Origin of the sequence: Comamonas sp. SCN 65-56 (assembly GCF_001724135.1) — a bacterium.
Classification (GTDB): domain Bacteria; phylum Pseudomonadota; class Gammaproteobacteria; order Burkholderiales; family Burkholderiaceae_C; genus Comamonas_C.
Window position 1 is genome coordinate 113,859 of record NZ_MEDS01000001.1, and the last position, 55,199, is coordinate 169,057.

A 55,199-nucleotide genomic window follows, 5' to 3' on the forward strand; every position below is an offset into this window, starting at 1 on the left:
GTCGAGCGCGTGACCGAGTACCGCATCGCGCTCAAGGGCGGGCTGCTGGGAGGAAAGACCGAACTGAAGAGCGAGCAGCGCACGCAGATCGCCGCGCTGCTGCACGACCGTATGACCGAATCGGTCGTTGGCTCGCGGGGCGAGGCTGAGCGGCTCTTCACCGAATTGCAGGCCGAGCCGATGGCGAGCGTGGACGTGCTCGCGCAAGGCCGTGCGGCGCTGGTGGTGGCCAACACCGCCTGGGGCCTGGCCTTGGCCGAGGACGAGATCGACTACCTGGTCTCAGCCTTCACGCAGATCGGGCGCAACCCCACGGACGTGGAGCTGATGATGTTCGCGCAGGCCAACAGCGAGCATTGCCGCCACAAGATTTTCAACGCGCAATTCACCATCGACGGCGCGGCGCAGGCGCACACCCTCTTCGGCATGATCCGCCACACCGAGGCCACGTCGGGGCAGCACACCATCATCGCCTACGCCGACAACGCCTCGGTCATGCAGGGCACGGTTGTAGAACAGTTTGAAGCCAAATCGGCATCCAGCGCAGGTGGGGCAAGCGCGAGCAGCTATCAAAAACAAGAATCTCTGCGCCACGTTTTGATGAAGGTGGAAACGCACAACCATCCCACCGCGATCTCGCCCTTCCCCGGCGCATCGACCGGCGCGGGTGGCGAAATCCGCGACGAAGGCGCGACGGGGCGCGGCTCGCGCCCCAAGGCGGGCCTCACGGGCTTCACGGTCTCCAAACTCTGGGGCAGCGAGCTGGGCAAGCCCGAGCACATCGCCAGCCCCTTGCAGATCATGACCGAGGGCCCGCTGGGCGGTGCAGCCTTCAACAACGAGTTCGGCCGCCCCAACCTCGCAGGCTACTTTCGCGAGTACGAGATGGTGGTCGATGGCGTGCAGCGCGGCTACCACAAGCCCATCATGATCGCTGGCGGCCTGGGCAGCATCGACGCACGCCTGACGAAAAAGATCGCCTTCCCGGCGGGCACGCTCTTGGTGCAACTCGGCGGCCCGGGCATGCGCATCGGCATGGGCGGTGGCGCGGCCAGTTCCATGGCCAGCGGCGCCAACGCGGCCGAGCTGGACTTTGATTCGGTGCAGCGCGGCAACCCCGAGATCGAACGGCGTGCGCAAGAGGTCATCAACCAGTGCGCGGCGCAGGGCGAGGCCAATCCCATCCTGGCGATCCATGACGTGGGCGCGGGGGGGCTCTCCAACGCCTTCCCCGAGCTGGTGAACGACGCCGGTCGCGGCGCGCGCTTTGACCTGCGCGCCGTGCCGCTTGAGGAATCGGGCCTCTCGCCGCGCGAAATATGGAGCAACGAAAGCCAGGAGCGCTACGTGCTGGCGATCGCGCCCAAATCTCTGGCGCAGTTTGAAGCCTTGTGCGCGCGCGAGCGCTGCCCCTTTGCCGTCGTCGGCGTTGCCACCGAAGAGCGCCAGCTTGTCGTCGGCGAGCTGGACTTGCCTTCCCACGCTCAACGCTCAACGCTCAACGCTCAACCTGCCGTCGACATGCCCATGGACGTGCTGCTGGGCAAGCCGCCCAAGATGCAGCGCGACGTCACCCGCGTCGCTCGCCAGGGCGCGACATTGCCGCTCGATGATCTGCCGCTGGAAAAGGCCGTCATCGAAGTCCTGGCGCACCCCACGGTCGCCAGCAAGCGCTTTCTCGTCACCATCGGCGATCGCAGCGTCGGCGGTCTCACGCACCGCGACCAGATGGTTGGCCCCTGGCAGGTGCCGGTGGCCGACGTCGCCGTCACCCTCGCCGATTACTGCGGCTTTGCCGGCGAAGCGATGGCGATGGGTGAGCGCACGCCGCTGGCCAGCCTGAATGCCCCGGCCTCCGGGCGCGTGGCGGTGGCCGAAGCCATAACCAATCTGCTGGCGGCGCCGATCGAGCTCGCGCGCGTCAAACTCAGCGCCAACTGGATGGCCGCTTGCGGTGAGCCGGGTGAAGACGCCGCGCTGTATGACACCGTGCGCGCCGTCGGCATGGAACTGTGCCCGCAGCTCGGCATTTCCATCCCGGTGGGCAAGGACAGCTTGTCGATGCGCACGCAGTGGAGCGAGGACGGGGTGCAAAAGAAGGTGGTCTCGCCCGTCAGCCTGATCGTCACGGCGTTTGCCACGCTGGCGGATGTGCGCGGCACGCTGACGCCGCAGCTGAATGCGGACATCGAAGACAGCTCGCTCATCCTGATCGACCTGGGCCACGGCAGGATGCGCATGGGCGGCTCCATCCTCGGCGAAGTGTTGGGCGCCAGCGGCACCGAGGTGCCCGACCTGGACGATGCGCAAGACCTCAAGCGCCTGGTCGCCGCCATCAACGCCTTGCGCGCGCAGGGCCTGATCCTCGCCTACCACGACAGGAGCGACGGCGGTCTGATCGCTACTGTCGCCGAGATGGCGTTTGCCGGGCAGGTGGGCGTGGCGTTGAACGTGGACATGCTGGTGGATCAGGGCGATGGCATCACCGACGGCCGCCTGGAGAGCTACGAAGCCAAGGACTGGACCAAGCAGATCAGCGGCCGCCGCGATGTGCTGACGCTGCGCGCGCTGTTCAACGAGGAGCTGGGCGTGGTGCTGCAAATCGCTACCTCCGAGCGCGCCGCCGTGATGCAGGTGCTGCGCGAGCACGGCCTGATTGCCTGCAGCCACATCATCGGCAAGACCCGGCCCGAGTCCTCGCCCATGAACGCGGGCAAGGGCGAGCTGCAGGTCTGGCGCGATGCGAAGAAAGTCTTTGGTGCGACACTGGAAAACCTGCACCAGGTGTGGGACACCGTGAGCTGGAAAATCGCCCAGGGCCGCGACAACCCCGCCTGCGCCGACGCCGAGCATGCGGCGGCGGGCGACCCGGCAAATCCCGGCCTGCATCAGCACCTGACGTTTGACGCACAGGAAGACGTCTCCGCGCCTTTCCTGAATCTGGCCCGGCCGCGCGTCGCCGTGCTGCGCGAACAGGGCGTGAATTCACACGTCGAGATGGCCTGGGCCTTCACCGAGGCGGGGTTCGACGCGGTGGACGTGCACATGAGCGACTTGCAGGTCGGCCGCGTGAGCCTGCAAGACATGAAGGGCGTCGTCGCCTGCGGCGGCTTCAGCTATGGCGACACCTTGGGCGCGGGCGTGGGCTGGGCACGCTCCATCACCTTCAACCCGCGCTTGTCCGAGCAGTTTCAGCAGTTTTTTGACCGCAGCGACACCTTCGCGCTCGGCGTGTGCAACGGCTGCCAGATGTTTGCCGAGCTGGCCGAGATCATCCCCGGCGCCAACGCCTGGCCGCGCTTTACCACCAACCAGAGCCACCGTTTCGAGGCGCGCTTGTCCATGGTCGAGGTGCTCGAATCGCCCAGCATCTTCTTCGCCGGCATGGCGGGTAGCCGCCTGCCCATCGTCGTCTCGCACGGCGAGGGTTACGCCAACTTCGCGCGCCGTGGCGACGCCGCCCACGTCGTGCGCGCGCTGCGTTTCGTCGACAACCACGGCCAGGTCACCGACGCCTACCCGGCCAACCCCAACGGCAGTCCCGAGGGCCTGACGGCGGTGACCACGACGGACGGGCGCTTCACCGCGATGATGCCGCACCCCGAGCGGGTGTTTCGCGCCATCCAGATGAGCTGGACGCCAGGCGATCCGTCAACCTTCAGCTCCTGGATGCGCCTGTGGCGCAACGCCCGGCGCTGGGTGAGTTGATCCGTCAGCCATTGAATTCGCCAGGATTGCCCTAAAATCGGAACCCTAGGGGCTGTACCGGTTTCGACGTGGGTTCGGACGCGGTGTGGTGCATGTCGAGCTTGAGTGACGCTCGTAAATCTCCATTCACAAAAGTAACTGCAAACGACGAACGTTTCGCACTCGCCGCCTAAAACCGGTGAGCCTTGCAACAGCACGCTGGCGGGCTGGGCAAGGGGGTAGCAATACCTCCAGGCTGCAAGGGAATTCACGTCAGCTGGCTGCTTGCCGGGTACCTTGGCAAGGGGTAAGAAAAAAGGGTGCTGGCCTTGTCCATAGCGTGCGTCTGCGCGATGTGCCGGGTGAGAATCAAAACAGAACGCTAAACATGTAGATCTGCCCGAACAAGGCTTGCGGACGCGGGTTCAATTCCCGCCAGCTCCACCATTACCCTTATCGGTTGGGCTTTTTTCTGCCCGGAACGCCAGTGTTGGCGCGGTTTCGGGCACCTGCCTCTTGACCGCACCCTTGCCGAACCGCCGACCCGCAGCCTCGACGTAGCGGTTTTTCTCTCTCCGCTCTCTGCTGGCCTCTTGACCGTCCAAGTGCCGACGTCGGCTGTTTTCGGGGAGGTGAGGGCTATCGGTTGCGGTTTTCGTCTGCTCAGGCGTCGGCGACCGAGAGCGGAGACGGGCCAGTTTGGACGCCTCACGCCGCCTGCAAAGCGGCGATTAACGGACACTGCACCTGTCCGCTCGTGGCGCAGCAACGCACGACGAGCCCTTGCAGCGCGACTTCGATTCGACGCAGGTCGGCAAGCCGGTCACGCACATCGGCCAGCTTGCGCTCGGCCTGCTCGCGGGCCTCGGTGCAATGCGATCCATCCTCCAACTTCAGCAAGTCCGCGATCTCGTCCAGGCTGAAGCCCAGTCGCTGGGCCGATTTGATGAAGCGCACGCGTGCCAGATCCGGCCCCCCGTAACGACGGATGCCGCCTAGAGGCCGGTCAGGCTCCTGCATCAGGCCCTTGCGCTGATAGAAGCGGATCGTCTCGACGTTGACCCCGGCGGCATCGGCCAGGACGCCGATGGTCAGTGTTTCAGGTGGTTCGCTCATGGCACTTGACTCCGTACTTAAGTACGGAAGTAAGCTTAACCTATGAAAACAGATCGACCAACAGAAACTCAAGGCGGCGGACGCGGCGCGCTGTTGACTGGCGGGCTTGCCGCCATCCTCGCCTCCACCTGCTGCCTCGGCCCGTTGGTGTTGATCACGCTCGGCGTTTCCGGCGCGTGGATCAGCAACTTGACGCTGCTCGAACCCTACCAGCCTCTGTTCATCGGCGCGGCGGTGGTGGCGCTCTTCTTCGCTTACCGCCGCATCTGGCGACCGGCCACGGATTGCGCACCGGGGCAGGTCTGCGCGCTTCCATCGGTCAACCGCAGCTACAGGGTGCTGTTCTGGACCGTAGTGGCGTTGGTGATTCTCGCGCTCGGGTTCCCGCTTATCGCGCCCTGGTTCTACTGAAAGGAAGTTGTCATGAAGAAGCTCATTACGCTGGCCACATTTGCCGCCTTCGCCTCGCCCTTGTGGGCAGCGACCCAGACCGTCACTCTGTCCGTGCCCGGCATGAACTGCGCCACCTGCCCGATCACGGTCAAGAAGGCGCTGACCAAGGTATCGGGCGTCAGCAAGACCGACGTGAATCTGGACAGCCGCGAAGCCAAGGTGACATTCGATGATGCGAAGACCAACGCCGAAGCCCTCAAGCGCGCCACCAAGGATGCTGGTTATCCGTCGACCGTGGTGGGGAGTGCAAAGTGACTGCCGTGATCTTGGAGTCGACGTTGACTTGCCCCGAGTGCGGCCACGCCAAGACCGAGACGATGCCCACAGACGCCTGCCAGTGGTTCTACGAGTGCGAGCAGTGTCACGCCGTACTCAAGCCCAAGCAGGGAGACTGCTGCGTGTACTGCTCCTACGGCACCGTGCCGTGCCCGCCGATTCAGGAGCGCGGTAAGGGGAGTTGCTGCGCCGGTTGATCACCGGAACCGCAGACGTTCGCGCTGCTCGTCCCATCGCAGGGGGTTGGCGCGTCGCCCGACGCTTTCAAACGTCAAGTGCGCTGCCACGCCAGTGATGCAGGCTTCCACAATGTCTGGAGCCAATTGCGCCAATCGTGCGATCCGGCTGGCTCGACCGAGATCGAGTCCCTCTGCCTCGGCGATCTCGGTGATCGAAGTAAACCGCCCCTCGTCCATCAGCCGCTGCCAGTGATGTGCCAGACCGAGCGCACGCATCAACGCGGTGTCCTGTGCGGCAGCCTTGATCAACTTTTCGCGGCGGGCCTCGTCCAGGAACTCCCGCGGCGGGTCGAACGGCGTGATGACCTGCTTCTTCAAGCCCCGCTTCACCAGTGTCCAGGGCACGAAGGTTTCCAGTTGTACGCCGCCAGCCGGGCTCGGCAGTTGATAAGTGACCGGATCACCCTTGAACCGACCCCGGTGCTTCTTGCTCATGCCTCCTCCTCAAAGCGCTTAACGATCTGGCGTTGCGCCTCCCAATCGACGGGCAGCGGGTTGCGCTGGAACCAGATCAGGTTCATCCGGCGCGGCTGCCGTCCGGTCATCAGCAGTTCGAGGATGTCGGGCGCGAGCAGGCTCAGGCGCATCAGTTCGTTGGTGACCGAGGGGTGTAAGCCTTCGGCCCGGGCGATCTCCGAACCACTCTTCATCTCGCCGGTGTCCACGAGGTGCTGCCAGTAGAAACCGCGTGCCACCCCCTCCAGCAGCGTCACATCGTGGACGTGGCGGTCATCGGCGGCCACGCGCCGCGCGCCCCGGCGGCGGAATGTCAGTGGCACGAAGGTTTCCAGTGAGTCGTCCATCAGGCCTCGACCTCCACCAGTTCTGCGCCGATCCCTCTCGGAGCGAACTCACCGATCAGGGCGTCCCACCCCAGTTCCCGCCACTTCACCTTGATACCCTGCACCTCGCCGACGTGGACGAGGTCGATGCGCTCGATCATCAGGTTGGCGATGCGATGGCGCTCGACCGGGAACAACTGATCCCACACGTCGTTGAGCCGTCCCATCGCCATCACCGTGGTGGCTTCATCGACCTGTCCTCCGTCGCGCTGGATGTGGCGCACCACCGATGCGATGGATTCGGGGCTGGTCAGCACGGTGCGGATTTGGGCCACCACTGCCGCCTCGATCTCCGGTGCAGGCAGGCGTTCGTAGCTCTTGCCCGGCGCCCCGAACCGGCTTTCCGACTTGGACACGTAGTAGTGGTACTTGCGCCCGTTCTTGCGTGAGTAGGTCGGGTACATCCGTTCGCCCGAGGGGGCGTACAGCAGGCCGCGCAGCAAGGCGTCGGTGCGCGACCGGATCTTGGTTTCCACCGACCGGGCGTGCCCATCCCTGGCCAGCACCGCGTGAACCTTGTCCCATAGTTCCCGGTCGATGATTGGCAGGTGAGCGCCGGGGTACCAGTTCCCCTTGTGCGACAACTCGCCCAGGTAGATGCGGTTGCGCAGCAGCTTGTGCAGGTACTTTTTGTCGATGCGCGTGCCGTTGCGGGTCTGGCCCTCCTGCGTCGTCCAGGCCTTGGTCGTGATGCCGTCGGCGGTGAGATTGACGGCGATCTGGGTCGGAGAGCCGATGGTCAGCATCTCCTCGAAGATACGGCGCACCACAGCCGCCTCGGTTTCGTTGATGACCAGGAGGCGGTTGTCGACGTCGTAGCCCAGGGGCGGGACACCGCCCATCCACATCCCCTTGCGCTTGGCGGCGGCGATCTTGTCGCGGATGCGCTCGCCGGTGACCTCGCGCTCAAACTGGGCAAAGGACAGCAGGACGTTGAGCATCAGCCGCCCCATCGAGGTGGTGGTGTTGAACTGCTGAACTACGCCTCCCGTCGACCACGCTTTACGCCGGGGGCTACACCCGCATCGTGTCCGGCCTGCCGGGGTAGTCGATGAGCAATCCCGGCGACTTGATACTAGCCGCCACGCTGCCCGAACTGAGCTTCACTGCGACCGCGATTCCAAACGCCAACGCCGCTTTGCAGTCGCCGCTAACCGCACTGACGTTCACGGCGCAGGCGGTGACACGCACGGATGTGGCACTGGTGGGCAACTTCCCGCCGCTGTCGATGCTGGGTGAGGCACGGTACCAGTCCTACGCGGTGCGCCCGGTCACCGGTCAGTGCGCCACCTGCTGGCAGCACGCCACCGGGCACAGCACGGGAGCCGAAGATCGGCGCGAGGCCACCGTACACGAACACGCGCCCATACACGCACGCTGGCAGGGTTCTGCATCGTGGGTGGTCGGTGTGGAGAGCCGCCGTACCAGCACCCGCGTGCGCGCGCCCCTGTCCAGACAAACTTGGTACCAGGAGGCCGCGCCGGTGCAAATCCGCGCAGGTGTGGGCCACGCCGACGCGATCCGGTTGCGCACGGCGCGCGGATCGGCCTTCGAGGAGGCCGTCCGTGCCGGGTGGCTGCGCTGGGCCATCGGGCATCAGGACGGCTGGCGCGACCGCCGACACACGGCCACTTCGCGCTTTGATGCATCGCTGCGGCACGCGGGGCGCTTCCACGCCGAGGAAATCCAGAGCGCGGTGTATCTGCGTCGCTGGTGGCGTTCGTTGTTTCAGGCAGCGATGCGTCCACTGCCGGGCCGTCATCCGTCGGTGCCGTTCGTGCCGCCGGTGGCTCCGGCCTGCTACGTGCCAAGCGCGCACCTGCTGTTCACCGAGGACGCCGCGCAAGACGGCGACCTGTTGTTTGTCTGCGAGCCAAGCGCCACGTCGAGCGACGGGTCGGTGCTCATTCCCAATCGGAGGGTGTATTTCGTGATCAACGAGGTGACGCTGACGCGTTGGCCCGAAGGGACGCCGGTGCCGGTGCTGGGCCTGTCGCTGTCGCTGGACGCCGATTCTTGGGCGTGGGGCTTCGAAGCCACGCTGCCGCTGATCGCCGAAGCGCTGGTGGTGCCTGACGAGGGCGCGTCGCCGGTGGAGCTGATCGCTACGGTCAACGGCACCGCCTTCCACGTGCTGGCCGAAAACCTGAGCCGCGAGCGCGTGTTCGGCGACGCCAGCATTCGCATTTCCGGGCGCGGGCGCAGCGCGGCGCTGGCCGCTCCCTACTCGCCGGTGATCGCCTTCGCCAACACCGAGCCGCGCAGCGCGCAGCAGTTGATGGAGGACGTGCTCACCTTCAACGGCATCCCGCTGGGCTGGACGGTAGATTGGGCGCTGACCGACTGGCTGGTGCCCACCGGCGTGTTCGCCAAGCAAGGGACGTGGATCGAAGCACTGATCACCATCGTCGGTGCGGCGGGCGGCTACCTGCTGCCGCATCCGTCCGAAAAGACTCTGCGCGTGCGCCATCGCTACCCGGTGGTTCCGTGGGACTGGTGGACGGACGTGACGCCGGACTTCGTGCTGCCAGTGGACACCGTGGGGCGCGAATCGCTGCGCTGGATCGACAAGCCCGCCTACAACCGCGTGTTCGTGGCAGGCCAGGAGGCCGGTGTGCTTGGACAGGTCACGCGCACCGGCACGGCGGGCGATGTGCTCGCGCCGATGGTGGTCGATGCGCTCATCACCCAAGCGGCGGCGGCACGCCAGCGCGGCATTGCGGTGCTGGCTGACACAGGTCGCCAGATCGAGGTCACGCTGCGCCTGCCGGTGCTGCAGGAAACCGGAATCATCGAACCGGGCGCGTTTGTCGCCTATCAGGATGGCGGCGTGGCGCGGCTGGGCATCGTGCGCTCGACGCGCATTGACGCGGGATTGCCGGAAGTCTGGCAGACCCTGGGAGTGCAGAGCTATGCATAACCTTTACCAGCAGTTCCGGCAGTTGCTACCTGATGCACCGCTACAGGCAGGCACCGTGCTCGAAGTCGGCACGGGCGTCGCACTGGTCGTTCTGCCCGGTGGCGGCCTGATTCGTGCGCGTGGCAACGCCACCGTCGGCCAGACCGTGTTCGTGCGCGACGAGGTGATCGAGGGTATCGCGCCCTCACTGCCCCTGGAGATCATCGAGATCTGAAGTCCATTCCCATTTGTTCACCCCTGAACCCGCCCACGAGGCGGGTTTCGCATTTCTGGAGACCTGCAATGACCGAACCCGAACAACAACCCGCCGCGCTCGTGGAAAACATGCTCCTGCTGCGCCGCGAGGACTTCGACGAACTGCTGGCCCACGCCGCTGAACGCGGAGCAGAACGTGTACTCGCGCACCTCGGGCTGGAAAACGGCCACGCAGCCCGCGACATCCGCGAACTGCGCGATCTGCTGGAAGCGTGGCGCGATGCCCGTCGCACAGCGTGGCAGACCACGGTCAAGGTCGTGACCACCGGCATCCTAGCCGCGCTTCTGGTCGGTGCCGCCATCAAGTTGAAGCTGATGGGAGGCGCGCAATGAAACCCAAGCTCTGCCTGCTCGACGACTGGCGGCGTGTGTTGCGGCGTGCCTGGAGCATTCGCTTCTCGCTGCTGGCGGCGGCCTTCACGGCGGCGGAAGTGGTGGTGCCGCTGTTTGGCGACGTGCTGCCGCGTGGCGCATTCGTGCTACTGGCCTTCGCCGCCAGCATCGGCGCGACCGTGGCCCGCATCGTGGCGCAGCCGGAGATGCACCGATGATCCGGCCGCCGCAAAGACGCACCGTGGCCGCGCTGACGCTGTCCGCCGCCGCCCTGGTCGGCATCGTGCTGCACGAGGGCTACACCGACCGCGCGGTGATCCCGGTCAAGGGTGACGTGCCGACCATAGGTTTCGGCACCACCACCGGGGTGAAGCTGGGCGACACCACCACGCCGCCGAAGGCGCTGGCTCGGGCGCTCACCGACGTGCAGCAATTCGAGGGCGCGCTCAAGCAATGCGTTACCGTGCCGCTGGCTCAGCACGAGTACGACGCGCTGGTGAGCTTCTCCTACAACGTCGGCGGCCGCGCGTTCTGCCAGTCCACGCTGGTGAGAAAACTCAGCCGGTTGGAGATGCGGGTGGTCAGCTCGCGCGCGGCCTTGTCGGTGAAGGTGACGACCAGCAGCGACTCGGGCGCGACGCCCTGGTGGCAGCGGCGTCTTGCGCCGGAGCAAGCGGTTCAAGATCTATCCCGTCACGACCTGCGACGTAGGCTGGACCCTCGACGTCATCGTCGTAGTCCGAACCGTCCTCGTTGATGGCGTAGTGTGCGTCCTGGGTCAGATCCGTTCTGACCAACTGCGAGAAATACACCCACGTCCAGCATCGCTGTAGGTCACCCTGATCGTGTTCCTCAATGAGCTGGAGCATGGCGTCCGTATCTCCTCTCTTGGCAGCCAGCGTCAGCCAATGCTTGGCGTCTGAAGTGCGGCCCATGCGTTCTGCGATCGCCGCAATCGCTGCTGGGTCATCCGCGCCGGTATCGAGGGGTGGCCAGCGCGCGCCGGAATATCCATTTCGGCGGCAATGGCTAAATCACCGGTACCGTCAAGGAAAAGGGCCAGCCCGACCAGCCGTTGGTGCGCGAAGTGCTGCTCTACAGCGAGAACACCCACGCCCTGGTGGCGAGCACGTGGTCTCAGGCTGACGGCACGTACCGCTTCGAGCGCATCGATCCCCAGCAGCGCTACACCGTGATCAGCACCGACTACCAGCAGTTGTACCGCGCAGTAGTCGCGGACAGGCGCGGCGGTTCGTTGAACGTACTGTGCTGCAGGCCAGGCCCACTGGTCTGGGCAGGGTTTTCCCGGTAGATTTTTTCGATCGCATTTTCTGATTTCATATGGTTTCACCGTTGTTTACCCGTCAATTCGACAGTTAACTGGTAGCTGCAGCTGCCGATAATTCAACGTAAACCATCATTCATTCGCATCACTTTTGGGTGCGCCGCAGACTGTGCCTCCACCTTCTGTTCTGGTCGATATCGAAAGGCTCCGCGTGGGCATGTTCATTCAGCTCGAAATGGGCTGGATGAACCATCCGTTCCCGACGAGCAACTTTCGCATTTCCTCTGCAGAGCAGATACAGGTGCTGCGTGACTTGGGTGTGTCCCAACTGCGTTATGTACCGTCAAAGAGTCTGGTGGTGGATGAGGGAGCGCCCTTGGCATCTGGGGATGCGCCCCTGCCTGTGGTGGATGAACCGTCCCAGCCTACGAGCGTACAGCGGGATGTTGAAGCTGAAGCGCCGGGGGTGGCACTCAGTTTTGCCGACCACCACGAAGTAGTGCAGGCCAGGTGCCGGGCGCGTTTCAATCAGGCAGCGTCGCTTTATGCGGAGGTGGCGCAGACGGTGGATTCCGCTCCCGTCGCCGCGCGGGCTCAGGTTGAAGCGCTGGCTCGGGCGGATGTGGCTGAATTGCTGCAATCGGAAAACTACTCTGTGCATTTGCTGACGGGCATTACCGGTCAGCGCCAGGGTAACCATTGCGTCAATGTGATGGTACTGTCCCTGCTTCTGGGGCGAGCCCTCGGCCTGGGGGCGCAGGCTCTGGAGCATCTGGCGGTGGCCGGGCTGCTGCACGACATCGGCAAGATTCACCTTCCGGCGCACATTGCGCAACCAGGGGCCCCATTGTCGGCAAGCGACAGGCGGGTCTATGAAGAGCATGTGATTCGCTCGGTTGCACTGGCCCAGCGCATGGGGTTTGGAGCCGAAGTTCTGCTGGCGATAGGGCAGCACCACGAGATGGCCGATGGCAGCGGCTATCCGCGGCGGGTCGAGGCAGCGCAGATGAGTCAGTTCGGCAAGGTCCTGGCCCTGGTCAATCGGTATGACCGGCTCTGCAACCCTTTGCATGGTGAATCGTCGCACACGCCGCATGAAGCCTTGGCGCGGCTGTTTGCGCAGGAACGCAAGCGCTTTGATGCCACCACGGTACTGGCCGCCTTCATTCGGCTGATGGGGGTGTATCCGCCGGGCTCACTGGTGCAACTCAACGACGGGCGTTATGCGCGCGTGGTAGCCAGCAATTCGCAGTCTCCGCTGCGGCCCCTCGTGCTGCCCTTCGTGGCTGGCGTGGCTCGGTGTGATGCGCAGGTCATCGATCTCGGCAGCAATCAGGAACAGGGGATACGCCGCAGCGTGAAGTTCGATATCCTGTCGGATGAGGCGCTGGAATTCTTCCTGCCGGGGCAGCAGCTGTGCTATTTCTTCGACCGCGTGCAGCCCGCCGACGCGGCGCAGGAGGGCGTGGCATGATCGCGCAGCTTGACCAGGTCCGCTGGAGGTCCGTGGCGGATGCCCTGGACTTGGCGGCATGGTTGGTGCATGGCCCGACGCTGCGCATCGCCCATGCCAATGCAGCTGCAGGCCGGCTGGTGGGGCGCGAGCCCGAGGCCATGATCGGCACTCTGGTGCTGGAGCTTGCATGTACGCCGGAAGACCAGATTTTCTGGGGTCAGAGCCCGCAGGATCTCGCGCTCGGAATCGCGTCGCGCTCCAGCGTTCAGCGTGCCGGCCGCGACGAACTGATCGTGGTGGATCGCCGTGTCACGGCGCTGCGTGGCGAAGGGGCGCAGGATCTGCTGCTCATGACGATGCGCGATTGTTCGCGCGAGGAAGCGGCAGAGCGCGCATTGCTGGGACAGATTGCGCAATTGGGCTCGACGCTGGATGCGGCAGCTGATGGAATGCTGAGCTGCGACCTGCAAGGCGGCATTCGTGCGTTCAACCACGCCTGGGCCAGAATCTGGCAGTTGCCCCAGGGCTTGCTGATTCAACGCAACGACGCCGCGATCGCCGCACACATGCAATCGCTGGTACAAGACCCGGCAGCCTACGGCGAGCGCCTGGGCGCGCTCGCGCGGGACCCCATGCACGAGGCACGCGATGTGCTGCATCTGACCGATGGCACGGTACTGGAGCGGCGCGCGGTGCCGCAATGGACCAACGGTCATCCGAGCGGGCGGGTGTTCACGTTCCGGGACATCACGCTGCAGGTGCGCCAGCAAGCCGAGCTGCGATTGGCGGCGCAAGCCTTCGAATCCAGTCTGGACGCGATTTTTGTCGCCGATCCCGCCGGCGTGGTGGTGCGTGTCAATCCCAGCTGTGAGCAGCTGTGGCTGACGGACAGCGCTGCCGTGGTGGGTGTTCCTGCGCTGCAGTTTCTCAGCCCATCGCTCGAGCACGGGAGGCTGATGAAGCAGGTGCGTCAAGCCTGGAGCCAGGGCAATGTCTGGGAAGGCGAGCTTTTCCTGCCACGCCCGGGTATCAGCACCACGGTGGTGCGATTGTCGTGGGTGGCCTTGCGGGATGCCGCGGGCGGGCTCTCGCAATCGATTGGCTTCATGCAGGACCTGACGCCGCAGCACGCGGCGGAAAGGCGCGCCGAGGAGCTTGCCTATCGCGATGTGTTGACGGGTTTGCCCAACCGGCTTTCATTCGGGCAGCGGGTGTCGCAGGCGATTGTCGAAGCCCAGGGCAGCGGCACGGGTTTTGCCATCATGCTGCTCGATCTGGATCGGTTCAAGAACATCAACGATTCCCTCGGCCATCCGTTCGGCGATCGGGCCTTGCGGCTGGTGGCGCACCGGCTGCAGGATTGTCTGCACCATTCGGACATGCTCTGCCGCATCGGCGGTGATGAGTTCGTCGTTTATCTGCATGCGGCCAACGCGGGTGGTGCGGAGGCGGTGGCGCGGCGCGTGATAGAGGCGGTTTCGCGCCCGTGTGTGGTCGATGACCTGACGCTGTCGCTGCAATGCAGCATTGGTCTGACGCTGTTTCCGCAGGATGCGGATACGGTGGACGAACTCATCAGTCAGGCGGATGCCGCGATGAATCGCGTCAAGGAACGCGGCCGCGGCAGCTTTGGTTTCTACCAGCCACGCATGAATGCCGATCTGCTGCCGCGCATGAAGCTCGAGCATGCGTTGCGCCAGGCCTTGCAGCAAGGACACATGGCGGTGCATTACCAGCCGCAGGTTGACCTGGAAAGCGGCGCCATCGTGGGAGCCGAGGCGCTGGTGCGTTGGACCGATCCGGAGCTCGGAGCGGTGGCCCCATCCCAGTTCATTCCGCTGGCGGAAGAAACGGGCTATATCACCACGCTCGGCGCCTGGGTCATGGACAAGGCGATCCATGACGCAGCGCAGTGGGCGGCGGCGGGCGAGCAGCTCAGCGTGGCGGTGAATGTTTCGGCCATCGAGTTTCGGCAAACGGGTTTCATCGAGCGCGTCACGTCGCTGCTGGCGCGCCACGGACTGGCACCGCACCTGCTGGAACTGGAACTGACGGAAAGCGTGTTGCTCAACGACGTCGAAGAAATGGAGGCACGCATTGCCACGCTGGCTGCGATGGGCGTGTCGCTGGCCATCGATGATTTCGGCACTGGATATTCCAGCCTGGCCTACCTCAAGCGTCTGAAGATCCACAAGCTCAAGATTGACCAGTCCTTTGTGCGCGGCTTGCCGCAGGATGAGGGTGACCGGACGATCGTCCAGGCGATCACGAGCATGGGCAGCGCCCTGCAGATCAAGGTGCTGGCCGAGGGCGTCGAGACCGAGGCGCAGCGCCAAGCCTTGCGGCAAATGGCTTGCGCCTATTACCAGGGGTTTTTATGTTCTCCGGCACTCCCGGTGGACGAATTTCGCACACTGGCAACGCTCAGGCACGTGGTGCGCGAGTGACGGTGCGGGGAGATGGGTGAAGGTGTCTGCGGCACGCTGCCGAGCCGTCATCCTGAACCGGGGTTCAGGTGGGCCAGGGCAACCAGGCATTGGGTTCATCTGACGCGAGATGATCACGCCTGCCGGGTGATGTACCTAGTCCGTGCTCTACGAGCATTGGTTCAAGGCAATATAAAGCTCGACAGCACCGCAGACGCTGCCCATTGTAGGCGCGCGGCGGCGCTTGTCCAGCCGATTTTCAGAGCAATTGTCCGTCGCTGCCCAGCGCGTCGTCCAGCCGGGCGGCGAGCTCCTGCCATTGCGCCGCATCGGTGGTTTCCGCCGCTTCGGCAGCCGGTGGCACCGGCGCTGCGTAGCCGGTGATCTGATCGCCCAGCTCGAACGCGAGGTTGAGCGCCGCCAGTACCGCGATACGCTCGCGGGCGCGCACCTTGCCTGCGTCACGGATGCGTGTCATGGCGGTATCCACACGCTCCACCGCTTCCAGCAGCCGCGCTTCCTGCCCTTCGGGGCAGGCCAGCAGGTAGGTCTGCTGCATGATTTGCACTTCCAGCTGCTTGCTGCTCACGGCTGTTCCTTGTTCTTGGCGGAAGCTGGCAGGCGATCCAGCAGCGATTCGATGCGCGCACGTGCCGCCTGCAGCCGTGAGCGCAGTGAATCGCGCTCCTGTGTCAGCTCCTGCACCTGCTGCTTCAGCAGTGCATTGGTGCGCTGAAGTTCGGCATGGCGCAGCAGCAGCCGATCAACGCGCTCGGCGATCTGGGAAATGGAAGGGTTGCCCATGGGCCGCAGATTGTAAAGACCGTGGCCCGGCTCCGTTAAAATCGACGCTGTTGGTGCTCGCGGTCGTGGTTCGCACGCCGCAGTTCAACGGGAAGCAGGGAGGGGCTCTTCGCCATGAAGGGCTTGCCCAGCCTGCGCTGCCCCCGCAACGGTCAGCGGACGAATCGAATCGATTCACTCTTGCAGCAATACAGCCACTGGGCGCCTTGAACTCCGCCAGCCCGGATACCGGCCAACGAGGTGGCTCGCGCGCTTGTGGCGCGCGCGTCGTGATCGCTCAGAGCCGGCGGGGAAGCTGGCGGAGCTTGTCCTTGAGTTCTCCATCATGAATCGTTTGAATATCCGCCTCGGGCGCGCACCGGCGCGTGCAGGTCTGTCTCTATCTCTGGCGGCGATGGTGTTGTCTGCGGCGTGGGCCCAGCCTGGCGCCGAGCAGTTGGCACTGGCGGCCACCGCGCCGCAACTCTCCGAGGTGCTCGTTACCGCCGCGCGGACGGCGCAGCCCCTCACGGATGTGTTGGCGGACGTGACGCTGATCGATCGGGACCAGATTGCGCAAAGTGGTGCAGTGACGATCACCGATCTGTTGGCGCGCCAGCCTGGGATCGAGCTCTCCCGCAGCGGCGGGCCGGGCACGGCAACGGGCCTGTTCCTGCGCGGCGCGGAGACACGCTTTACCGCGGTCTACATCGACGGTGTACGCGTTGACTCGCAATCAACCGGGGGGGCTCCCTGGGAAGCGATTGCGCTGGGGCAGGTGGAGCGCATCGAAATTGTGCGCGGCCCGGCGGCTGCGGTTTATGGCTCGGATGCCGTGGCTGGCGTGGTGCAGATTTTCACGCGCCAGGGCGAAGGGCCTTTCGCACCCTACGTCGGCATTGGCGCAGGCAACCGCCGAACGGGCAAGCTGGAGGCCGGGTTTTCGGGCAAGCACGGTGCGCTGGACTATTCCCTGGGTCTGCAGCGCGACGTCAGCCGGGGCTATGACTCGCACCCCGGCTCCAACCCTGACCGCGATGGCTACCGCCAGACATCGGCGAACGGCCGCCTCGGCCTGCAGCTGAGCGATGTCCATCGGGTGGATCTGACCAGCACCTATGCTGCCATGGATGCGCAATACGACGGCTTCCTGCCGGGGCTGGATGACCACGGACTGAACCGCCTGGCGACGCTGGGTGCGAGCTGGTCGGCGCAGTGGAGCCAGGCCTACAGCACGCGCCTGAGCGTGAGCGAATCGCAGCAGCGCTACGAGATGGTGCCCACGCCCTATCTGTCCCGGACCCGGCTGCGCAACTACCTGCTGCAAAACCAGTGGAAGGAGGGGGCTCACACCCTCACCGGTACGCTGGAGCGCCGCGAGGACCATCTCGCCAATGCGCCCATAGACCAGAGCCGTCACCAGGACGGTCTGGCGCTGGGCTACGGCTACGTGGCGGGCGCGCACACCGTTCAGCTCAACCTGCGCCACGATAGTGACAGCGAATTCGGCGGGCAGACCACGGGCGGCGTGGCCTACGGTTTTGCGTTTGCGCCGGGCTGGCGCGCCACGGCGGCCGCTGGCACGGCGTTTCGGGTGCCCACGCTGTACCAGCGCTTTTCGGAATACGGCCAGCCGGCACTGCTGCCGGAGAAGGGACGCAACGTGGAGGTCGGGCTGCACTGGGCGCAGGCGGCCAGCCGTCTGGGCGTCACCCTGTACCGCACTCGCGTCAGCAATTTGATCAATTTTGGAGCTCCTGGCGCATGTCTGAGCCCATTTGGCTGCTATGAAAATGCGGGCAAGGCGCGCCTGCAGGGCATGACATTGACAGCCGCTCACCAGGTGGCCGGTGTGAACCTGAGCGCATCGCTGGACCTGCAGCAGCCGAAGAATCTGGCGACCGGCACGCTGTTGGCGCGCCGCGCCCAGCGCTTGCTCAAGGTCGCCGCCGATACCCGGGTTGCCCAGTGGAAGCTGGGGGCGGAGTGGCAGCTGGCCAGCCACCGGTGGGAAGACGCTGCCAACACCAGTCGCTTGAGTGGCTATGGCTTGGTCAACCTCTACGCCAGCACCACGATTGCCCGCCAGTGGGCTGTGTTGGTGCGCGTGGACAACGTCGGCGATAGAAGCTATCAGCTGGCGCAGGGCTATCCGGCGCTGCCGCGCAGCTTCTTTGTCGGCCTGCGCTGGACGGGGCGCTGACCGGATCGCGGCACGGCCGCATGCGGGCGAAGGTGTTGGAATGAGAGCCTGGAAGTGCTGGTGCCGGGCTGCGCTTGCCGGCCTGCTGCTCGCCGGTGCGGCGGCACATGCCTACGAGATCACGGACGACGCAGGCAGTACCACGCATTTCGAGCGCCCGCCGATGCGCATCGTCAGCCTGCTGCCTTCCCTGACGGAAACCGTGTGCGCGCTCAAGGCCTGCGACCGCTTGGTCGGTGTCGATCGCTACTCCAACTGGCCCGACGCTGTGCATGCGTTGCCTCAGGTGGGCGGCGGACTGGACCCGAGCATTGAGGCGGTGGTCGCGCTCAAACCCGATGTGGTGCTGCTCGCCTCCTCCTCGCGAGCCAGCGTGCGTCTGCGCGAACTCGGGCTGAAGGTGCTTGCGCTGGAGCCCAAGACGCGTGCAGCCATGCGCCGCACCACCCGGCAGCTGGGCGAGCTGCTGCAGGTGGATGGTGCTGATAGCCTGCTGCAGGCCATTGATGCCGGTGTGCAGCAGGCCGCGCGCAGCATGCCGGCGGCAGCGCGCGGCCAGCGTGTCTATTACGAAATCACGCCCGAGCCGCGTGCAGCGGGGCGTGGCACTTTCATTGATGAGTTGATGCAGGCGCTGGGGCTGGTGAACGCGATCGATGCGGACCTGGGGCTGTACCCGCGCATCAACCCCGAGCTGGTGGTGCGTCTGAACCCTGACCTGATCATGGCAAGCCAGCAAAGCGCCGCCGACATGGCGCGCCGCCCGGGCTGGACGGGCTTGCGAGCGCTGCGGCTGGGCAGGGTGTGTGAGTTCAACAGTGCCGAACGCGATATTCTGGTGCGCCCCGGCCCGCGCATGGCGCAGGCGGCGCACCTGATGGCAGAGTGTGCTGCACGCGAGTTGCATTCTAAAAAGTGAGCTGTATGCGCATATGTGGCGTGCGCTACAGTGGAATTTGTCTTTAAATCAAGGCGAGTCCAGCGGTGCAGGCAAGCGCCTGGTTCTCTTCAAGTGATTGGCATGAATACCTTGGCAGGCAGCGCAGCCGAACCCCCTTTGCCGGCGGCGTCGCGCGTACGCTGGCTCGCCGCGCTGCTGCTGGTGCTCTCGCTGCTGGCGCTGGCCTGGGGGGCGAGCGTCGGCAGCACGGGCTTCGACAGCGTGCTGCGCGTGCGCGATGATGCTGCGGCGGCGCAGATCGTCTGGAACATCCGCCTGCCGCGCACCTTGGGCGCGTGGCTGGCCGGCGCGCTGCTGGCCTTGGCGGGAGCGGTGGCACAAGGCTTGTTTCGCAATCCGCTGGCCGATCCTTTTTTGCTGGGCAGCGCTTCCGGTGCTGCGCTGGCGGTGGCCTTGGCCTTGGCTTATGCGGCACTGGGGGCGGGCGGGTTGGCGGCGGGTGGCGGCAGCGTTCTGTTGCTGCAAGCCGCCACGCCCTGGCTGGCGCGGATGGGCTTGACCGGGGCTGCGTTCCTTGGCGCGCTGGGTGGCGTGCTGCTGGCGCTGGCACTGGCACGCGGTGTGCAACAGACCTTGCGCCTGCTGCTGGCCGGGGTGGTGGTGGGTTTTGTGCTGGGTGCCGTGCGTGATCTGGTGCAGTTGGCGCAGCCCGATGTGTTGCAGGCCATGCAGGGTTTCACGCTCGGGATGACCGGGTTCGTTGGCTGGGACGGCTGCGCCGTCATGGCCGCGGTGCTGGCGCCCCTGCTGTTGCTGTCCTGGGCGTTGGCGCGCGTGCTCGATGCCCTGACTTTGGGGGAGAGCACCGCGCTCAGCCTGGGCTTGCCGCTGGCATCCCTGCGTGCTTTGCTCGTCGGCGTGCTGGCGCTGGCGACCGGCGCTGCGGTGGCGCAAACCGGGTTGATCGGCTTTGTCGGGCTGGTGGCGCCGCACCTGGCGCGTTCCATGGTGCGTTGCACGCATGGGCCGCTGTTGCTGCTCTCCACCCTCGCGGGCGGGCTGCTGCTGGTGCTGGCGGATATCGTCGCGCGCCTGCTGGTGGCGCCGCAGGAGCTTCCAGTGGGGGTGTTGACGGCAGTGCTGGGCGGTGCCTATCTGTTTTGGCTGATGGGGCGACGCCCGGGCGCAGGAGGCGCAGCGTGAGCAGCCTGGCATTGCAGGCGCGGATTGCACGGGCGCGCCTGGGCGCTGGATTCACCTTGCATGGCGTGCAGTTGGACCTTGCCCCCGGGCGCTGGTGTGCGATCGCCGGCCCCAACGGCGCCGGCAAATCGACGCTGCTGCGCGTGCTGGCGGGCCTGCTGCCGTGTGACGGCGTTGTGCGCCTGCTGGGGCGGTCGCTGGCCGATTGGCCCACGCGTGAGCGTGCGCGTACTCTGGCGTGGATGGGCCAGCAGGAAGGCGGAGGCGAAGATTTGCTGGTGTGGGATGCGGTGATGCTCGGGCGCTTGCCGCACCGTGCGTGGCTGGCAGCGCCAGGCGACGATGACTTTGCCGCGGTGCGCACGGCGCTGTGCCGCATGCAGTGCTGGGAGCTGCGCGGCCGGCGCCTTGGAGAGCTCTCGGGGGGCGAGCGTCAGCGGGTGTTGCTGGCGCGCCTGCTGGCGGTGCAGGCGCAGGTGCTGCTGATGGATGAGCCGCTGGCCCACCTCGATCCGCCGCACCAGTCCGACTGGCTCGCTGCGGTGCGTGCCCTGGTGGCAGGCGGTGCCGCGGTCGTGAGCGTGCTGCATGAGCTCAACATGGCGCTGCAGGCGGATGATGTTGCGATTGTGTGCAACGGGCGTTTGCGGCATTTTGGCGCCAGCAGTGATGCCGTGACGCACCAGGCGCTGATGGCCGCGTTCGATCAGCGCATCGCCATCCACCCGGTACAAGGGCAATGGATTGCACTGCCACGGGAGCCCGATGATGGCTCCACCATGGTGAAATGGTTGGCGTAGCATCAGCACCACAGCCGCACACGAGGACGAGATGAGCCTGATATCCCACACCTACCCGACCCCTTTGGGTGAAATGACGGCCTTGCTCTCGGCCAAGGGTCTGTGCCTTCTGGAGTTCAGCGAACGCACCAAGGGACTTGCGCGCGAAATCGCCCAGGTGGAGGCGGCCCGCGGTGGCCCGCCCGTACCTGGAGAAAACGCCTTGACACGCCAACTCGGAAAGGAACTGGCAGAGTATTTCGCTGGCAAACGCCGCCAGTTTGACATCCCGCTGGACCTGGTAGGCACGGCCTTTCAGCAGTCCGTCTGGCGGGCGCTGCTTGCGATTCCCCACGGCCAGACGCGCAGCTATGGCGAGCAGGCGCGCCAGATTGGCAAACCCACTGCCACACGTGCCGTCGCGGCGGCCAACGGCGCCAACAAGATTGCGGTGATCGTGCCCTGTCATCGCGTGATTGGCAGCGATGGCAGCCTCACCGGTTATGGCGGCGGCGTGCCGCGCAAAGAGTGGCTGCTGGCGCTGGAACGCAGCGCGTAGAAAGCACAAGGGCCTGGCGGCTCGGTGACCGTCAGACCCTTGGCCGCGCATCCGCCCGTGCGGGGCGGTGCGGCTTGTGCGGTGTTGCGAGCTCAGTTCGTCTTGGCAGGGAACTGTTTGGCGATGCCGTCTGCCAGCACGTCCGCAATCGCGTTCATGTGGTCTTGCATGGCTTGCCACTCGGCATCCTGATCGGCCTTGGGCGCCTTGGCCGCCATCATGTCCACCTGTTTCTTGTGGTGCCCGCCGTGGGCGATCAGGCCGGCATTGAGATCGGCCTCTTTCCAGTTGGGATTGGCACCGGCCAGGAACTTGGCGATCTGCCCGGCGTTGGCGACAGCGTCATTCAGCGCCTTTTCTTCCGCCGCTGCATTGCCTGCGTGGGCACTGTCGGTCAATGCCTTGACGGCGCCCCAGTGTCCCGCGAGCAGCTTGAGCAGCGCGTCGCCGGCTGGCTGACCGTAGAAACTGGCCACTGCGCCGGTGATCTCCTTGGCATTGGCGACGACGGCGTCAGCCGCCTTGGCGGTGGCGGCCTGGTCACCGGCAAACACGGCAATCGCATAGTCGCGTGTGGTCACGACATGCCCATGCCACAGCGCGCGCATGGCTTTGTGCAAATTGGGCGCCGTCTGCGCTGCTGCGGTGGCAGCATGCGCGTGGCCTTGCGCCAGCGCAGGCGTGGAAACCGTAAAGCCCAAGCCCATCAAAGCCGCACAGGCGATCGACAATGCTTGCAATTTCATCTTCATGACGAACTCTCCAAATCGTTGATGACGTCGAGGTGAACCACTCACCCCGGCCACTCGTCTTTTCAGGAAACTACCCGAGCTGCACCATTGGATGCAGCCACGCGCCGCGACGTTTCAGGCTTTTGTCGCGGAGGGGCGGTTACGCTGCGGTTCGCAAGGTCTGTTCTCGTTTTCTGTGTTGTCCATGAACCAAGTTGTCATCCAGCAGGTGCTGGCGGGGCAGTCCGCATGACGGCCCGCTGCGTCATGGTGCTGGGCACCAGCAGCGGTGCCGGCAAAAGCTGGCTTGCCACCGCCTTGTGTCGCCATTACGCCAACCAGGGGCTCAAAGTCGCGCCGTTCAAGGCGCAGAACATGAGCAACAACGCCCGTGTGGTGCCCGCACTCGGCGGCGCACAGGGCGAGATGGGCAGCGCGCAGTATTTCCAGGCACTCGCCGCGCGGGTACAGCCCGACGTGCGCATGAACCCGCTGCTGCTCAAGCCTGAGACCGATACGCGCAGCCAGGTAGTGCTGATGGGGCAGGCCGATGAGGCGCTGTCGCGCCTGCCGTGGCATGGGCGCAGCGCAACGGTATGGCCGCAGATCGCGGCGGCGCTGGACGCGTTGCGCGCTGAGAACGATGTGGTTGTCATCGAGGGCGCCGGTTCACCTGCGGAAATCAATCTGATGGCCACCGATTTGGTGAACCTGCGCGTGGCGCGCCACGCCGAGGCGCGCTGTCTGCTGGTAACGGATATTGATCGGGGCGGAGCCTTTGCACATCTGTATGGCACCTGGGCCTTGCTGCCGGAGCCGGACCGTGCGCGCATTCGGGGTTTCGTGTTGAACAAGTTTCGGGGTGATCCGGCGCTGCTCGCTCCCGCGCCCGAACAGTTGCGCGCGTTGACCGGCATACCCACCGTGGCTGCGGTGCCCATGCGCCGTGGTCATGGCTTGCCCGAGGAAGATGGCTGGTTTGACGACGGCGCCGCAAGCGCTGCCGAGTCGCCGGGCGAGCGCATCACGCGCATCGCCATCGTCGCCTACCCGCGCATCAGCAACCTGGACGAGTTCCAGGCCTTGCGCGCGGTGCCGGGCGTACGGCTTGTCTGGGCGCGCAACGCGGCCCAGCTGGAAGGCGTCGACTGGATCGTCCTGCCTGGCAGCAAGGCCACGGCCTCCGATTTGGCGTGGCTGCGCGCCCGGGGCCTGGCCGCAGGGATTGCCCGCCATGCCGCCCGGGGTGGCCGGGTGCTGGGCATCTGCGGCGGGCTGCAGATGCTCGGCGAGGCCGTGATCGATCTGGATGGCATGGAGCCGGCCGGCAGTGGCCCGGGGCTCGGCTTGCTGCCACTGGTGACCCGGTTTGCACAGCGCAAGACCGTGTGCCACGGTGCCTGGCGATTCGGTGTGCTGCACGGGGCTTGGACTGCCTTGTCGGGCGTGCAGGTCAGCGGTTATGAAATTCACAGCGGCCGCACGGTGCAGCACCCGGCCATGGCGGCCAAGGGGGATGTGGCGTCGGTTGCCATCCCGGGATTGGCGTGGCAGAACGCCGCAGGCAACGTGCTGGGCCTGTATCTGCACGGGCTGTTCGAAGATGGCGCCGCGCTGGGTGCCCTGTTTGGCGTGACCGGTCCGCTGCTGGATGCCGTGTTCGAGCAGCTTGCCGTCGATATCGAGCAGGCGTTTGCGCCTGGCGCGCTAGCAACCCTGGCGGGGGACTGAGCGGCAGGCTCAGCCGTTGGCCGAGGCCGGGCCGCTCAACTGGCGCAGGATCTCGGTCTTGAAATCGCTGCCTTCGTCCGCCTTGGCCATGAATTGCGCAATCGAACCGTCAAAGTGCACCTTGCCCTGGTGCAGCAGCATTAACCGGTCCGCGTTTTGCACTTCTTCGATCAGGTGCGTGGTCCAGAGCACGCCTATGCCTTCGCTGTGGCACAGGTGGTTCACATGCGAAAGCAGTTGCTGGCGCGAAGCCGGGTCCAGGCCTACGGTGGCTTCGTCCATCAGCAGCACACGCGGCGCGTGCAACAGGGCACGCACCAGCTCCACCTTGCGCCGATTGCCGCCGGACAGGCTGCGCACCTGGGCTTTCTCCTGGCCTGAAAGACCCAGCGCCGGCAGATGGCGGGCAATGCGCTCGCGCGCAACGGCGCGCGGCAGGCCATGCAGATCGGTGTGGAACAGGAGGTTGGAGATGACGCTCAGGTCCATGTCCAGCGCGCTTTGCTGGAACACCACGCCCAGGCCGGCCAGAGCCTGCGCCGGGTGGCGGCGCATGTCCTGGCCAAGTACCTCGATCTCGCCCTCGTCGGGTGTGAACAAGCCAGTCAAAAGTTGCAGCAAGGTGGATTTGCCCGCCCCGTTGGGGCCGAGCAGCGCCAGCATTTCGCCAGCGCGCAATTGCAGGTCAACGCCTTTGAGGGCCGGCTTGCTGCCATAGGATTTCTTCAGTCCGCGTGCCTGCAGCAACAGGGGGTGTTCGGTGGTCATGTCGTCGGTACCGGGCAGGTTTGGCTCAGCAGGTGCATGCGATCGAGGAGCTTGCATTCATGCGCCACGCTGGCGCGCAGCGCCTTGGCATAGTCAGCGGTGTCAAGATACTCCAAGTCCTGTTCGAACCGGGCCAGCTCCTGCAAGTGGCGCGGCGTGTGCACCGCGCGCGCGAGTGCGGACTCCAGCTTCCGGATGATTGCGGCAGGCGTGCCGGCCGGCGCGGCAATGCCCCAGGGGGAGGTGTACACGGCATCCGGGTAGCCGAGTTCGCGCATCGTGGGTACCTGGGGCCAGCGCGGATTGCGTGCGGCGCTGAAGACGGCCAACAGGCGCATCTTGCCTTGCTCCAGCCAGGGCGCGAAGCCGGTGGAATTCACGCCGGCCATGATCTGCTTGGTGGCAATCGCCAGCATTTGATCGGTCGTGCCTTTGTAGGGCACATGCACGTATTTGACCTGGTTCTTGAGCAAAATTTCTTCCATTGCCAGGTGCGCGGTAGTGCCTATGCCGGTGGAGCCCAGCAGCAGCTCGCCTTGGTGCGCCTTGGCCCATTGCAGCATGTCGTCAAACGTTTTCCAGGCACTGTCGGCTGGCACCAGCAAGCCGAAAGTTGTTCCAGCCACCTGCAAGATGGGGCTGAAATCCTTGAGCGGATTCCACGCCACCTTGTTCATCAACGCGTAGCGGTACACGGTGATCGGCATCTGGCCGATGGTGTAGCCATCGGGTTCGGCCTGCTTGAGCAGGTTGGCCACCTGCGTGCCGGCGGCGCCTGGCTTGTTGATGATGACGATGGGCTCTCTCAGCAGGGGCTTGGCCTCTTCGCACAGCACGCGCAGCGTCAGATCGGTGGCCCCGCCGGCGGGCCATGGAACGATGAGCTGCAACGGCTTGGCAGGCCAGTCGGAGGGGGCTTGTGCCCGCGCCGCCAGCGGCACTGCCGCCGTGATCGATGCAGCCGCTGCACTGCGCAGCCATTGGCGTCGTCCGGGGTTGATCTGTTCTTTGCTGGAGCAGGTGAAACTGGCACAACCTCGATCGGAAACTGGGACTGGCATGAAAAATCCTGTGAAATCAACGCAATCGTCTGTCTTTGGCAGCGTTTGAGCAAACGATGCAGGCAAATTCCATTCCTGCATCTTGCGGCATCGTTATTGCTTGATTGTGCGACGAAGGTTTTCGAGTTTGGTATCTTTGGGCAACAAGGAGACACAAGACATGGTATGGATGGTGCGAAACAGCGTGCGGGCCGGGCAATGGTGCCGGCCCGTTGGTGCGGCCTTGGCAAGCATGGCAGTCATGGCGTCGGTGCAGGCGGCCGCGGTGCCTGACCGGGTCTATGTGTCGAGCGAGAAGGACAACGTCTTGCAGGTGTTCAACACCAAGGGCGATCGCTTGTCGGCCATTGAGGTGTGCAAGCGCCCGCGCGCCATGATGTTCACCGAGCAGCACAGCAAGATCGTGGTGAGCTGCGGTGACAGCGACCAGCTGGGCATTGTCGACGTCGCCAGTGGCAAGCTGGTCGATAGCGTGCCGGTGGGCGAGAGTCCGGAGATGTTCGACCTCAGCCCTGATGGCAAGACGGCTTACGTTTCGATCGAGGACGACAACGAGCTGGCCGCCTATGATCTGGCGAGCAAGAAGCCGCTGTTCACTGTCAAGACCGGCGGTGAGCCCGAGGGCGTGCTCATCACGCCCGATGGCAAGTTCGCCTACGTCACCTCCGAGGTCGCCAATTCGATTCACTACATCGATCTGGCACAGAAGAAAGTGCTCAAATCCATCAAGGTGGGCAAGCGCCCGCGCCGTTTGGTGCTGGTGGCTGGGGGGACGCAGCTGTGGGTGACGAATGAGCTCGATGCCGGGGTGACGGTCATCGATACCGCGAGCCACAGCGTCAAGGCCAGCATCAAGTTCGCCGTGGATGGCTTGCGTGCGTCCGATATCACGCCCGTGGGCATGGTGGCCACGCAGGACGGCAAGACCGTCTGGGTGGCGCTGGGCCGTGCCAACCGCGTCGCGCAGGTGGATGTGGCGAGCAGAAAAGTGCAGCACCAGGTGCTGGTGGGCAAGCGCGCATGGGGTCTGGGCTTGCATCCGGACGGCAAGACCTTGTACGTGACCAACGGTCTTTCCGATGACATGACCCTCATCGATACCTCAACCGCCAAGGCCCTGCGCACCGTGCCTGCCGGCCGGGTACCGCACAGCGTGCTGATTCAGCCATGAGGCGTGCGCTGCTGGCTCTGGCGGTCGGCCTCTGGGGGCTGCTGGGAGTGCCGCTGTCGGCCTGGGCGGCGCGTACGGTAAGCGTGGCCGTCATTTCCGCAGCAGACGATCCGCGCTATGCCAGCCGGCGCATGGAGCAGGGCTATCCCGGTCAGCCGCAGGGGCGGGCCGTGGAGGGTATGCAGCTGGCCGCGAAGGACGCTGAGTTTGAGCTCGGCGAATCCGAGCTGGCGCTGTCCGTCAAAGATGTGGTGCTGCCGACGGCTGCCGATCTGCCCATGGCGCTGGCCGAACTCAAGAAGGCCGAGGTGCATTACCTGGTGGCCGATTTACCGGAGCCGGCGCTGCGCGAACTGGTACGTACGGCGCCTGCGGTGCTGGGCGACGTGATCGTTTTCAACACCGGGCTTGCCGAAGACAGCCTGCGCGCTGAAGCGTGTTCCGCGGTGCTGCTGCATACCTTCCCCAGTCGCCAGATGGAGATGGATGCGATCGCCCAATATCTCGCCGCGCGCAATTGGCGCAAGGTGCTGATGCTGCAGGGTCCCCGCCCGGGCGATGCGCTGATGCAGCAGGCATTTGGCCGATCGGCCAAGCGCTATGGCCTCAAGATCGTGCAGACCAAACCCTTCAAGCTCAGTGGCGACCCGCGCGAACGTGATCTCGCGAATGTGCGACTGCTCACGAGCGACAAGGATCACGACGTGGTGGCAGTGATGGACAGCGATGGCGAGTTTGCGCGCACCGTGCCGTATGCCACCCAGTGGCCGCGCCCGGTGGTTGGGGCGTCAGGCCTCACGTCGCTGGCCTGGCATCCGCAATGGGAGCGCTATGGCGGTCCGCAGCTCACGCGTCGCTTTCGCAAGCAGTTCCAGCGCTTGATGCAGGGCCAGGATTGGGCCGCCTGGATGGCGGGCAAGGCGATTACCACCGTGCTGGCAGACGATCCCAAGGCCAGTGTGGCCGAGCAGTTGCGCAAGCTGCGCGGTGCCACCGTGTTTCTCGATGGCTTCAAGGGCCAGCGGCTGTCGTTTCGGCCGTGGGACGGGCAGTTGCGCCAGCCCATCCTGCTGAGTGATGGCGATGGCGTCATTGCGACCGCGCCGGTGGATGGCGTACTGCATCCCAAGGACGTGCTCGATACCTTGGGTGTGGATGTCCAGGAGAGCCAATGCAAGCAGCGGCCATGACGACGGGTGTTTCGGTCTCCCTTCCCGTGCACCTTCTGCGCGCCTTGCGTGCCGTGGTGGGGCGCGAGATCTGGCGATTCTTGCGTCAACCTACGCGCTTGATCTCTGCGCTCGTGCGCCCGTTGCTATGGTTTTTGGTATTTTCCGCAGGCTTTCACAACGTTTTTGGCGTCGCCATTGTTCCGCCCTACGAGACCTACATCGAGTACAAGGTCTACATGGTCCCCGGGTTGCTGGGCATGGTGGCATTGTTCAATGGCATGCAAAGCTCGCTGTCCATGGTGTATGACCGTGAAATGGGGGTGATGCGACTGCTGCTCACTGCGCCGCTGGCGCGCAGCTGGCTGCTGGGGTTCAAACTGCTGGCAAGCACCGTGCTTTCTATCCTGCAGATGCTGGTGTTCTTGCTGATCGCGCTGGCCTTCGGAGTGGAAGTGCCGCTCACCTATCTGCCGGCGGCGCTCGCGGCCATGGTGCTGGGCGCGGCCATGCTGGCGGCGTTGGGGTTGATGTTGTCGGTCTATGTCAAGCAGCTGGAGAATTTTGCGGGTGCCATGAATTTCGTCATTTTCCCGATGTTTTTCATCAGTTCGGCCCTCTATCCCTTGTGGAAGCTGGAGGAATCGGGCGCGCTGTGGCTTTTCAACGTGGCGCAGGTGAACCCGTTCACCTACGCCGTCGAAGCCATACGCTTTGCGATGAATGGCCAGGCCAATCCGCTTGCCTGGGCGGTGGTGGCGGTTTGTGGCGTGGTGTTTTTCATGCTGGCGCTTTGGGGCTACGACCCGCAGCGCGGCTTCATTCGGCAAAAAGGGGGCGGTTGATCATGCTCGGGCGCAGGCAAATTCTTGGCGCAGGCGCGCTCGCCGGCATGGGTGTTTCAGCGTGGGCCGCTGAACAGGACCATACCGGCGGTGATCCGCTCGGCTCAATGCAATGGCCGGAACTGCGCAAGAAATACGTGGGCAATGCGCCCATGCAGTTCACCGACAAGGTGATCGTGCGCACTCCGGCGTTTGCCGATGACGCGATGAACGTGCCGCTGCAGGTGGATGCGCGTGCTCTGGGCAATGTGGGCGGTGGCATCAAGAGCATTCTGGTGATGGCGGATCGCAATCCGATTCATGAAATTTTGACGTTTGAGCCGCTGCGGTCAGCGCCGGTGCTGGCCTTTCGCATCAAGCTGGAACAAGGCTCGCCGATACGGGCCTTGGTGCAGACCAAGGATGGACAGTGGCATGTGGGCGGCTCGTTTGCGCAGGCGGCAGGCGGTGGCTGCACGGTGCCGGGCCTGACCCGTGCCGATGGCTCCTGGAGCAAGACGCTCAATCAGGTGCATGCCAAGTTCTTTTCCAACGTACTGGATGGGCCGAACAACCGGCGCTTGCGCGTGCAGATCATGCATCCCATGGATACCGGGCTGGTGGCTGGTATCCCCGCTTTCCATATCGAACACCTGGAACTTCTCGACGGCACGGGGCAGGCGTGGTGGCGCATGGAGCTGCACGAACCCATCTCTGAAAACCCCTTGATCACCTTTGAGATGCCCAAGGAAGGTCCGAAGGATTTCACCTTGAAGGGGCGCGACAACGGCGGCAACCGTATTGAGGCGGAGGTCAGAGCATGAAGTCAGCCACGTTGTGCGGGCTGGGTCTGCTGTGCGCCGCTGGTGCCCTGGCGCAGTCCGTGCTTGACATGAAGACGCTCAATTACGACCTTCACCCACGCCAGATCGCCGCAGGCACTTGGGTGATTGAAGGGGCTGTGGCAGATTTCTTGCCCGCCAACGGCTGCAACATCATCAATACCGCTTTCATTGCCACTGGCGATGGTGTGGTGGTCATCAACACAGGCACTTCGAGCCTATATGGCGAGCAGCAGCGCAAGGCGATCGCCAAGGTCACCTCGGAGCCGGTACGCCGGGTGCTGAACCTGAACCTGCACCCGGACTATTTCTTTGGCAACCAGGCGTGGAGCGATGTGCCTACCCAGGCACTGCAAGGAACGATCAACGGCATGCGTGCCGAAGGCGGTGCCTTCGCCGACAACCTCTATCGTCTCTGCGGCGACTGGATGAAAGGCACCGAATCCACCCCGGCGCGCGAAGCAATAGAGCCACAGACGATCACGCTGGGCAAGCACCAGATGGTGCTACGCCAGCTCAAGGGCCATACCGCCAACGACTTGGTGGTGCTGGACAAGACCACCGGCGTGCTGTTTGCGGGCGGGTTGGTTTTTGCCGATCGTGTTCCGACCACGCCGCACGCCGACCCCGTTGCATGGCAAGAAAGCCTTGCCACCCTGGAGCAGTGGCGCACGGCGGGCGAATTCACGCAATTGGTACCCAGCCATGGCCCGGTCCAGCGCGGGCTGGACGGTATTGCGCAGACCCAGGACTGGTTGAAATGGGTCACCACCACCTTGCAAACCAATGCGGCGAACGGCGTGGACCTGAGCGAGTTGCTGCGCCAACCGGTTCCGGAGCGCTTTGCCAAATGGGCCGCGCAGCCAGCGGAATTGGACCGAACCCTGGTTCAGTGGTACCCCCGCTATGAGCGCGCCGCCCTGGAATCGCCAGGCAAGTAGCGTGCGCTAGATGCGGTTTTGCAGGATTTGTTCCGCAACAGAACATCCTGCAACGCTGGGCATGCGGGGATTGCTCCAAATGCTTGCCTGCGGCCCGAAGAAGAATCCCCCTGTTGGCAAAAATGGATTGGCACGCCTTTTGCGTCAACTGGTAGCGCGTGGTTTGTGCTGCCATGAAGGCAGCGTCACGGGGCTGATGCATGGTGCATCGGCGAATTTGTTCTCATGTTTGCAGGAGACATATATGAAACGCAAGTTATTGAGTCTGCTGGTGATGATGGCTGCTGCGCAGGTGGCCACGGCCGGTGTGACTGACAAGATGCTGGCCGACGACGCCACGACTCCGGGTGATGTGCTGACTTGGGGTATTGGCACCCAGGGTCAGCGCTATTCGCCGCTGACGGGCATCAACGAAAAGGACATCAACCGCCTGACCCCGGTCTGGGCCATGTCCTTCGGCGGTGAAAAGCAGCGTGGCCAGGAAAGCCAGCCGCTGATCTACAACGGCAAGATGTTTGTCACGGCTTCGTACTCGCGCATCTTCGCGCTCGATGCCAAGACCGGCAAAAAGCTCTGGAAGTATGAGCACCGCCTGCCTGAGGGCATCATGCCCTGCTGTGACGTGGTCAACCGCGGTGCGGCGCTGTACGACAACCTCGTGATTTTTGGTACGCTGGATGCGCAGATCATTGCCCTGGACCAAGACACCGGCAAGATCGTCTGGAAGGACAAGATCGCCGATTACCAAGCGGGCTACAGCTATACGGCTGCACCACTGGTGGTCGATGGCTTGGTGATTACCGGCAATTCCGGTGGTGAGTTTGGCGTGGTCGGCGAAGTGCAGGCGCGCGATGCCAAGACTGGCAAGATCGTCTGGACGCGTCCGACGGTCGAGGGCCACATGGGGTATCTCAATGGCAAGGAAAATGGTATTTCGGGTACGTTGAATGCGACCTGGCCGGGCGAAACCTGGAAAACCGGTGGCGGTTCCACCTGGCTGGGTGGCAGCTACGACCCAACTACGGGCCTGGCCTATTTCGGTACCAGTAATCCTGGCCCTTGGAACAGCCATGTGCGTCAAGGCGACAACCTGTTCACTGCGTCGACCGTGGCCATCAACGTCAAGGATGGCAAGATCGCCTGGCACTACCAGGGCACGCCCAACGACGGCTGGGATTTCGACGGTGTGAATGAATTCATCACCTTCGACATGAACGGCAAGCGCATGGGCGCCAAAGCAGACCGCAATGGCTACTTCTACGTGATCGACGCGAAATCCGGCAAGCTCGAGAATGCCTTCCCGTTCGTGACCAAGACGACATGGGCAACCGGCATTGACCTCAAGACGGGGCGTCCCAATTTTGTGCCGGACAACCGCCCGGGCGACCCGACGGCACCTGACGCCGACGGCAAGAAGGGCAAAGCCGTGTTTGCTGCGCCGGGCTTCTTGGGCGGCAAAAACCAGATGCCGATGGCCTACAGCCCCAAGACAGGCCTGTTCTATGTGCCTTCGAACGAATGGGGCATGGAGATTTGGAATGAACCGATCACCTACAAGAAGGGCGCTGCCTTCCTGGGCGCCGGTTTCACGATCAAGCCGTTGTATGACGACTATATCGGCTCGTTGCGCGCAATTGACCCCAAAACGGGCAAAATCGCCTGGGAAATCAAGAACGAAGCCCCGCTCTGGGGTGGCGTGCTGGTGGCCGGTGATCTGGTGTTCTGGGGTACGCCCGAGGGCTACCTGAAGGCGGCTGACGCCAAGACCGGCAAGGAAGTCTGGAAGTTCCAGACCGGCTCTGGCGTCGTTGCACCTCCCGTCACCTGGACGCAGGATGGTGAGCAGTACCTGAGCGTGGTGTCCGGCTGGGGCGGCGCGGTTCCTCTGTGGGGCGGTGAAGTGGCCAAGAAGGTCAACTTCCTCGAGCAGGGTGGCACGGTCTGGACCTTCAAGGTCATGAAGTAATTCTTTCTGGTGGGAGCGAGCGATGCAGCAAACCTGCATCGCTCTTTTTTTGATAGCTATGTATCGAGGTGGAACATGCGTAGTCTGTTTGTAATGGTAATGGTGGCTGCAAGTGCTGTTGCGCCCGCCGCATGGGCTGCGGACGCAGCTGCAGCGCAGGAACTGGCCAAGGCCAATGGCTGCTTGAGTTGTCATGCGACCACGGAAAAAGTCGTGGGACCGGCCTACGTGAAGGTGGCGGAAAAATACGCAGGTGAAAGTGATGCAGTGGCATCCATTGCGCAGTCCATCCAATACGGGTCCAAGGGGAAGTGGGGGCGCATACCCATGCCGGCGCACCCCAGCCTGAGTGCCGATGACTTGAAGACTCTGGCGCAGTGGATTCTTGCTGCCAAGCCCTGAAGCCTGGCAAGCGCTGGTGATTGACCTTGGTGGTTGATGGCAGTGTTTCCTGATTTCCAACTACGCCAAATGATGAGGAGCAACCAATGGCGAAATACTGTTTGAAACCGGCAAAAAGCTGGCTGGTACTCGCATCGGCATTGCCGATGTTGGCGCTGGCCCAGCAGGTGGACATGGACAAGGTGCGGGCGCTGCCGCAGGTCAACGTCATCCAGCAGACGCCGCTGCCGGGTCTGGATGTGCCAGCTGACGAATATCCTGGCAATGTTCAAACGGCAACCGACGCCGATATCGAGAGCTCTGGTGCCAGCAACCTGGCGGATTTCCTCAATCGCCGCATACCCGGCGTCTCGACGGCGGATGTGCAGGGCAGCCCCTACCAGATTGACCTGAGTTACCGTGGTCATCGTCTATCGCCGCTGTTGGGTTCGCCCCAGGGTCTCTCGGTTTACATTGATGGCGTGCGCGTGAATCAGCCGCTGGGCGATGTGATGGACTGGGACCTGGTCCCGGAAATGGCCATCGCAGATATGTCTCTGATTCCCGGCTCCAACCCGCTCTATGGCCTGAACACGCTGGGTGGCGCCTTGGTGTTGGGCACCAAGTCCGGTCTGACCCATCCAGGCACGGAAATCGACGCCTCCATTGGCAGCTTTGGGCGCAAGCGCATCGAGTTCGGCCACGGTGCCCGTTGGTCTGACGGCTGGCACGGATATATGGCGGGGACCTGGTTTGATGAAAACGGCTGGCGCGAGCGCTCACCCGGCAATCTGGGCAATTTGTTCCTGAAATTGGGGCGCGACATGGGCGATACCGCCTGGTCGTTGAGCTATACCTATGGGCGCAGCAATCTGATCGGCAATGGCCTGCTGAACCAAAGCCTGTATGACGTCAATCCACGCGCGGGGTATACCTTCTACGACCAGACATGGAATCGCGGTGATTTGCTCAATTTTCAGTTGAACCATTCGCTTTCTCCCAATGATCAGATTGCTGCCGTGGTCTGGTACCGCTCGTCCAAGCGGCACGGAAGCAATGGCGACGTCAGCGAGGACTGGGACGAATGGATCGAGGATTGTGAAGATTCTGATGCGCCCGAATGCGTGAATCCGAGTGATCCTGGGTACATTCACAACAATGCCGTCTTCAATGACAGCAGAGCCAAATACTCGGAGGTCGGCGCGACCGTCCAATGGACCCACCAAGCGGGGGCGCACAAGTTTGCCTTGGGTGCCGAAATTGCACGCAGCTCGTCGCGCTACGACCAGTTCGAGCAGGAAGCGGTTTTTGACGCCAATCGCATCACTCAGCCATTGGCGGATGAAGACCTGGAGCATGAAGTCTCTTTGCGCGGACGCAGCAGCAGATTCAGCTTGTTTGCTGCAGATACCATCAAGTTGTCTGATCAAACACGCCTTGACATTTCAGCGCGCTGGAATCGCAGCCGCGTGCGCAATGATCTGGGGCACCCGGACGACTATGAACGCGAGAGTTTCAGCTATAGCAAGTTGAACCCTGCGATCGGCATCACGCACGCCTTCAGCAAGTCGCTGATCGGTTTTGCCAACCTGTCGCAGGGCACGCGCATGCCGTCGGCACTGGAACTGGGTTGCGCCGATCCGGACAACCCATGCACGTTGCCGGTGGGTCTCCAGGCCGACCCGTATCTCAAGCAGGTGGTGACACGCACGTTGGAGATCGGAGCGCGGGCTCGTCCGATGGAAGGGGTCGAGGTTTCGGGCGCATTTTTCCGCTCGGTCAACTACGACGATATCGCCTTCATGCGCTCGGGAATTTCGCAAGCCGGCTTCTTTGACAACATCGGCAAGACACGGCGCCAGGGCTTCGAGCTGAGCGCTCGCGTGCGCCGCGGCGACTGGGATTGGCGCGCGAGCTACGGTTACCTCGATGCCACGTACCAAAGCAGTGGCGTGCTGTTCGGGCCGCTCAGCACCACGAAGAACCCGAACGCTTTCCATCCGGGCACGCGCATGGCTGCGTTGCCGCGCCATGTGTTCAAGCTCTCTGCAGACTGGCGCGTCGCGCCGCGTGTCGTCGTCGGTGGCGATTGGCTCGTGGTGGGCTCGTCGGTGGCTGCGGGTAACGAAAGCGGCACGCGTCCCAAGCTGGGCAACGTGGCCGGTTTCAGCTTGCTCAATGCCCGCGCCAGCTGGCAGTTCAATGAGCGCTGGAAGGCTTACGTGCGCGTGAACAACCTGCTCAACAAGCGCTATGCAACCTACGTGGTGGGCAGCGAAGACGCTTTCCCCGGTGGCGTCATGGTGAGCCCGGGAGAGGACATGTCTTCTGCCCGCTTCCTCGCCCCAGGAGCGGGTCGCAGCATCATGGTCGGTCTGCGCTACGAGTGGAGGTAGTACGGGAAGTGGCAGAACACTGGACGCTGGGCAGAATGCTCAGCGATCCCAGATGTCCTTGCTGATGGATGCATACCAGGAGGCACCATAGCGTGCCTCCGCCGCTCTGAACGCCAAATCTGCATTCAGCGGGCTGGTGGCGTTTGAGCCGTGAATGTCGACCACGCGCCCCTCCTTGGCCTCATAGATGCCTGAGACCGCAATCCCGTAACCCGGGCCGATCAGGCTGTAGCAGGTATTGGCAAACCACGCCGTCGGCACCGGCTTGCCCAGCAGTTCAGCGGCCACGACGGCCGCTACCAGTTTGCCCTGGTTGTTGGCTGAAAACCCGGATTTGGGCATGGGCCCGGCAAGGCTTGCATCGCCGACGACATGGATACCGGGCACTAGCGTGGATTCGAAGGTTTCGCCCTTGACCGGCACCCAGCCGCCGCGGTCGGTCACGCCCGCGCGGTCAGCGATGAAGCCTGCCTTCTGCGGCGGAATGACGTTGAGCACGTTGGCCTTGTGGCGCTCGCCAAAAAAGGTTTCCACCTCCAGCGTCGCGGGGTCGACGCGCACGACCTGGCCATCTTCAGCCAGGCTCACCCATTCGATCATGTCGCCATAGAGCGCCTTCCAGCCCTGCAGGAAAAGTGCCTTCTTGGAAAAATTGTTCTTGGCGTCCAGCAGCAGAATCTTGCTGCGCGGCTTGTGTTGCTTGAAGTAGTGCGCGACCATCGCAGCGCGCTCATACGGTCCGGGCGGGCAGCGGTAGGGCGTATCCGGAATTGCCATGAGGAAAGTGCCGCCATCCGGCATGGCTTCCATTTGCCGGCGCAGCAGCAGCGTTTGCGGTCCTGCTTTCCATGCGTGAGGCGCCTTTTCGGCAGCCGCCTGGTCGTAGCCTTGAATTGCATCCCAGCGCATATCGACCCCGGGCGACAGCACGAGCTTGTCCCACGACAGCGTGTTTCCATCGGACAACTTGAGCGTACGCGCATGGGCATCGATATCTTGCGCTGTCGCATGCACGATCTGCACCCCTGCGACCAGCAGTCCGTCGTAGCCGTGACCAAGGCTCTCCCAAGTCCGCAAGCCACCAAGAAACAGATTGGAATAGGGGCAGGTGTAAAAGCGCGTCGCGGGTTCGACCAAGGTGACGTGGATGCCTGGTGCATACTGGCGCAGGTAGCGTGCCGCGGTACCCCCGCCAAAGCCTCCGCCTACCACTACGACACGCGCCGCGCCAGCCTGTGTCCGCGCCAGTGCCGGCGTTCCGATGGTTGCCGCAGCGCACAACGAGCCAGCCAGCCAGGCGCGACGCTGCATCATGGCGTTTCCTTTGCAAACCATTGCGCCAGCGCCTCGATCTGCGTTGCACTGTAGCCTTGCATCATCAAGGGCATCACCGTTGCGTTGGCGCCGGTGACCTGGTGGTTCTTGAAAGCCATCATGCGCTTGATCAAGTGCGCCGCAGGACGACCACGCAGCGCGGGAATGTCACCACTGCCACGCCCATCCACGCCGTGGCAGGTGGTGCAGTTGGCGGCGAGCACGGCGGTGTTGTTCACGGGTATCACCGATGCACTGGCCCCTGGTGGGGTGTTGGAGCAGGCCATCAGCGCCAGTGGCAGCAAGAGTGCAAGCGGTGCGCGCATCATGACCGGAGGCGCGATTCGGCGTCGGTACGAAAGACGATGTGCGCCTCCTTGCGGTGGCGTGCCTTCTCGACGATCTCCAATACCTTGCCATGGTGCGGTGATTTGTCACAGACCGGGTCGGTGGCGGCCGCATCGCCTGTCAGCAGCCAAGCCTGGCAGCGACAACCGCCAAAATCCTTGTGACGTTCGTCGCAGCTGCGGCAGGGCTCCTGCATCCAGGACTCGCCACGGAAGGCGTTGAAGGCGGAACTCTGATACCAGATGTCGGAAATGGATTGCTGCGTCACGCTCGGCAGATTCAGACCCGGCAGTTCGCGTGCATTGTGGCACGGCATCGCGACACCGTCGGGCGCGATGCTGAGAAACACCGATCCCCAGCCGTTCATGCAGGGCTTGGGGCGGTTTTCGAAGTAGTCGGGCACGACGAACAGAATGCGGCAGCGGTTGCCGATTTTTTCGCGATAGCGTTGCACGACGGCTTCAGCCTCCTGCAATTGCTCACGTGTGGGCATGAGCTGGTCGCGGTTGACCCAGGCCCAACCATAGTACTGGGTGTTGGCCAGCTCAAGGTATTCAGCCTCCATCTCCAGCGCCATGTCGATGATTTTGTCGACATGCGGCAGATTGTGGCGGTGCAACACGCAGTTCATCACCATGGGCCAATCGTGGTCCTTGATGATGCGCGCCACTTTTCTTTTGAGCTCGAAGGTCTTGGTGTGGCTCAGGAAATCGTTGAGTTGGCGTGTGCTGTCCTGAAATGAGAGCTGCACGTGGTCAAGCCCCGCTGCCTTGAGCCGGTCGGCGCGCTGGGCTGTCATGCCGACGCCAGACGTGAGCAGGTTGGTGTAGAAGCCCAATGCATGGGCTTCCTGCACCAGTTCTTCCAGGTCGTCGCGGTTCATCGGCTCGCCGCCAGAAAAACCGATCTGGGCTGCGCCCAAGGCGCGCGCCTGGCGCATCACGTCCACCCACTGCGCGGTTGTGAGCTCCTTGCCCACGCCGGTGTAATTGGTGGGGTTGAAGCAAAACACACAGTGCAACGGGCAGCTGTACGTCAGTTCCAGCAGCAGCCACAGTGGGGGAGCAATGTCATTCGAGCCAGCCACGCTTTGTGCCTTCCGCAATCAAGGAATGTATCTGCGGTGCAATCCCCTGGACATTGAACCGGGCTTCCAGCTCATCGATGATCGCGGAGACAGATTTTGAACCGTCGCAACGTCGCAGGATCTCGGCGGCACTGTCGTTGAGTTGCACCATGCCCTCAGGATAGAGCAGTACCCAGCGGGTCTGCGCCGGCTCATACTGCAGACGCATGCGGCGGGACAGGCGTGGAGGCGCCGTGGCTTGTGTGGAATCGTCAGAGTTCATGGCAGGCCTTCTCCACGGTGTCCAGCATGCTCCAGAGCACGTTCAGTTTGAACTGCAGAATGTCGAGTGCGCGCTGTTGTGCTGCGCGGGTGGTGAAGTGTTGCAAGGTGATACGCAGGCCGTGATCCACATCGCGTGTGGCCAATGGAATGCGGGTGCGGAAATAGCTCAGACCCTCGGTGTCGATCCACGGATAGTGCGTCGGCCAAGTCGCCAGGCGATCCTTGTGGATCTGAGGCGCGAACATTTCCGTCAAGGACGAGCAAACGGCCTCTTGCCAAGGCGCACGTGAAGCGAAATTCACGTAGGCGTCGCAGGCAAAGCGCACGCCCGGCGCCACGCGCTGCAAAGACCACAGCTCCGCCCGCGGTATGCCCACTGCCTCGCCCAGGCGCGTCCAAGCCTCAATGCCGCCGGCGTGGTCGCCTTCATGGTCACCATAGCCGTCGTGGTCCAGAATGCGCTCCACCCACAGACGCCGCTGCGCGCGATCGGGCATGTTGGCAATGATGGCCGCGTCCTTGCGCGGGATGCAAATTTGATAGTAAAAACGATTGGCAACCCAGCACCGCAGTTCATCCGGGCTGCAACCGCCAGCGTTCATCCGCACGTTGAATGGGTGGTGGATGTGGTAGGACTGACCTCTGTCGCGCAATTGCGCTTCGAATTCTTCGCGGGTCCAGGCTGGCAGAGAGGGGTCCGGCGGTGGACTGGTGGCAATATCCATCATGATGGCATGTGTTTAAAAGCTGATCTCCATGCCGTCGTATGCAACTTCAATGCCGTGCTGCGCCAATTGCGCCCGCTGCGGCGAGTCTTCCACCAGAATGGGATTGGTGTTGTTGATGTGAATCAGGATCTTGCGCGTGCGGCCAGGCAGCTTGTCGAGTTGTTCGATCATGCCACCTGCACCACTTTGTGCCAGATGTCCCATGTCGGCCGCCCGCTTGGCGGTCAGGCCCAAGCGCTGCATTTCATCGTCCGTCCAGAAAGTCCCATCGATGAGCACCACATCGCACCGCGCCATGCGCGCCAGCAGACCCTCTGTGATCGCACCCAAACCAGGCGCATAGAACACCCGGGCGTCATTGACGGGGTTTTGCATCAGCAGGCCAATGTTGTCGCCTGGTCGCGGTGCGTTGCGCCAGGGCGAGTAGGGCGGCGGCTTGGAAGACAGCGCTATGGCTTCGAGATGCAGCCCGGGCAACTGTTCCACGCTGAAGCGGCTGCCGTCGGAGGGGATAGTCTGTGCAGCCAGACCACAGTAGTGCGAGAGGATGCGCGTCAGCGGGAAGCCATTCTCGATATCCGAAAGGACCTCTTTGGTGGCCAGCAGCGGCAGCGGCCCCACATGTTCGCGCAGCATCAGCAGGCCCGTGACATGATCAATCTGCGCATCCATCAGCAGGACGGCAGCGATGCCGGTGTCTCGCCGGGCGCGTGCCGGCTGCAATGCGGGTGTCTGACGAATCTGGGTGAGGATGTCAGGAGAGGCATTGACCAGCAGCCAGTTCTGACCATCCGTACTGACGGCTACTGACGACTGTGTACGCGCGAACGCCTTGAGGCTGCCTGAGCGCACGCCAGTGCAGTTGGGGCAGTTGCAATTCCATTGCGGAAAGCCGCCACCGGCCGAAGAGCCGAGAACACGCAGAAACATGAGGGAGTAGTTCCAAAAGCAAAAAGGCGCACCCAAGATGCCTGGATGCGCCTTGAGGTTGACAACTGGGTCAACCGCCAGACCTCAACGGTTGGCGATATACATCGTGATTTCAAAGCCGAAGCGCAGATCGGTGAAAGCGGGTGCGGTCCATTGCATGGAGATCTCCTTGGTTAAAAATAAAAGAAACAATGTGCACAGACCACGAGCGCGTCATTGACGATTGCTCCAACGCACCAGTGGCTGGTACATATTAAGCAAAATCGATGCCATGAAAATTAACCATTCGTGGACTAAGCTTTTTAGTCTGCCGCGTTCTGGCTTGCACCGTATCGCTTGGCGCGATCTTGGCCCGCCGGATGCGCCGGTGTGGCTGGTGGTACACGGCGGGCCTGGCGGCGCCTGCCAGCCTGGCATGCTGGCGCCGTTTGATCTGCAGCGTGATCGGGTGATTGCGCCAGATCAGCGTGGTGCCGGGAGCTCGCGCCCCAGGGGGTTGCTTGCGCGCAACAATACGGCCGCCCTGGTGGAGGACTTGGAGGCCTTGCGCGCGCATCTGGGCATCAATCGATGGTCGATTCTTGCGGGTTCATGGGGGTCCGTGGTTGCTTTGGCCTATGCCGCTCGCTATCCCGACCGTGTGCAGCGCCTGGTGTTGCGCGGGTCATTTCGCCTGACGCGCCGTGAAATCGCCGGTTTGCTGCAGCCTTCGGTGCAGAAGGGCAAGCGTCTCGGCAGGGCTGACGCGGGATGGCCACTCGGACGCTCTTTGCCATTGCCGGTGGCACTTGGCCGGGCTGATCAGTTGCTCCAAAAAAGAGCAAGTGGTGCCACAGCCACGGCGCTCCTGCGGGGATGGCAATTGCGCGAACTGCGCGATGCGGCCACCGGGGTGCGCCGCAGTCTGCGACAGCAGTCCGCCGTACCGGCCGCGCAACAGCGGCGTGACTGGATGGCCTTGCGCCGTCAGATGCGCCGTCTCGATGCGAGTCTGCCGCGGACCCATCGACTGCCGCAGGATGCGCAACTTTGGTCGCGCTACCGCATTCAGGCGCATTACCTGTTGCACCGTGGTTTCATTGGCCCCCTGGGCCTGGATGCTGCCGTTCAGGCGGTATTGGTGCATCGCATCCCCGTTGATTGGGTACATGGCCAAGTGGATGCCATCTGCCCTCCCGCCAACAGCCACCGCTGGATGACGGCAGCGCACGGTGCTCAGTGGGTGCGGCTGCACCAGCCCGTGGCGGGGCATTTGTCCGGTGAACGGGCGATGCTGATGTGCCTGCGCGACTGCGTGGCGCAGAACAGAAGCATCAGTCTATGAGTCCCTGAGGCAAGAGGTGCTTCTTGCGGTAGATCGTGTTGCGTGATACGCCCAGCGCTTTCGCTGCGGCAGAGATGTTGCCCTTGTGCTGGCGCAGTATCTGGACCATGGTTTGCAGGGTCACGTCTTGCAGACGCTGGTTGTCCGCATCTGGATGAGGCAATGGCTCGGATGGCGTTGCGGCAGGATGGGGGTGAGGGGATTCGACGTCAGTTTCGACACGCGGTGCAACCGCACCAGACACATCCATCAAAAAGTCATCAGGCAAATGTTCGCGCTCGATGCAGCCATCGTCTCTGGCCATGACCACCGCCGTGCGCAGCAGATTGTGCAACTGCCTCAGATTGCCTGGCCAATGGTGACAACGCAACAGGGTCATGACGTCGCGCGATACGGCGACTGCAGGTCCGGTTTTGGACAACGACTGCAGGATTTTGTGCACCAGCGGTTCAAAGTCTGATCGGTCACGCAGTGCCGGCAACTGAACCACTATGCCGTTGAGGCGGTAGTACAGATCTTCCCGGAACTGGCCGTGGGTAATCATTTCCTTGAGGTTCTTGTGGGTCGCGCTTACCACATAGATATCGACGTGCAATTCGTTTGCAGAGCCCAGGGGGCTGACTTTGCGTTCTTGCAAAACACGTAGCAGCCGCGCCTGAAGGTGAGGCGGCATATCGCCGATTTCATCCAGGAAAAGCGTGCCGCCATGCGCCTGAAGAATCTTGCCGGGCGACCCTTTCTTACGCGCCCCCGTGAATGCACCTTCTTCATAACCAAACAGCTCGGCTTCAATCAGTGTGTCCGGGATGGAGGCGCAGTTCACGGGCACGAAGGGTTTGTTCGCCCGCTGGGAATCGTCGTGGATGGCGCGGGCCATGAGGTCCTTGCCGGTACCGGTCTCGCCAAGAATCAACACCGGGATATCGTGGTTGGCCACCTTGCGCAACTTGTGTATCACCGAATGGATCTGTTTGTCCCCTGTGTCCAGTTCGTCAAGTGCGCTCGCGCGGCGGCGTGCGTCGCTGCGCGAACGAGTCACCACCACCTCTTCTGGCGGTGGTGTCTTGGTGGGCTGTGCGGGCGATCCTGTTGCGCTGCTGTCCTGCATGGCGGAAAACAGCGGGGCAATCCAAGGACTCGTGGGCCTGATGTCCGCCTGGCACCACACATTGACGCCGTTGTGCATGCACAACTGCTTGGGGGCGGTTGGTGCGTTTCCGAACAGGTCAACGAGTGCCGATATGGGCAGATCAAAAAGCGATGAGAAAGTATGCGCCTTGAGGGCATTGAGTGACATGCCGAGCTGAAACTGCGCGCAGCGATTGGCCGAGAGAAAGCGTCCGTCGCGGGTAAACGCCACAAGCCCTTCCGCGAGAGTGCCCAGGAACTCCGCACCTGCATGGAAACGCAGCTGAATGGCTTTCGGGAAGCTGTTCTCCAGCATGCGGTTTTCCATCATCTGGACCGACATGCGCACCAGCGCCAGCGTGTGCGGGTGGTGACTGCGATAGTCCCCGGTTACGTCCAACGCGCCGAGCAATCCTCCTTCAGGATCAAAAATAGGAGCGCAAGAGCACGCCAAGCCCATGTTTGCAGCCAAATAATGCTGTTTGCCGTGAACGGTGACGGGTTGCAATTCGCTCAAAGCCGTGCCAATCGCGTTGGTTCCCTTGGTCCGCTCCGACCAGTCCACCCCGGGAAGCAGGGCCACCTTGGAAGCCTTCTCCTCGAAATCCGTATCTCCCAGCGTGTGCAGAAGCACACCTTGAGCGGAACTGAGCACCACGACGTTGCCGGTGTTGGCAATCTGACCATACAGCGTCTGCATCGCGGGGAAGGCGTGGTCGAGCAGCAGCCGGTTTTCATCCAACGCGCGTTCGAGCTGGATATGTGTCAGGCTCGAGAAATCCGGGTCATCGGCGGCCGCGACGCCAAAAGCCTGCGATCGCTCGTGGGCCTTGATGATGGAGTCCTCGTTTTGGGCTGAGACTGTTCCGGTGTTTGCCGCAGGGGAAGTGTGCATGGTTGATTCCTGCCTTGACTGCATGGCGCCCCTAGAGGCAACACTGCGTGTTCCAGTAATGATTCATTATGGAACAAACGATCGCTTCTTGGCGACCTATCGTTTTCCCTTATTCGAATTTTTGGCGATGAATGATCTGTTTTGGAGCATTCCAATGAACCTGGATCAAAATTCGCCTGAATTGGCACGCAATTTGCCTGTCTACCGGCACGCACGTTTTTTCATCTGGAGACTTCACCATGTTTTTTGTTTCTTCGTTTCTGTCCAAGATAGGCGCTCGCGGCTTGCTGGCGCTGGCGCTGGCCTGTGGCGCGTCGGTGGCATTGGCGCACGGGGACGTGACCCCTCAGCCGGTAGACACCCATACGTTGCCGAAGCTCGGTGACAAGTGGCTGGAGGACAACCCGTACAGCTCCGGGCCCCAGCACGATGAGGCGCTGCGCATCGGCACTTCGGGATACAACCAGAATTGCGCCCGTTGCCATGGTCTGGAAGCGATTTCTGGTGGAATCGCGCCCGATCTGCGCAAGCTGGACGATGAGTGCATTGGCTACGCCGATGAGGCCAAGAAGAAGGCTTGTTTCAAGGAAATGAACGATTACTTCATCAGCACCGTGCGCCATGGCCGCACGCGCGATGGTCGCGTATACATGCCGCCGTTTGAGGGTATGCTGTCACAGGAAGCTCTTTGGTCCATCAAGACCTATCTCGAATCGCGGCGTGGTGCGGAATGAAAAAAATGTGTGAAAAAGGCATCGGCTTGGGTCGTCGGCAATTGCTGCTCGGCGCCCTGCCGGCACTGGTATTGGGTGCGCAGGGCGCTCAGGCACAGGAAGAGCTGACCGGCATGGCGCGCATCCGCGCCGCTGGTGCGTTGAAGGTGGCGGTCTATAACGCCTTCGCTCCATTCTCCTACCGTACCGGCAAAGGGATGGAGGGTCTGGACGTTGATCTGGCCAAAGCGCTGGCGCAGCAGATGGGGCTGCAGATGACGCTGCTGCCCTTCGATGCTGACGAAGACATGAACGATGACCTGCGCAACATGGTCTGGAAGGGGCATTACTTGGGCTATGGCCCAGCGGATGTGATGCTGCATGTACCAGTGGACAAGTATTTCCAGCAAAACAACAAGCAGGCGGTGATTTTTGCGCCCTATCTGCGCGAGCAAGTGGTATTGGCGCGGGACACGCGCCGATTGCCCAAAGTGGGCAAGGCGGAAGACCTGAAGGGTGTTCCGTTGGCGGCCGAACGTGGCACGGGCGCTGCCAGCGCGCTCATAGGGCATGAAAACCATATGCTCAGCAGCCAAGTGCAGATCTACGAGGATGGCATCAAGGCGATGCAAGCCGTGCTTGATGGCAAGGCAGCCGCGGCCTATATCACCCGCGCCCAGGCGGAAACCGCCATTTTTCAGGCGAATCCCAAGCCGGAGCATATAGAAATCACCGACTTTCCATTGCAGGGGGTACCCAGGGATGGCTGGCCGGTGGGGATGGCCATCAAGTCAGGCAATGATGAGCTGGGCAAAGAGTTGGTACAAGCATTGACGGCCTTGCGCAGCAATGGTCAGCTGCTGGCGCTGTTCAAGCAGCATGGCTTGACGCTGGTGACGCCCTGAGGCGAGCGCGTCGCAGGCTCCAAGCAACCCCGGGCTGCTGTGTGCAGCATCCCGGGGTTTTTTGTGCCTTCAGAACTTGTAGGCCAGGCTGGCTCCGGCCATCCATTGGCGGCCCGGTGCCGCCTCATAGTAGCGCCCGTTGGATTCATTGACGATCACCGAGCCGACGTAGCGCCGGTTGGTGAGATTGTCGATACGAGCGAAGACGTCCAGGGTCCAGCGCCCCCAATCCCTGGCGTAGCCTGCGCTCAATGCGGCCACGCTGTAGGCTGGTGCATAGACGCTGTTGCTGTCGTTGGCGGCGATGGTGCCGACGTGGCGCCAGTCAATGCCTATGCGTGCACCCGGCAGCGGATGCCAGTTGGCCGCAAGGTAGGCTTGGCTGCGCACCGTACCTGCCAGGCGGTTGCCGGCGGCGACGCAATTGCCCTTGACGTCGCAATACCCTTGGGTCACGCGGGCATCCAGCAGGGTGAGCGCGAGGTTGAATTCCCACTGCTGCCCCAGCCAGGTGGTGCTGGCCAGCTCGAACCCCTGGCGGCGGGTGCGCCCGGCATTCTGAAACACGGTGCGACCGCCGGAATTCTCAGCGGCGACGATTTCGTCCTGGGTGCGGGTGTGAAACAGTGCTGCACTCCAATCGCCACGTACGCTCGGGGTGGCGTAGTGCTGGCGCACGCCGATCTCGATGCTGCGTGATTTTGCCGGCTGCAGGCCGAAGTTCAGGCCGCCAAGTCCGCCAGAGCGGTAGGAAATCTCGTTGAAGGTTGGTGTTTCGAAGCCGCTGCCCAGCGCGGCATAGATGAGGGTTGCGGCATTCAGCGCATGCTGCAGTGACACCACGGGCAGCGCGCGCCGATACCGGGCGTTGCCGCTGTCGTCTCCATTGCCTGGCGCAATGTACTCGTCGCGCGAGACGAAACGTACGTTGCTCCAGCGGAGGCCGGCGTTCAGCGCCCATTGGGGCGCGAAGGCCCAGGAGGCTTGGGCATAGGGGTCAATGTTGCTGAGCGTGTTGCTTTCGCTGCGGCGCAGGTCACCGCGCACACCCAGTGTCGACCCGATGAAATTGTTGTAGCCCTTGCGGTCTTCCCGCACGACGTTGGCGGTAAGCCCGGCGACCACATTGAGGGTACTGGTACCGATGCTGCGCTCGTGCGACCAGCGCAGATCCAGCCCGCCATAGTTGCGACCGAGGTCAATCACCCCGCCTGCACTGGTGGGGGGCTTCTGCGCGGCCGCCGGCGTGGACTGGAACTGCACGATGGCACGTGTGCCGACATAGCCGACCGCTTGCAGGGCGTTCTGTGCATCGATGCGTTTTTCGTATTTCAGTCCTGCCTGTGTCTGGCGCTGGCTCTTGCGGGCGTTGAAGTCCTGCGGCCCCTGCGCTACGGCGCGTGGGTTGGCCAGCCATTCCGCGGGCGAGACGCCACCGGGATCGAGTGCATCGACATTGATGTGGTTGACGACCAGCATGAGGTGGCTGTCGCCGGACGGCTGGGTATCAATGCGTGCGTTGAGCAGGTTCTTGTCGGCGCGGCTTTGCCTACGGTAGCCATCGGTCAAGAATCGACTGGCCGATACCACGTAACCGACCCCGTTGGTTTCGCCAGAGGCTTTCAGCCCGATGCGCTTTTGCCCGTTGCTGCCGATCGCAAAGCGGCTTTCCAGGCGGGGCGCGCCATGACCGCGTTCGGTGTAGGCGTTGATCACGCCGCCGGACGCGTTGCCATACAACGCAGAATAGGGCCCGCGCAGCACTTCAATGCGTTCGACCGAGGAGAGATCGATGTGGTTGGTCTGCCCCTGGCCGTCAGGCATGGTGGCGGGGATATCGTCGACATAAATCTGTATCCCGCGCACGCCGAAGGTGGAGCGGGCACCGTGTCCGCGGATGGAGAGCTGCAGATCCTGGGCGTAGTTCTGGCGGTTTTGCAGCAGCAGACCCGGGGTGGAGGAGAGCGATTCCGAGAGGTTGACCTGCCACTGCCGGTCGCGGATGTCCTCACCATCCACGACGGTAACGGAGGCCGGTACCTGCTCGAGTGGCGAAGCCAGCAGCGTGCTGCGTATGGTTTGCTCCGGCAGCGATCCAGGGGGAGACGTGGACTGCGCTGCAGCGGGAAGTGCGCTCAACACGAGGGCTGCTGCACAGGCCAATGGGTGGTGGGTGGGCATAGGGGCAATTTCTGTGGGGTGACGGTGAATCGGGCGAAAGGCACGCATGCTCGCGTAGCATGCAGGTTTTGATCCAGCATAGGAGATTGTTGTGCAAAAGCCCCTTATTGCCCTCTTGGTAGGTATGGGATTGATCACGGGTGCGCAGGCGGCGTGCCTGACCCAGGCCCAGGTTCAGACCATGGCGGATGACTATTTCGCCAAGAAGCCAACGCCGAACTTTGCTGCGCAAAGCGACAAGGATGCGGCCTGCACTCGCGCCCGATTCAACAAGCTGCTGGCGGCGCACTATGGCAAGGTGGTGGGCTACAAGGCGGGCTTGACCAACCCGGCCACGCAAAAGCGGTTCAACACCAACCAGCCGACATGGGGGGTGCTGTACGACGGCATGATCCAGCCCAACGGCTACACCACCGCGCCCAATTTCGGCGCGCGCCCGCTGTTCGAAGCCGACATGCTGGTGCGCGTGAAGGACGCGGGCATCAACAACGCCAGGACGCCCGAGGATGTTATCGCGCACATCGACCAGGTGATCCCTTTTATCGAACTGCCCGACTTGATCGTGCAGGCGCCGCCCAAGCTCAACGGCGCAGCGATCAACGCCATCAACGTTGGTGCGCGCTTGGGCGTGGCCGGTACGCCGATACCCGTGCCGGCCGATCGCATGGACCGTTTCGTGATGCTGGCACAACTGGCCAATATGGATATCAAAGTGATGGATCAGGCGGGCAAGCAGATCGGCCAGGGCAAGGGCAGCGACATCCTGGAGCACCCGCTGAACGCCGTGGTCTGGATCGCCCAGGCGCTGCACAAGGAGCACATTCGTCTCAAGCCCGGTGACGTGGTCAGCCTGGGCTCGTTCTCGGCGCTGATGCCGCCCAAGCCCGGATTGAGCGCGACGGTGAACTACGAAGGCCTGGCGGGCGCGCAGCCGGTCACGGTGAACTTCAAGTAAGACGGGCGCGCGTGGCCTTCTTGCAGCAGCGCTGGATGCGGTTTTCCGGGGCGCAGCGCGCGCGCATTGCCGCGCAGCGCCTGCACCGCCTGGCGCGCGGGCCGCTGTGGTTTCCGCACGTGCCGCTGGCGCTGCTGCTCGCGCTGGGCGGCATCTGGCTGCTGCAGGTGGATCTGGGCGCGCGCTGGGCGCCCTTCGTGCGCGAACTGCTCGCGGGCCAGCCCGGCATCACGCCCAACCTGCTGCCGCCGCTGCTCATCGGCAGCGGCATGCTGACGATGGCGCTGGGCCTGCTGCTGCGTTCGCGCGTCGCCTGGGTGATGGCTCTGCTGCTGGCGGCGACGGCGGCGGTGAGCATGCTTTTCGGCACGCATCGCAACGGCCATCTGTTGCTGGGCTACTTTTTGCTGCTGCTGGCGCTGCTGTCGGCGGCGTGGCGCCAGTTCGACCACGCCAGCATCACGGCAAGCACGCTGTTCGCACTCACCTCGGTGGTGATGCTGGTGCTCTACGCCACTTTGGGCACGTATTACCTGGGTGCGGAGTTCAAGCCGCCCGTCACCGATCTGATGACGGCGCTGTATTTCGCGATGGTGACCATGACCACGGTCGGCTATGGCGACATCGCACCGCATACCAGCGAGGCGCGCCTGTTCACGATCTCGGTGATCGTGCTGGGCGTGGCGGTGTTCGCCACCTCGCTCACCGCCGTGATCGCGCCGATGGTCGGCAACAGCCTGCAGCGTATCGTCAATCGCAAGGGAGGGCGCATGAAGCGCGAACACCATTTTGTCGTCGTCGGCAATTCGCCGCTGGCCATCAACACCTGGCGCGAGCTGGCGCGCCGGGGCCAGGGCGTCACGCGGCTGCTGCGCCAGAGCCCGTCCGAGGACATGCAGGACGTGGACCTGGTGGTGGGCGACCCAGGCAGTGTGGACGTGCTGCGCGAGGCGGGCGCGCACCAGGCCACCGCCGTGATGGCGATGCTCGACGACGATTCGGAAAACGCCTTTGTCGTGCTCGCGGTGCGCGAGCTGGGCGGCAGTGCCCGCACCGTCGCGGCGGTGAACGACGCAGCGCACCTGGCGCGCGTCAAGCTGGTGCAGCCGGACGTGGTGATCGCGCCGCAAATCCTCGGCGGTGAACTGGCGGCGATGCTGATGTGTGGCGAAGAGGTCAAGGCCGATTTCGTGATGCAGCGGGTGTTCCAAAAAAGCGCTGCGGCGCCGGTGAAAGGCTGACGCATGCCGCAGTGGCTGCAAGAGTCAAGCTGGCTGGGCCACACGGCGCTGTCGTGGCTCGCGGCGCTGTTGGGCGCGTTGCTGGCCTACGCGCTGGCGGCGGGTGCTGTCGCGCTGCTGGCCAGGCGCCTGGCGCGCCTCGCGAAGGCGCATCCGCAAAGCCCGGTGGGCATTGCCGCGCAGGTGCTCAAGGCCACGCGCGGCTGGCTGCTGCTGCTGCTGGCGCTGGCGGTGGCCGCGCGTGTGCTGCACCTGCCGGGTGAGCTGCATGCGCTGCTCGCACAGGGCATCTACGTGCTGGTGGGAGTGCAACTGGCGCTATGGCTCTCGCGCCTGCTGGTGTCTTCGCTCGAACACCTGGCGCAGCGCGAAGGCGCGCCGCGCAACCCGGTGCTGCTGGGCATCATCCAGTGGAGCACGCAGCTCGTCGTCTGGGTGGTGCTGCTGCTGGCGGTGCTCTCCAACGCGGGCGTCAACGTCAACACCTTCATTGCGAGTCTCGGCATCGGCGGCGTGGCGGTGGCGCTGGCGGCGCAAAGCGTGCTGGGCGATTTGCTGGCGTCGATCAGCATCGGCTTGGACAAACCCTTCGAAGTCGGTGAATTCATCGCCTTCGACGATGTCTCGGGCACGGTGAGCCACGTCGGCATCAAGAGCACGCGCATCGCCTCGCTCAGCGGCGAGGAGCTGGCGATCTCCAACGCGCAACTGCTGGGCAAGCTGGTGCACAACTACGCGCGCATGAAAGAGCGGCGCGTGGTCTATCCACTCTCCATCGCCATCGACACCCCGCGCGAGAAGGCAGAGCGCGTTGCGCTGGAGGTGCGCGAGATCATCTCGAGCGTGTCGCAGGTGCGCTTTGATCGCGGCCACCTCACGGGCTTTGGAGATGCCGCGCTCAATTACGAATTCATCTATCACGTGCTCAGCCCCGAATTTGCCCTGCACCGCGACGTGCAGCAGCACATCACGCTGGCGATCCTCGCGCTCATCGAGCGCGAAGGCGTGCGCCTGATCACGCCCACGCAGGTGCTGCATGCGCCGGCGCTGGCGTGAAGGGCCGTGATGCCGGAACCCGAACCATGAGTGCTTCTTCTTCCTCGTTGGCCGATCTGCCGCTCACGCCGCAGATGCGCGCGGTGCTCTCGGGCATGGCGCGCGCCGCGCGCCCCCGCCTGTACACGCTCATGCCCCAAGAGGCGCGCGACGCTTACGCCGCCGGTGCCGGTGTGCTGGAGATCGCCCCGGCGCCGCTCACCCGCGTGCAAGACCTGCGCATCCCCGCGCGGGACGGCTTTGGCCTGCCAGCGCGCCTGTATGCCGCAAGCGGCGAGGTCGGCCTGCCGGTGTTGCTGTATCTGCACGGCGGCGGCTTCACGATAGGCAGCATCGAAACGCATGACGTGCTGTGCCGCGAGCTGGCGCACCTGAGCGGCGCGGCGGTGCTGTCGCTGGGCTATCGCCTCGCGCCCGAGCACCGCTTTCCGGTGGCCATCGATGACACCTGGGACGCGCTCGCCTGGCTGGCCGCGCATGCTGGTTCGCTAGGGCTGGATGGTGCGCGCATCGCCGTCGGCGGCGACAGCGCCGGCGGCACGCTGGCCGCCGCCGCCGCCGTGATGGCGCGTGATGCGAATTTGAGCCTTGCGCTGCAACTGCTTTTCTACCCCGGCACCACGGCGCACCAGGACACCGATTCGCACGCGCGCTTTGCCAGCGGCCCCATCCTCGGCAAGGCCGAGATTGACTGGTTCTTCGGCAACTACATCGATCAGGCGCAGCGCGAGGACTGGCGTTTTGCCCCTTTGCTTGCGCCCGATGTCGATGGCGTGGCCCCCGCCTGGATAGGCCTGGCCGAAATCGATCCGCTGGTCGATGAAGGCATCGCCTGGGCTGACCGGCTGCGCATGGCGGGCGTCGCGGTCGATCTGGAAATCTATCGCGGCGTGACGCACGAATTCATCAAGATGGGCCGCGCGCTGCCCGAAGCGCGGCGCGCCCACCGCGATGCCGCGCAGGCGTTGCGCAAGGCTTTTGGACTGGAGCAAGCACTATGAGTACCCCGAGAGATTTCCGTTGCCACCTGCGTCTGCGCGTGCGTTGGTCCGAGATCGACCAACAGCGCATCGTGTTCAATGCGCATTACCTGACCTACGCGGACTGCGCCATGACCGAATATTGGCGCGCGCTGGGGCTGCCCTATGAAGCAACCATGCATGCGCTGGGCGGTGATGTTTACCTGAAAAAGGCGAGCGTGGAGTACCACGCCTCGGCGCTGCTGGATGACATCATCGATGTGGGCATGCGCTGCGTGCGCATTGGAGCGAGCTCCATGGTTTTTGAATGCGGCATCTTTCGCACCGATGTGCCGCTGGTATCGGTGGAGCTGGTTTACGTCTTTGCGGACCCGGCCACGCAGACCAAGAAGGACGTGCCGTCCGCGCTGCGCGCGGTGATCGAGAGTTTTGAGGCCGGCAGCGAGATGGCCGAGTTGCGTGTGGGGAGTTGGCAGGAATTGGGCGCCGCTGCCACCCCGCTGCGTACGGCGGTTTTCGTGCAGGAGCAGGGCGTTGCGCCCGAGGTCGAAATGGATGCGCTCGATCGTTTGGCGGTGCATGCGGTGGCCTTCAATCGCCTCGGCGCGGCGGTCGCCACCGGGCGTTTGCTGCCTGCGCAAGACGGCGAAGCCCGCATCGGCCGCATGGCGGTGTCGCGCACCTTGCGTGGTCAGCGCTGGGGGCGACTGCTGCTGGAGGCACTGGTGCGGGCTGCGCAGGAACGGGGCGATGCCAGTGTGCTGCTGCATGCCCAGTGCCATGCGGAGGGCTTTTATCAGCGTGCGGGTTTTGTTGCTGAAGGCGATGTGTTTGACGAAGCGGGCATGGCCCATATCGCGATGCGCAAGATGCTGCGCTGAGACGGGTCATACCCTTGGATTGGTGATTGAACCCGGGCCGTCAGATGCCTGTTGCCAAGGCGTAGGGCAGCGGGGTGATTTCCAGTAGCGCGCCGTGCGCAGGTGCGGTGCGCAGTTCATCCGTCGCACCATCGATAGCCAGTACGACCAAGGAAGCGTAGCCGCCAGTGGGCGAGGGTGCGGCTTGCACCACGGTGCCAATGTCGTCCTCAGCACGAAAAATCGCATCGCCCACGGCCAGTGCGCTCTGGCTGTGTGCCAGATAGGTACGGCGCTTGACACTGCCGCGAAACTGGCTGCGTGCCACGACCTCCTGTCCTGGGTAGCAGCCTTTGTGAAAATCCACGGCGCCCACGGATTCAAGGTTCAGCATCTGCGGCACAAAGGCATCGGCGACCGGCTGGCTGATCGTCACCACCCCGCTGCGCACTTCACTCCAGAGCCATTGCGCCGCATCGCCATCGGTTGCCGCGGGGGGCGGTTCGCCGACAGGCGCCAGCCAGAGTGCACGCATGCGGTCATCCGCCGGATGCAGCGCCACCGTGTGGGTGTTGTTCAGCGTTTGACAAAGGCCGGGGCTGGCATTGGCCGGCAGCAGAGACTGTGCAGTGCTCCCGAGCAAACCCATGAGCTGCATGTCTTGCGTGGCGTCGTGCAGCGTCAGCCGTGCGTGGAGCGTAAACAGCGCAAGGCGCTTGAGCGTGCCCGGCAGCACACTGCGGTGGCACACCAGAAAGAACTCCTGTGGGCCAGCTGCGAGTACGAGCAGGCTGGCGAGCACACGGCCTTTGGGGGAGAGGTAGGCGGCCAGGCGTGCCTGGCTGGTGCCCAGATGCAAAATGTCCTGCGTCAACTGGCTGTGCAGGAAACCGGCGGCATCCGGGCCCTGCGCACGAATGACGCCGAGGTGGGAAAGCTGGGTGGCGCCATGAACGAGCGCGGACGTGGCATGCGGCATGGGTCCATTATGATGATCGATTCCCTTTTTGCCTGCTGATGCGCGATGCGCCGCTTTTTCCTCGTGCTGATTTTGGTTGCTGCTGCCGTGGCGGGTGCAGCCGCCTGGTGGCTGCATGCGCCCATGGCATCGGGCAGCGCAGCGGCCATCGAACTCGAAGTGGAGCCTGGCGCCACACCTCGCGCAGTCGCCCAGGCGGCGGCGCAGGCGGGCCTGCAGGTGCCGCCGCGGCTGTTGTGGCTGTGGTTTCGGCTCTCGGGTGAAGACCGGCTGATCAAGGCAGGCAACTACGAGATTCCCGCCGGGACGACGCCGGTGCAGCTGCTGCAAAAGCTGGTGCGTGGCGATGCCACCATGCGGACCGTGACGCTGATCGAAGGCTGGAACATGCGCCAGGTGCGCGCGGCGCTGGCGCATGCCGACAGCCTCAAGCCGGATACGCAGGGCATGGATGACGCGGCGCTGATGGCCGCCCTGGGTCGGCCCGGCCTGTCGCCTGAAGGCCGGTTCTTTCCTGACACCTATGCCTACGCCAGGGGCAGCAGCGATATCGCGGTACTGCGCCGCGCCATGCGGCAGATGGACAAGCGTCTGGATGCCGCCTGGGCAGCGCGGGAGCCTGGCCTGCCGCTCACGTCGCCCGAGCAGGCGCTCACGCTCGCAAGCCTGGTGGAGAAGGAGACCGGCCGCGCGCAGGACCGTGCGCAGATCGCCGGCGTCTTCATCAATCGCTTGCGCGCTGGCATGCTGCTGCAGACCGACCCGAGCGTGATTTACGGCCTGGGCGCACAGTTCGACGGCAACTTGCGCAAGCGCGACCTGCAGGCGGATACGCCCTACAACACCTACACGCGGGCAGGCCTGCCGCCAACGCCGATCGCGATGCCGGGTCGGGCGGCGCTGCTGGCGGCGGTGCAACCGGGCTCCACCAAGGCGCTGTACTTTGTGGCGCGCGGCGATGGCAGCAGTCAGTTCAGCGCCACGCTGGACGAGCACAACCGGGCCGTCAATCGTTATCAGCGGGGTGGCAAATGAACCGGGGGCTTTTCATCACCTTCGAGGGCATCGACGGCGCGGGCAAGTCTTCGCATATCGCGCGGCTCGCCGACGCCTTGCGCGGCGCAGGGCGCGAGGTGGTGCTGACGCGGGAACCCGGCGGGACGCCGCTGGCTGAAACGTTGCGCGAGCTGCTGTTGCACCAGCCCATGGATGCGCTGACCGAGGTGCTGCTGGCCTTTGCCGCGCGGCGCGATCACCTGCGCCAGGTCATTGGCCCGGCCTTGGCCAAGGGGTGCGTGGTGCTGTGCGACCGGTTCACGGATGCGACCTTTGCCTATCAGGGCGCAGGGCGCGGGTTGGATGGTGCTTTACTATCGTATATGGAGCGCGTTGCGCAGACGGGTATTGCGCAAAACGATGATTTGATGCTTGATCCGGACATGACACTGTGGTTTGACTTGCCCCCCGCGGTGGCTGCCGCGCGGCTGGCGGATGCGCGCGCGCCGGATCGGTTTGAGTCGCAGCCACAGGCGTTTTTCAGCCGCGTGGCGCAGGGCTATGCCGATCGCGCCGCGCAGGCACCGCAACGCATGTTCCGCATCGATGCGGCACTGG

Annotated in this window: 54 protein-coding genes, 1 other RNA gene, 2 pseudogenes and 1 riboswitch (2 of these 58 cut by a window edge); of the genes and pseudogenes, 36 read left to right on the plus strand and 21 right to left on the minus strand. The window is 63.8% G+C overall.

Annotation, left to right across the window (positions count from 1 at the left end; genetic code table 11):
- Positions 1-3,708: the 3' portion of a phosphoribosylformylglycinamidine synthase gene (gene purL / locus ABS45_RS00505; RefSeq protein WP_291551720.1), read on the plus strand. 318 nt of this gene lie to the left of the window's left edge; 3,708 of the gene's 4,026 nt are visible here — the last part of the coding sequence; its start codon lies off the left edge, out of view; the stop codon is at positions 3,706-3,708.
- A gap of 48 nt (positions 3,709-3,756) precedes the next feature.
- Positions 3,757-4,134, plus strand: a transfer-messenger RNA (tmRNA) gene (gene ssrA, locus ABS45_RS00510).
- Between the two features lie 261 nt (positions 4,135-4,395).
- Here the strand turns inward: ssrA and merR are convergent.
- Positions 4,396-4,803 (minus strand): Hg(II)-responsive transcriptional regulator, encoded by a 408-nt coding sequence (merR, locus tag ABS45_RS00515; RefSeq protein ID WP_162077712.1) that lies wholly within the window; start codon positions 4,801-4,803, stop codon positions 4,396-4,398.
- 42 nt (positions 4,804-4,845) lie between these two features.
- Between merR and merT the strand changes: the two genes are divergently transcribed.
- Genes merT through ABS45_RS00530 form a run of 3 tightly spaced genes read left to right on the plus strand, consistent with a single transcriptional unit; the run spans position 4,846 to position 5,729 of the window.
- Complete coding sequence (gene merT, locus ABS45_RS00520; RefSeq protein ID WP_162077711.1) at positions 4,846-5,214, plus strand: mercuric ion transporter MerT; 369 nt, start codon at positions 4,846-4,848, stop codon at positions 5,212-5,214.
- Between the two features lie 12 nt (positions 5,215-5,226).
- Complete coding sequence (gene merP, locus ABS45_RS00525) at positions 5,227-5,511, plus strand: mercury resistance system periplasmic binding protein MerP (RefSeq protein WP_162077710.1); 285 nt, start codon at positions 5,227-5,229, stop codon at positions 5,509-5,511.
- Complete coding sequence (locus ABS45_RS00530; RefSeq protein WP_162077709.1) at positions 5,508-5,729, plus strand: GDCCVxC domain-containing (seleno)protein; 222 nt, start codon at positions 5,508-5,510, stop codon at positions 5,727-5,729. The genes merP and ABS45_RS00530 overlap by 4 nt, the downstream gene beginning before the upstream one ends.
- On the opposite strand, the gene ABS45_RS00535 is transcribed toward ABS45_RS00530, so the two are convergent.
- From ABS45_RS00535 to ABS45_RS00545, 3 genes and pseudogenes are all read right to left on the minus strand, one after another.
- Positions 5,730-6,206: a LacI family transcriptional regulator gene (locus tag ABS45_RS00535; protein WP_162077708.1), complete on the minus strand. Its 477-nt coding sequence runs from the start codon at positions 6,204-6,206 to the stop codon at positions 5,730-5,732.
- Entirely contained in the window at positions 6,203-6,574 is a 372-nt protein-coding gene (locus tag ABS45_RS00540; RefSeq protein ID WP_291551727.1) for a site-specific recombinase resolvase, read from the minus strand. The genes ABS45_RS00535 and ABS45_RS00540 overlap by 4 nt, the downstream gene beginning before the upstream one ends.
- Positions 6,574-7,590, minus strand: a pseudogene (locus tag ABS45_RS00545) (recombinase family protein); the annotation flags it as partial. The pseudogene ABS45_RS00545 and the gene ABS45_RS00540, both read right to left, overlap by 1 nt.
- Before the next feature lie 74 nt (positions 7,591-7,664).
- Between ABS45_RS00545 and ABS45_RS00550 the strand changes: the two are divergent.
- From ABS45_RS00550 to ABS45_RS17605, 5 genes and pseudogenes are all read left to right on the plus strand, one after another.
- A complete protein-coding gene (locus ABS45_RS00550; RefSeq protein ID WP_291551730.1) occupies positions 7,665-9,533 on the plus strand; it encodes a hypothetical protein in 1,869 nt (622 codons plus the stop codon).
- Entirely contained in the window at positions 9,526-9,747 is a 222-nt protein-coding gene (locus ABS45_RS00555) for a hypothetical protein (protein WP_291551732.1), read from the plus strand. The genes ABS45_RS00550 and ABS45_RS00555 overlap by 8 nt, the downstream gene beginning before the upstream one ends.
- Before the next feature lie 68 nt (positions 9,748-9,815).
- Positions 9,816-10,121, plus strand: coding sequence for a DUF6127 family protein (locus ABS45_RS00560; protein WP_291551735.1), 306 nt, complete (start codon positions 9,816-9,818; stop codon positions 10,119-10,121).
- Positions 10,118-10,339: a hypothetical protein gene (locus ABS45_RS00565; RefSeq protein ID WP_291551736.1), complete on the plus strand. Its 222-nt coding sequence runs from the start codon at positions 10,118-10,120 to the stop codon at positions 10,337-10,339. The genes ABS45_RS00560 and ABS45_RS00565 overlap by 4 nt, the downstream gene beginning before the upstream one ends.
- A pseudogene (locus ABS45_RS17605) lies at positions 10,336-10,671 on the plus strand (glycoside hydrolase family protein); the annotation flags it as partial. The gene ABS45_RS00565 and the pseudogene ABS45_RS17605, both read left to right, overlap by 4 nt.
- On the opposite strand, the gene ABS45_RS17610 reads toward ABS45_RS17605, so the two are convergent.
- A complete protein-coding gene (locus ABS45_RS17610; RefSeq protein ID WP_366246588.1) occupies positions 10,629-10,745 on the minus strand; it encodes a UvrD-helicase domain-containing protein in 117 nt (38 codons plus the stop codon). The pseudogene ABS45_RS17605 and the gene ABS45_RS17610 sit on opposite strands and share 43 nt — an antisense overlap.
- Positions 10,746-11,022: 277 nt before the next feature.
- Positions 11,023-11,472, minus strand: coding sequence for a hypothetical protein (locus ABS45_RS00575; protein ID WP_291551740.1), 450 nt, complete (start codon positions 11,470-11,472; stop codon positions 11,023-11,025).
- A 103-nt stretch (positions 11,473-11,575) separates the two neighbouring features.
- Here ABS45_RS00575 and ABS45_RS00580 point away from each other — a divergent pair, with 103 nt between their 5' ends.
- A complete protein-coding gene (locus ABS45_RS00580) occupies positions 11,576-12,880 on the plus strand; it encodes an HD domain-containing phosphohydrolase (RefSeq protein WP_291552116.1) in 1,305 nt (434 codons plus the stop codon).
- Positions 12,877-15,309: an EAL domain-containing protein gene (locus ABS45_RS00585; protein WP_291551742.1), complete on the plus strand. Its 2,433-nt coding sequence runs from the start codon at positions 12,877-12,879 to the stop codon at positions 15,307-15,309. The genes ABS45_RS00580 and ABS45_RS00585 overlap by 4 nt, the downstream gene beginning before the upstream one ends.
- A 238-nt stretch (positions 15,310-15,547) precedes the next feature.
- On the opposite strand, the gene ABS45_RS00590 is transcribed toward ABS45_RS00585, so the two are convergent.
- Both ABS45_RS00590 and zapB read right to left on the minus strand, forming a co-directional pair.
- Entirely contained in the window at positions 15,548-15,847 is a 300-nt protein-coding gene (locus ABS45_RS00590) for a cell division protein ZapA (RefSeq protein ID WP_291552119.1), read from the minus strand.
- 26 nt (positions 15,848-15,873) lie between these two features.
- Complete coding sequence (zapB, locus tag ABS45_RS00595; protein WP_291551744.1) at positions 15,874-16,092, minus strand: cell division protein ZapB; 219 nt, start codon at positions 16,090-16,092, stop codon at positions 15,874-15,876.
- Between the two features lie 34 nt (positions 16,093-16,126).
- Positions 16,127-16,344: riboswitch (cobalamin riboswitch) on the plus strand.
- 73 nt (positions 16,345-16,417) lie between these two features.
- Here zapB and ABS45_RS00600 point away from each other — a divergent pair.
- The 5 genes from ABS45_RS00600 to ABS45_RS00620 all read left to right on the plus strand — a co-directional run bounded on the left by ABS45_RS00600 (position 16,418) and on the right by ABS45_RS00620 (position 21,716).
- The gene (locus ABS45_RS00600; protein ID WP_291551746.1) at positions 16,418-18,274 is read left to right on the plus strand and encodes a TonB-dependent receptor; all 1,857 of its coding nucleotides are present in this window, start codon (positions 16,418-16,420) and stop codon (positions 18,272-18,274) included.
- Between the two features lie 40 nt (positions 18,275-18,314).
- Complete coding sequence (locus tag ABS45_RS00605; RefSeq protein WP_291551747.1) at positions 18,315-19,193, plus strand: helical backbone metal receptor; 879 nt, start codon at positions 18,315-18,317, stop codon at positions 19,191-19,193.
- Positions 19,194-19,295: 102 nt separating this feature from the next.
- Positions 19,296-20,378: an iron ABC transporter permease gene (locus tag ABS45_RS00610; protein ID WP_291551749.1), complete on the plus strand. Its 1,083-nt coding sequence runs from the start codon at positions 19,296-19,298 to the stop codon at positions 20,376-20,378.
- On the plus strand, positions 20,375-21,178 hold the full coding sequence (locus tag ABS45_RS00615) for an ABC transporter ATP-binding protein (protein WP_291551752.1): 804 nt from the start codon (positions 20,375-20,377) through the stop codon (positions 21,176-21,178). The genes ABS45_RS00610 and ABS45_RS00615 overlap by 4 nt, the downstream gene beginning before the upstream one ends.
- A gap of 31 nt (positions 21,179-21,209) precedes the next feature.
- On the plus strand, positions 21,210-21,716 hold the full coding sequence (locus ABS45_RS00620; RefSeq protein ID WP_291551755.1) for a methylated-DNA--[protein]-cysteine S-methyltransferase: 507 nt from the start codon (positions 21,210-21,212) through the stop codon (positions 21,714-21,716).
- A 92-nt stretch (positions 21,717-21,808) separates the two neighbouring features.
- Here ABS45_RS00620 and ABS45_RS00625 read toward each other — a convergent pair whose 3' ends face one another.
- Complete coding sequence (locus tag ABS45_RS00625) at positions 21,809-22,468, minus strand: hypothetical protein (RefSeq protein WP_291551757.1); 660 nt, start codon at positions 22,466-22,468, stop codon at positions 21,809-21,811.
- A 228-nt stretch (positions 22,469-22,696) separates the two neighbouring features.
- Between ABS45_RS00625 and ABS45_RS00630 the strand changes: the two genes are divergently transcribed.
- The gene (locus ABS45_RS00630) at positions 22,697-24,178 is read left to right on the plus strand and encodes a cobyric acid synthase (protein WP_291551759.1); all 1,482 of its coding nucleotides are present in this window, start codon (positions 22,697-22,699) and stop codon (positions 24,176-24,178) included.
- Positions 24,179-24,187: 9 nt separating this feature from the next.
- On the opposite strand, the gene ABS45_RS00635 is transcribed toward ABS45_RS00630, so the two are convergent.
- Together ABS45_RS00635 and ABS45_RS00640 are read right to left on the minus strand one after the other, a co-directional pair.
- A complete protein-coding gene (locus ABS45_RS00635) occupies positions 24,188-24,946 on the minus strand; it encodes an ATP-binding cassette domain-containing protein (RefSeq protein WP_291551761.1) in 759 nt (252 codons plus the stop codon).
- The gene (locus ABS45_RS00640; RefSeq protein ID WP_291551762.1) at positions 24,943-26,007 is read right to left on the minus strand and encodes a tripartite tricarboxylate transporter substrate binding protein; all 1,065 of its coding nucleotides are present in this window, start codon (positions 26,005-26,007) and stop codon (positions 24,943-24,945) included. The genes ABS45_RS00635 and ABS45_RS00640 overlap by 4 nt, the downstream gene beginning before the upstream one ends.
- Before the next feature lie 232 nt (positions 26,008-26,239).
- On the opposite strand from ABS45_RS00640, the gene ABS45_RS00645 reads away from it, so the two are divergent.
- From ABS45_RS00645 to ABS45_RS00680, 8 genes are all read left to right on the plus strand, one after another.
- Positions 26,240-27,178, plus strand: coding sequence for a PQQ-dependent catabolism-associated beta-propeller protein (locus tag ABS45_RS00645; RefSeq protein WP_291551763.1), 939 nt, complete (start codon positions 26,240-26,242; stop codon positions 27,176-27,178).
- Positions 27,175-28,368 carry a branched-chain amino acid ABC transporter substrate-binding protein gene (locus tag ABS45_RS00650; protein WP_291551766.1) on the plus strand — a complete coding sequence of 398 codons (1,194 nt, stop codon included), beginning with the start codon at positions 27,175-27,177 and terminating at the stop codon, positions 28,366-28,368. The genes ABS45_RS00645 and ABS45_RS00650 overlap by 4 nt, the downstream gene beginning before the upstream one ends.
- Positions 28,350-29,192 carry an ABC transporter permease gene (locus ABS45_RS00655; RefSeq protein WP_291551769.1) on the plus strand — a complete coding sequence of 281 codons (843 nt, stop codon included), beginning with the start codon at positions 28,350-28,352 and terminating at the stop codon, positions 29,190-29,192. The genes ABS45_RS00650 and ABS45_RS00655 overlap by 19 nt, the downstream gene beginning before the upstream one ends.
- A 47-nt stretch (positions 29,193-29,239) precedes the next feature.
- Positions 29,240-29,995: a quinoprotein dehydrogenase-associated SoxYZ-like carrier gene (locus ABS45_RS00660; RefSeq protein ID WP_291551771.1), complete on the plus strand. Its 756-nt coding sequence runs from the start codon at positions 29,240-29,242 to the stop codon at positions 29,993-29,995.
- A complete protein-coding gene (locus ABS45_RS00665) occupies positions 29,992-30,954 on the plus strand; it encodes a quinoprotein relay system zinc metallohydrolase 1 (protein ID WP_291551774.1) in 963 nt (320 codons plus the stop codon). Before ABS45_RS00660 ends, ABS45_RS00665 begins: the two co-directional genes overlap by 4 nt.
- 244 nt (positions 30,955-31,198) lie before the next feature.
- Positions 31,199-32,920 carry a PQQ-dependent methanol/ethanol family dehydrogenase gene (locus ABS45_RS00670; protein ID WP_291551776.1) on the plus strand — a complete coding sequence of 574 codons (1,722 nt, stop codon included), beginning with the start codon at positions 31,199-31,201 and terminating at the stop codon, positions 32,918-32,920.
- A gap of 75 nt (positions 32,921-32,995) precedes the next feature.
- Positions 32,996-33,322 carry a c-type cytochrome gene (locus tag ABS45_RS00675; RefSeq protein ID WP_291551779.1) on the plus strand — a complete coding sequence of 109 codons (327 nt, stop codon included), beginning with the start codon at positions 32,996-32,998 and terminating at the stop codon, positions 33,320-33,322.
- A gap of 86 nt (positions 33,323-33,408) precedes the next feature.
- Positions 33,409-35,697, plus strand: coding sequence for a TonB-dependent receptor (locus ABS45_RS00680; RefSeq protein ID WP_291551782.1), 2,289 nt, complete (start codon positions 33,409-33,411; stop codon positions 35,695-35,697).
- A 39-nt stretch (positions 35,698-35,736) separates the two neighbouring features.
- On the opposite strand, the gene ABS45_RS00685 is transcribed toward ABS45_RS00680, so the two are convergent.
- The 7 genes from ABS45_RS00685 to pqqA all read right to left on the minus strand — a co-directional run bounded on the left by ABS45_RS00685 (position 35,737) and on the right by pqqA (position 40,527).
- Entirely contained in the window at positions 35,737-37,011 is a 1,275-nt protein-coding gene (locus ABS45_RS00685) for an NAD(P)/FAD-dependent oxidoreductase (protein WP_291551784.1), read from the minus strand.
- Positions 37,008-37,340, minus strand: a complete 333-nt coding sequence (locus tag ABS45_RS00690) for a c-type cytochrome (RefSeq protein WP_291551786.1) — start codon at positions 37,338-37,340, stop codon at positions 37,008-37,010. The genes ABS45_RS00685 and ABS45_RS00690 overlap by 4 nt, the downstream gene beginning before the upstream one ends.
- Complete coding sequence (pqqE, locus tag ABS45_RS00695; RefSeq protein ID WP_291551788.1) at positions 37,337-38,446, minus strand: pyrroloquinoline quinone biosynthesis protein PqqE; 1,110 nt, start codon at positions 38,444-38,446, stop codon at positions 37,337-37,339. Before pqqE ends, ABS45_RS00690 begins: the two co-directional genes overlap by 4 nt.
- Positions 38,430-38,708, minus strand: coding sequence for a pyrroloquinoline quinone biosynthesis peptide chaperone PqqD (gene pqqD, locus ABS45_RS00700; RefSeq protein ID WP_291551791.1), 279 nt, complete (start codon positions 38,706-38,708; stop codon positions 38,430-38,432). Before pqqD ends, pqqE begins: the two co-directional genes overlap by 17 nt.
- A complete protein-coding gene (pqqC, locus tag ABS45_RS00705) occupies positions 38,698-39,435 on the minus strand; it encodes a pyrroloquinoline-quinone synthase PqqC (protein WP_291552123.1) in 738 nt (245 codons plus the stop codon). Before pqqC ends, pqqD begins: the two co-directional genes overlap by 11 nt.
- Positions 39,436-39,450: 15 nt before the next feature.
- The gene (gene pqqB / locus ABS45_RS00710) at positions 39,451-40,368 is read right to left on the minus strand and encodes a pyrroloquinoline quinone biosynthesis protein PqqB (RefSeq protein ID WP_291551794.1); all 918 of its coding nucleotides are present in this window, start codon (positions 40,366-40,368) and stop codon (positions 39,451-39,453) included.
- 84 nt (positions 40,369-40,452) lie between these two features.
- Complete coding sequence (gene pqqA / locus ABS45_RS00715; protein WP_084301274.1) at positions 40,453-40,527, minus strand: pyrroloquinoline quinone precursor peptide PqqA; 75 nt, start codon at positions 40,525-40,527, stop codon at positions 40,453-40,455.
- Between the two features lie 64 nt (positions 40,528-40,591).
- Here pqqA and ABS45_RS00720 point away from each other — a divergent pair, with 64 nt between their 5' ends.
- A complete protein-coding gene (locus tag ABS45_RS00720; RefSeq protein WP_291551796.1) occupies positions 40,592-41,692 on the plus strand; it encodes an alpha/beta fold hydrolase in 1,101 nt (366 codons plus the stop codon).
- On the opposite strand, the gene ABS45_RS00725 is transcribed toward ABS45_RS00720, so the two are convergent.
- Positions 41,682-43,715 carry a sigma-54-dependent Fis family transcriptional regulator gene (locus ABS45_RS00725; protein WP_291551799.1) on the minus strand — a complete coding sequence of 678 codons (2,034 nt, stop codon included), beginning with the start codon at positions 43,713-43,715 and terminating at the stop codon, positions 41,682-41,684. The two genes, ABS45_RS00720 and ABS45_RS00725, sit on opposite strands and share 11 nt — an antisense overlap.
- 284 nt (positions 43,716-43,999) lie before the next feature.
- On the opposite strand from ABS45_RS00725, the gene pedF reads away from it, so the two are divergent.
- The gene (gene pedF / locus ABS45_RS00730; protein ID WP_366246557.1) at positions 44,000-44,449 is read left to right on the plus strand and encodes a cytochrome c-550 PedF; all 450 of its coding nucleotides are present in this window, start codon (positions 44,000-44,002) and stop codon (positions 44,447-44,449) included.
- 113 nt (positions 44,450-44,562) lie between these two features.
- A complete protein-coding gene (locus ABS45_RS00735) occupies positions 44,563-45,333 on the plus strand; it encodes a transporter substrate-binding domain-containing protein (protein WP_291551804.1) in 771 nt (256 codons plus the stop codon).
- Between the two features lie 69 nt (positions 45,334-45,402).
- On the opposite strand, the gene ABS45_RS00740 is transcribed toward ABS45_RS00735, so the two are convergent.
- Positions 45,403-47,514: a TonB-dependent receptor gene (locus tag ABS45_RS00740; protein ID WP_291551807.1), complete on the minus strand. Its 2,112-nt coding sequence runs from the start codon at positions 47,512-47,514 to the stop codon at positions 45,403-45,405.
- A gap of 85 nt (positions 47,515-47,599) precedes the next feature.
- Here ABS45_RS00740 and ABS45_RS00745 point away from each other — a divergent pair, with 85 nt between their 5' ends.
- From ABS45_RS00745 to ABS45_RS00765, 5 genes are read left to right on the plus strand one after another with little or no spacing between them, the layout of a single operon-like run.
- Positions 47,600-48,469 (plus strand): fumarylacetoacetate hydrolase, encoded by an 870-nt coding sequence (locus tag ABS45_RS00745; protein ID WP_291552128.1) that lies wholly within the window; start codon positions 47,600-47,602, stop codon positions 48,467-48,469.
- An 11-nt stretch (positions 48,470-48,480) separates the two neighbouring features.
- Positions 48,481-49,710, plus strand: coding sequence for a voltage-gated potassium channel protein (gene kch, locus ABS45_RS00750; protein ID WP_291551810.1), 1,230 nt, complete (start codon positions 48,481-48,483; stop codon positions 49,708-49,710).
- A gap of 3 nt (positions 49,711-49,713) precedes the next feature.
- On the plus strand, positions 49,714-50,766 hold the full coding sequence (locus ABS45_RS00755) for a mechanosensitive ion channel family protein (RefSeq protein WP_291551813.1): 1,053 nt from the start codon (positions 49,714-49,716) through the stop codon (positions 50,764-50,766).
- Between the two features lie 26 nt (positions 50,767-50,792).
- The gene (locus tag ABS45_RS00760) at positions 50,793-51,767 is read left to right on the plus strand and encodes an alpha/beta hydrolase (protein WP_291551816.1); all 975 of its coding nucleotides are present in this window, start codon (positions 50,793-50,795) and stop codon (positions 51,765-51,767) included.
- Entirely contained in the window at positions 51,764-52,627 is an 864-nt protein-coding gene (locus ABS45_RS00765) for a YbgC/FadM family acyl-CoA thioesterase (protein WP_291551818.1), read from the plus strand. The genes ABS45_RS00760 and ABS45_RS00765 overlap by 4 nt, the downstream gene beginning before the upstream one ends.
- Before the next feature lie 40 nt (positions 52,628-52,667).
- Here ABS45_RS00765 and ABS45_RS00770 read toward each other — a convergent pair whose 3' ends face one another.
- Entirely contained in the window at positions 52,668-53,585 is a 918-nt protein-coding gene (locus tag ABS45_RS00770) for a folate-binding protein (RefSeq protein ID WP_291551821.1), read from the minus strand.
- Positions 53,586-53,630: 45 nt separating this feature from the next.
- Here ABS45_RS00770 and mltG point away from each other — a divergent pair, with 45 nt between their 5' ends.
- Together mltG and tmk are read left to right on the plus strand one after the other, a co-directional pair.
- Positions 53,631-54,620: an endolytic transglycosylase MltG gene (gene mltG / locus ABS45_RS00775; protein WP_291551824.1), complete on the plus strand. Its 990-nt coding sequence runs from the start codon at positions 53,631-53,633 to the stop codon at positions 54,618-54,620.
- Positions 54,617-55,199 carry the 5' portion of a dTMP kinase gene (tmk, locus tag ABS45_RS00780; RefSeq protein ID WP_291551827.1) on the plus strand. Its footprint extends 77 nt past the window's final position, so 583 of the gene's 660 nt are visible here — the first part of the coding sequence; it begins with the start codon at positions 54,617-54,619; its stop codon lies off the right edge, out of view. The genes mltG and tmk overlap by 4 nt, the downstream gene beginning before the upstream one ends.

Bases quoted from the DNA above. Each gene is read 5' to 3' on its own strand.
- ABS45_RS00590 (WP_291552119.1), bottom strand. From the start codon at position 15,847: ATGCAGCAGACCTACCTGCTGGCCTGCCCCGAAGGGCAGGAAGCGCGG.
- ABS45_RS00735 (WP_291551804.1), top strand. From the start codon at position 44,563: ATGGCGCGCATCCGCGCCGCTGGTGCGTTGAAGGTGGCGGTCTATAAC.
- ABS45_RS00620 (WP_291551755.1), top strand. From the start codon at position 21,210: ATGAGCCTGATATCCCACACCTACCCGACCCCTTTGGGTGAAATGACG.
- ABS45_RS00725 (WP_291551799.1), bottom strand. From the start codon at position 43,715: ATGCACACTTCCCCTGCGGCAAACACCGGAACAGTCTCAGCCCAAAAC.
- ABS45_RS00765 (WP_291551818.1), top strand. From the start codon at position 51,764: ATGAGTACCCCGAGAGATTTCCGTTGCCACCTGCGTCTGCGCGTGCGT.
- ABS45_RS00565 (WP_291551736.1), top strand. From the start codon at position 10,118: ATGAAACCCAAGCTCTGCCTGCTCGACGACTGGCGGCGTGTGTTGCGG.
- ABS45_RS00610 (WP_291551749.1), top strand. From the start codon at position 19,296: ATGAATACCTTGGCAGGCAGCGCAGCCGAACCCCCTTTGCCGGCGGCG.
- ABS45_RS00535 (WP_162077708.1), bottom strand. From the start codon at position 6,206: ATGAGCAAGAAGCACCGGGGTCGGTTCAAGGGTGATCCGGTCACTTAT.
- pqqC (WP_291552123.1), bottom strand. From the start codon at position 39,435: ATGGATATTGCCACCAGTCCACCGCCGGACCCCTCTCTGCCAGCCTGG.
- pqqD (WP_291551791.1), bottom strand. From the start codon at position 38,708: ATGAACTCTGACGATTCCACACAAGCCACGGCGCCTCCACGCCTGTCC.
- merT (WP_162077711.1), top strand. From the start codon at position 4,846: ATGAAAACAGATCGACCAACAGAAACTCAAGGCGGCGGACGCGGCGCG.
- ABS45_RS00670 (WP_291551776.1), top strand. From the start codon at position 31,199: ATGAAACGCAAGTTATTGAGTCTGCTGGTGATGATGGCTGCTGCGCAG.
- ABS45_RS00600 (WP_291551746.1), top strand. From the start codon at position 16,418: ATGAATCGTTTGAATATCCGCCTCGGGCGCGCACCGGCGCGTGCAGGT.
- ABS45_RS00770 (WP_291551821.1), bottom strand. From the start codon at position 53,585: ATGCCGCATGCCACGTCCGCGCTCGTTCATGGCGCCACCCAGCTTTCC.
- ABS45_RS00540 (WP_291551727.1), bottom strand. From the start codon at position 6,574: ATGGACGACTCACTGGAAACCTTCGTGCCACTGACATTCCGCCGCCGG.
- ABS45_RS00660 (WP_291551771.1), top strand. From the start codon at position 29,240: ATGGGTGTTTCAGCGTGGGCCGCTGAACAGGACCATACCGGCGGTGAT.
- ABS45_RS00605 (WP_291551747.1), top strand. From the start codon at position 18,315: ATGAGAGCCTGGAAGTGCTGGTGCCGGGCTGCGCTTGCCGGCCTGCTG.
- ABS45_RS00690 (WP_291551786.1), bottom strand. From the start codon at position 37,340: ATGATGCGCGCACCGCTTGCACTCTTGCTGCCACTGGCGCTGATGGCC.
- ABS45_RS00555 (WP_291551732.1), top strand. From the start codon at position 9,526: ATGCATAACCTTTACCAGCAGTTCCGGCAGTTGCTACCTGATGCACCG.
- ABS45_RS00755 (WP_291551813.1), top strand. From the start codon at position 49,714: ATGCCGCAGTGGCTGCAAGAGTCAAGCTGGCTGGGCCACACGGCGCTG.
- ABS45_RS00625 (WP_291551757.1), bottom strand. From the start codon at position 22,468: ATGAAGATGAAATTGCAAGCATTGTCGATCGCCTGTGCGGCTTTGATG.
- ABS45_RS00675 (WP_291551779.1), top strand. From the start codon at position 32,996: ATGCGTAGTCTGTTTGTAATGGTAATGGTGGCTGCAAGTGCTGTTGCG.
- ABS45_RS00740 (WP_291551807.1), bottom strand. From the start codon at position 47,514: ATGCCCACCCACCACCCATTGGCCTGTGCAGCAGCCCTCGTGTTGAGC.
- pqqB (WP_291551794.1), bottom strand. From the start codon at position 40,368: ATGTTTCTGCGTGTTCTCGGCTCTTCGGCCGGTGGCGGCTTTCCGCAA.
- ABS45_RS00655 (WP_291551769.1), top strand. From the start codon at position 28,350: ATGCAAGCAGCGGCCATGACGACGGGTGTTTCGGTCTCCCTTCCCGTG.
- ABS45_RS00685 (WP_291551784.1), bottom strand. From the start codon at position 37,011: ATGATGCAGCGTCGCGCCTGGCTGGCTGGCTCGTTGTGCGCTGCGGCA.
- ABS45_RS00560 (WP_291551735.1), top strand. From the start codon at position 9,816: ATGACCGAACCCGAACAACAACCCGCCGCGCTCGTGGAAAACATGCTC.
- ABS45_RS00760 (WP_291551816.1), top strand. From the start codon at position 50,793: ATGAGTGCTTCTTCTTCCTCGTTGGCCGATCTGCCGCTCACGCCGCAG.
- mltG (WP_291551824.1), top strand. From the start codon at position 53,631: ATGCGCCGCTTTTTCCTCGTGCTGATTTTGGTTGCTGCTGCCGTGGCG.
- ABS45_RS00550 (WP_291551730.1), top strand. From the start codon at position 7,665: ATGAGCAATCCCGGCGACTTGATACTAGCCGCCACGCTGCCCGAACTG.
- ABS45_RS00585 (WP_291551742.1), top strand. From the start codon at position 12,877: ATGATCGCGCAGCTTGACCAGGTCCGCTGGAGGTCCGTGGCGGATGCC.
- ABS45_RS00665 (WP_291551774.1), top strand. From the start codon at position 29,992: ATGAAGTCAGCCACGTTGTGCGGGCTGGGTCTGCTGTGCGCCGCTGGT.
- ABS45_RS00645 (WP_291551763.1), top strand. From the start codon at position 26,240: ATGGCAGTCATGGCGTCGGTGCAGGCGGCCGCGGTGCCTGACCGGGTC.
- merP (WP_162077710.1), top strand. From the start codon at position 5,227: ATGAAGAAGCTCATTACGCTGGCCACATTTGCCGCCTTCGCCTCGCCC.
- ABS45_RS00680 (WP_291551782.1), top strand. From the start codon at position 33,409: ATGGCGAAATACTGTTTGAAACCGGCAAAAAGCTGGCTGGTACTCGCA.
- ABS45_RS00635 (WP_291551761.1), bottom strand. From the start codon at position 24,946: ATGACCACCGAACACCCCCTGTTGCTGCAGGCACGCGGACTGAAGAAA.
- zapB (WP_291551744.1), bottom strand. From the start codon at position 16,092: ATGGGCAACCCTTCCATTTCCCAGATCGCCGAGCGCGTTGATCGGCTG.
- ABS45_RS00630 (WP_291551759.1), top strand. From the start codon at position 22,697: ATGACGGCCCGCTGCGTCATGGTGCTGGGCACCAGCAGCGGTGCCGGC.
- ABS45_RS00650 (WP_291551766.1), top strand. From the start codon at position 27,175: ATGAGGCGTGCGCTGCTGGCTCTGGCGGTCGGCCTCTGGGGGCTGCTG.
- merR (WP_162077712.1), bottom strand. From the start codon at position 4,803: ATGAGCGAACCACCTGAAACACTGACCATCGGCGTCCTGGCCGATGCC.
- ABS45_RS00640 (WP_291551762.1), bottom strand. From the start codon at position 26,007: ATGCCAGTCCCAGTTTCCGATCGAGGTTGTGCCAGTTTCACCTGCTCC.